This window comes from Methylothermaceae bacteria B42 (genome assembly GCA_001566965.1).
Taxonomy (GTDB): domain Bacteria; phylum Pseudomonadota; class Gammaproteobacteria; order Methylococcales; family Methylothermaceae; genus Methylohalobius.
Window position 1 is genome coordinate 1 of record LSNW01000031.1, and the last position, 57,671, is coordinate 57,671.

The window sequence follows — 57,671 nt, forward strand, 5'->3', positions numbered from 1 at the left end:
GTGGGTCCGGTGGTATGAAGGGGTTTATGGCTGGAGTGCCGGCCTGGATTCCTTTGCGCCGGAATTTGAAACTTACTGGATGAACTTCCTGTACATTGAAATTGTGCTGGAAGTGGTGACAGCCTCGGTGCTGTGGGGTTATCTGTGGAAGACCCGTGACCGCAATCTGGATGCCTTGGCGCCGCGTGAAGAACTGCGTCGCAACTTCACCCATTTGATCTGGCTGGTGGCATATGCCTGGGCCATTTACTGGGGTGCGAGCTACTTCACCGAGCAAGATGGTACTTGGCATCAAACGATTGTTCGTGACACGGACTTCACGCCGAGCCACATCATCGAGTTCTACCTGAGCTATCCGATCTACATCATCACTGGCTTTGCGTCATTCATTTATGCCCACACCCGTCTTCCTTATTTTGCGAAGAAAGGGTTGTCCTTGGCATATTTGATCACCGTGGTAGGTCCTTTCATGATTCTGCCGAATGTTGGTTTGAATGAATGGGGCCACACCTTCTGGTTTATGGAAGAGCTGTTTGTAGCGCCATTGCACTATGGTTTTGTCTTCTTTGGCTGGTTCGCGCTGGCTATTTTGGGCTTGCTGCTGCAAGTATTTGCCAGCTTCCTGAACCTGATTGGCAAAGACCTGTGCGGTGATGTCTACGACGCAGCGGTAGCTCGCGTAGGCGAAGACCAAGCAGTTTGGGCAGAATAAACCAAACCGAACAGCTTCCAAAGCTCTAACACTAACGAAAAAGCCACGGTTCTTTAGGAACCGTGGCTTTTTATATTCCATTCCAAATAAACATTCTTACCCCAAAGCTGCCCTCAATTCCGGAAGCGCAATTTCCTGGGAAGAAGCATCCTCTTGATCCTCTAGTTCATAAAGTCTCACATTCTTCCAGTTTTTGAACAGGCTATCGTCAAAATACTTGTCATTGTCTATAGCGTATTCGTAAGACTTACGGAACAAAACCGCGGTTCGATACGCATGCAACTCCTCATCTGCGGTAATGGTTTCCACATTGCCCACTTGAAAGGTCTTATTCCGGGGCGTGCCATCCTTGATCCAAAAAACCGTATAACACAGATAGCTTTTGTCTTTGCGCTTATCGTATTTGATGGTTCTTGAAACACCGGTTATCCCGGTAGAGATTTTATTTCGGGGAGTTTTCATGAATCGGGTGCGGCTACCTTTTAAAATCACCAACATCTGATCCCGCCAATCTATCGCCGCTTTCAGGGACTTTTTCTTGCCGCCCCATAATTTGTGGGAAAAATAGCGGCTTCTCTCTACCCCGCGTCGGACAATACGGACCTGATATCCAAAAGGATCTGGCTCGGTAATGTGTTTATGTTCAGCCATTGCTTCCAACCTTGCTGTTTGATGATAATTAGTTGAATGAAGACACTCAGTTTTGATGATAACCCTTCGTTCATTTTTCATTCATTTATTGTGAGACCAATCTTACATAACTTTAAGGCCTTTTGTAAACAAAGAAATACAGAAAATGCTCATCTGTTAATATGAGAATGTTTCACACTATTTCCTTCAAACTACGCTTGATTTGGAAACTTCCGAATTTGTGGGCTATGATCATCGCCTAAATTAGGATTCAATCACATCACCTCTATGCTCAGTAAATTGATTTATTTTTGCCTGGCAGCCCTCAGCCTGTCCCCGGTCACGGCATATGCGGATGATCTGCTAGATATCTACCAACTCGCACTGCAAAACGACCCCACTTTCCGCGCAGCGCAGGCAAGCTTGCGAGCAGGTTTGGAGGAAAAAAATCTCGGCAGAGCGGGCCTTCTACCCAAGGTGGATATCAAAGCCGGGTTAACCTTTACCCGTACAGAGAACTTGGGACAGTTTCCCATTGGCGGGGTCACTGTTCCCAATAACACGAAAAGCAATCGAAAAACCAAAAACTGGGGCGCCAGCCTCAATCAACCCATTTTCGATCTGACCGCCTGGTTCCGGTTTCAACGGGGTCAACAGCTCACTCAAAAAGCCCAAGTGCAATTTGCCGCCGACCAGCAATCCCTCATTCTGCGCGTCGTGGAAGCCTATATCGAAGTTTTGCGGGCCCGTGCCAACCTAGGCGCTTCAACAGCACAGGAAATCGCCACAAAGCGGCAATTGGACCAAACCCGGCAACGCTTTGACGTGGGACTGGCGGCCATCACCGATGTCCGGGAAGCGGAAGCCGCCCATGACCTCGCCCTTGCCAATCGACTGGCCGATGAAGGCGCGTTGCAAGTCGCCAAGGAACAGCTCTCTGTATTGACAGGGCGGCAGCATTCGCAGTTGGCCGTGCTCAAAGAAGACTATCCTGTTGCCAAACCAGAGCCATTGAACCTGGATAAATGGATTCAGTTCGCACAACAACATAACTACGACATTAAAGTCGCCGAGTATGGCCAAAAAGCAGCTTTACAGGCGGCCCGGGCAGCGGGCGCCGAACACTTCCCCAAAATAAACGTCAACGCCGGATTCGACCAAACCCATTCTGATATCGAACGAAACAACACCATAAGAGATAATGTTGAAAACCTTGAAATCGACACCACCGAGGGCACTGTTTCCCTGAATCTGAACATGCCCTTGTTTGCCGGCGGCGGCATCAGCGCCGCCCGGCGCAAGGCCTATGCCGAATATGATAAGGCCAATGAAGAATATCTGGGTGCCAAACGCAACACCATTCAAGATACCCGGGCCCAATATATCAATGTCATGACCAGCATCGCCCGGGTCAATGCCGGCAAGAAGGCGGTCATCTCCAGCCGGGCATCCCTGGAAGCCACCGAAGCGGGCTATGAAGTGGGCACCCGCAACATTGTCGATGTTCTGGATGCAGTCAGAACCCTGCATTCCGCCATCAAGGATTACGCCAACGCAAGGTTGGATTACGTTTTGGCCAATCTCCGCCTCAAACGCAGGGCTGGGACTTTGAGCCCTGAAGATCTGATTCAATTGAATCAATGGCTGACCGATGCCGCCACTCAGGAAAATGCCATTTCATCCGCCAAAGAAGCGTCTCGAGCTACTCATTTACCAAAACTGGACTGAGAACATTTATCGGATTAGGAAAACGCCTATTATTCTTGAAGCCCGCTTTTGGATTCCGAGTCTTCCTCCTGCTTTCGCGGGAGTTCGCCCGGAATGGCGGAAAGAGTAAAACTCAGGATATAGGTAAACCTCAGCGTCGCTGTCATTCCCGCGAAAGCGGGAATCCATAACCCGCTGAAGAAAACTACTGGATTTAAAGATACCACTTCAGCTCACCCGGAATGACGAACAAATCAATGATTCCAAGTCTGATTTAAACCTAAAAAAACAGGGAGTGCAAAAGAGCCGCCCATGAAAAGACAAATTGTAATTTTCATCATTCTCCTAGCGGCCTTGATTGCAATCGGCATCGGCTGGTGGCGTTACCGGCAAAACCATGGAGCCATCACGGAACTCAAGCTATATGGCAACATCGATATCCGGGAAGTGGATCTGGCCATCAATGCCTCGGAACGGCTGGCAAAAGTCTTATTCTGGGAAGGTGATAAGGTCGAACGCGGACAACTCATGGCGGAGCTGGAATTAGAGCGCTTTCAGGCGGAAGTGGAACGCCTCAGGGCTGAAGTCGCCGCACAACAAGCCCTGGTGCAAAAGCTGAAAAATGGCAGCCGCCCCCAGGAAATCCGCCAGGCCCGAGACCTTCTGGAAGAAGCCAAAGCCGAAGAAACCATCGCTTGGCTCACTTATAAAAGGCTGAAAAAACTCCTGCCCCGCAAGCTCGTCTCCAAGGAAGACGTGGACAATGCCAAAGCTGCCGCCCAAGCCGCCACTGCCCGCCGCAAGAATGCCGAAGAAGCGCTGAGCTTGGCGATTGAAGGCCCCCGGAAAGAGGATATCGCCGCGGCCAAAGCCCGGTTGGTTGCCTTGCGCGCCCAACTGGCCCTGGCGCAACACGATTTGGAAGACGCCCATTTATATGCCCCGGCCGACGGTGTCATTCGCGACCGCATATTGGAACCTGGCGACATGGCAACCCCGCAGCGTCCTGTTTATACTTTGGCCCTCACCGATCCTCTGTGGGCCCGGGTCTATGTTTCCGAACCCGATTTGGGCAAAATCCGTCCCGGCATGGTCGCCGAAATCAAAACCGACAGTTTCCCGGATAAACGCTATCGCGGCTGGGTCGGCTATATTTCCCCCACCGCCGAATTCACGCCCAAGACGGTACAGACCGAAGAATTACGCACCCACCTGGTGTATCAAGTGCGGGTCTATGCTTGTAATCCTCAGGGAGAACTGCGCCTCGGTATGCCAGTAACCGTTACCGTCCCACTGGGTAGTGAGGCAAAAATCGAAGCCTTGCCCTGCCGACAGCAAACGTCTGCCGTTCGTGAGCACTGAATCCGCTGTCTGGATCGACGGTATCCAGAAAACCTTCCCTGGCAATATCACGGCGCTGGATCATTTTAGCGCTAAATTAGCAAAGGCCACGGTTACCGGCCTGATTGGCCCGGATGGCGCCGGTAAAAGCACCCTGATTCGACTAATCGCTGGCCTGCTAATCCCAGATCAAGGCCGGATTAGCGTCTTTGGCCTCGATGCAACCCAGCAAGCGCAAAAAGTCCAAGCGCAGTTGGGATATATGCCGCAACGCTTCGGGCTTTATGAGGACTTGACGGTCCAGGAAAATCTCGATCTTTACGCGGATCTGCAAGGCCTGCCAGTGGCACGAAGGGCCGAGCGCTACCAATCGCTCCTGCCTATGACCGGGCTGCAACCATTTACCGCCCGGCTGGCCGGACGTTTATCCGGGGGCATGAAACAAAAGCTGGGACTGGCCTGCGTCTTGGTCGGCAATCCCCGCCTATTGCTGCTCGATGAACCTACTGTGGGCGTGGATCCCGTGTCCCGGCGGGAATTGTGGGAAATTATCTATAGCCAAGTCAAAAGCCATGGACTGACAGTGCTATTGAGCACAGCCTATCTGGATGAAGCCCAGCGCTGTCAGGAGGTCATTCTTATTCACCAGGGCCGCCTGCTTGGACAAGCACCCCCCGAGCAATTCAGCCAGCAAATGACAGGAAGGGTCTACCTCGCCCGCGCTTCCGGCCTGCACAAACGCAAACTGCAACGGCAGTTGGCGGCCCATCCCGAAATCCTCGATACTGTCATTCAAGGAGATTGGGTTCGCCTGGTCACGGCACAAACCAGTTCCCCCAAGCTGGAAGATCATAAACATGCCGAATTAGTACCCGCCCCGCCAAGACTGGAAGACTATTTTGTCGCCACTCTGGCGCAGCATGTGACGGCATCCAGTAGCGCCGAACTCATTCTCCCTAAACGGCCGCAAACAGACGATGGCAAACCAGTTATTATGGTGGAACAACTCAAACGCCGGTTTGGTGATTTTTATGCGGTCAAGGGCATCAGCTTTGAAGTCAGGCGGGGGGAGGTCTTTGGTCTCTTAGGCGCCAACGGCGCGGGTAAAACCACCACCTTCCGGATGCTGTGCGGCCTGCTGCCCGTCAGCGAGGGACAGGCCCTGGTGGCCGGGGTGGATATGCGCAAGGCGCCTGCCAAGGCCCGGGCCCGGCTTGGCTACATGGCGCAAAAGTTTTCCCTTTATGGCCAATTGAGCGCCGGTGAGAATTTGAAATTTTTCAGCGGGGTCTATGGTCTCGTCAAGCAGGAACGGCAACAAAGAATCGGCTGGGCCGTCGAGGCTTTCGAACTGGCTCCCTACCTTCGCCAGCGGGCAATTGACCTTCCCCTCGGTTACAAGCAGCGCCTCGCCATGGCCTGCGCCCTGCTCCATCAGCCAGAGATCTTATTTCTCGACGAACCAACTTCCGGCGTCGATCCCTTGGCCCGGCGTGAGTTTTGGATGCGTATCAATGCGCTGGCCGAGCAAGGAGTCACTGTCCTGGTCACCACCCATTTTATGGAAGAAGCCGAATATTGTGACCGGATCGTGATTATGCAAGCCGGGACGATTTTAGCTGCGGGAACCCCCGAAGCAATTCGCCAACACGCCCGTACCCCGGATCTTCCCCATCCAACCTTGGAAGATGCTTTCATTCGCCTGCTGGAAACTGAAACCCCTGCCGCAAACTAATATGACCAACAACCACCGCATCCGCGCCTTGATCCGCAAAGAATTCATCCAAGTGATTCGCGACCCGTCCAGTATTGCCATCGCTTTCGTATTACCGGTGATCTTACTGCTGCTGTTTGGCTATGGCGTATCCCTCGATGCCAAACGGGTGCCTTTGGCACTGGTGGTAGAACAGCCCAGTCCTGAGGCCACCAGCTTCACCAGCAGCTTTTATCACTCTGAGTATTTTATCCCCATACCAGCCGCCACCATGCCCGTAGCCGAATCACTGCTGATGTCCGGCGATGCCCGCGGCATCGTGCGTCTGCGGGAAAATTTCGTCCGCCGTCTCAAAGGAGGTGAAGGCGCCCCGATTCAGCTTATTGTCAATGGCATAGACGCCAACACCGCCCGCTTGGTGGAAGGGTATGTCACCGGCACTTGGATCCAGTGGTTGACACGCCGTTCGCAAGTCACCCGAACCGCCTTGACGCAGCCCATCGAGATCCAGCAGCGCATTTGGTTCAACGCCGGGGTCGAGAGCCGCAACTTCCTGGTTCCGGGATTGATCGCCGTGATCATGACTTTGATTGGCGCCTTGCTGACCTCCCTGGTGGTGGCAAGAGAATGGGAACGGGGCACCATGGAGGCGTTGATGTCGACGCCGGTGACCATGGGTGAAATTCTACTCGGCAAGATCATCCCCTATTTCCTGCTGGGAACCGGTGGCCTGTTGCTCTCGGTGGCGATGGCGGTGTGGCTGTTCGACGTGCCTCTACGCGGCTCGTTCTGGCTTTTGTGGTTGGGATCGTCGTTGTTTTTATTGGTGGCGCTGGGCATGGGGCTGTTGATCTCCACTATCGCCAAAAATCAGTTTGTCGCTGGACAAATCGCCATTATCGTCACCTTCTTGCCCGCGTTTATTCTCTCTGGATTTATCTTCGAAATTCGCAGCATGCCCACGTTTATTCAATGGATCACGCACTTGGTGCCAGCGCGCTATTATGTCGCCATCTTGCAAACGGTGTTTCTCGCCGGCGATATCTGGCCGATTCTCTGGCCCAATCTCCTGGCATTGGTGATCATGGCTGCTTTCTTTCTGGGGAGAACCCGGCAAATCTCGCGCAAACGCCTGGAGTGAGCATGATTCAACGCATCTGGCATCTGATCATCAAGGAATTTCTGGCCCTGCTCAAGGACAAACGCAGCCGCTTCGTGGTCATCGTCCCCCCGCTGGTGCAGCTTATGGTATTCGGTTATGCCGCCACCTTCGATCTCAACGACATTCCTTATGCCCTCTACAACGAAGACCGGGGGGAATTGTCACAACAAGTACTGGCCAGATTACGCGGTTCCACCATATTTACCGAGGTCAGGGAAATCAGGCGTGACCGCGACATCGCCCCCCTGATTGACCACCGCCAGGTGCTGTTTGTGATCCACTTCGGGCCCCGTTTCAGCGAACGCCAGGCCCGTGGCGGCACCGCGCCCATTCAGATTCTCATCGATGGACGCAATTCCAACACTGCCCTGATTACCTTGGGCTATTTGCGCACCATTCTGGCGGATTTCAACCTCCAGTGGCTGCAAAGACAGGGGCAAGCTTCGCCGCCGGCATTTCTGGAAACCCGGGCTTGGTTCAATGAATCACTGCAAAGCCGCTGGTTCATCGTTCCCGGCATCGTTGCCCTCTTGACCTTGGTGGTCACCATGGTGACCACGGCCTTGACGGTGGCGCGGGAGCGGGAACAAGGCACCTTCGACCAGCTCCTGGTCACCCCCATCACCCCCTTCGAGATTCTGATGGGCAAATCCATCCCGCCATTTATCATCGGTTTATTAGAAGGCAGCCTGATTGTGGCGGTGGCTATCTTTTGGTTTGAAGTGCCCTTTCGTGGCACTTGGTGGATTCTTTATACCGGCATGTCACTCTATTTACTCGCCGCCATCGGCGTGGGCCTGATGATCTCATCTCTGTCCGTCACTCAGCAACAAGGGCTGCTGGGGGCGTTTCTGTTTATTGTCCCGGCGGTGATTCTTTCCGGTTTCGCCACCCCCATCGAAAACATGCCCGAATTCGTGCAGGCGATAACCTATCTCGACCCGATGCGTTACTTTCTCGTCATTGTCCGCAGCACTTTCCTGGCCGACAGCCCCTTCACCATTCTTTGGCCCCAGTTCTGGCCGATGGCTCTGATCGGCCTTTTCAACCTCGCCCTCGCCGCGTGGCTGTTCCGTCACCGGCTGTATTAATCGATCAAAATTTTTCAACTGCTTGGCAGTAATTGAAGCACCAAAGCCACCCCACCCTCGAATAAAATTTGCGCGCCAATGGCGGCCAGCAACAACCCCATAATCCGGATCATGATATTCAGTCCGGTAACGCCCAGTGCTCTGCCAATGGGCTCCGCCAAATGCAAGGCCAGCCAAACCAATACCGCAACCCCTGCCACGCACAAACTCAACCAAAGGCGATCTATCCACGCATGGATTTGATGGGCAATGACAATGACCAAACTGATCGCTCCTGGACCCGCCATCAATGGAATGCCCAATGGCACCACGGCAATACTTTCCTGACTGGCTGCCTCCTCGGCTTCATCCTCGGTATGAGCCGCATGACTTTGGCGGGCATGGAGCATGGCAATCGCCATCAGTAAAATCAGCAAGCCGCCGCCTACCCGGAAGGCCGCCACACTGATACCAAAGAATTTCAATATCTCATCGCCAATCCAGACTGACGTGAGCAAGACCAGAAATACCGTCAAGGCCGCTTTGCGGGCAATCGCCGCTCTTTCAGTATGCCCGCGCTCTCCAGCCAGAGCCAGGAAGACGGGCACGGCCCCCAAGGGATTGACAATGGCCAGCATGCCGATAAAAGCCTGCAAATAATAGCTATAGCTTTCCATTGGCTTATATGGGATAACGCTGGTGCAATTGGGGGATTTCCACTGGCGATGGTTGTAACATCCCGGCCAAGGTGGTGATGGCGTCATTTTCCCCATGGACCAAAAAAGTCTTTTCGGGCCTGCCGGTATGACGATGCCATTCCACTAATTCCGATTGCCCGGCGTGGGCGGAAAAACCGCCAATGGTATAAATTTTAGCCTTTACCTGAATTTCCTTGCCGAAAATGTGTACGGTTTTTGCCCCGTCAATAATGGCCCTGGCCAAAGTGCCACGGGCGGCATAGCCGACAAAGATCACGCTGCACTCCGGCCTGGCCAAATTATGCTTGAGATGGTGACGAACCCGGCCGCCGGTGCACATGCCAGAACCCGCCATGATAACAGCCCCGGCATGAATTTGATTCAGGCGCATGGATTCGGCGGTTTCCCGGGTAAAGTGGAGCTCGGGCAGAGCAAAAGGATCACTCCCTTCGCGAAAGATAGCGCAAGCCTCCCGGTCATAACATTCCGGGTGGCGGCGAAAGATTTCCGTGGCGGAAATCGCCATGGGCGAATCCAGAAACACCGGCAGATAGCGGGGAATCTTTCTTTGTTCGATGCCTTCCCGGAGAAAGTAAAGAATCTCCTGGGCCCGTTCCAGGGCAAACGTGGGAATAATGACATTACCGCCCCGATCCAAGGTGTCAAGAATCCCTTCGTAGAGTTCTGCCACCGACGGAGGCACGGGTTTGTGGTTGCGGTTGCCGTAGGTACTCTCCATCACGACGACATCGGCTTTAGGCGGTCGGGCGGGATCACGTAATATGGGCCTGCCTTTGTTGCCCAAGTCTCCCGAAAATAGCACCTTCAAACGCCGTTCACCCTCATGGAGTTGCAGCAAAACAGACGCTGACCCAAGGATATGCCCAGCATCAATGAATGTCGCCCGGATACCCTTGGCGATGGCGGTCGGCTTATTGTAGTCCGTCCGCCGGCCGAAATAATCCAAAGCGTCAAAGACATCTAGCATGGTATATAGCGGTTCGAAGGTTTCCTTACCGCCGGCGATTCTGGCTTTGTGGGTTTTGCGCCGCGCCTCTTCTTCCGCCAAATGGGCGGCGTCCATCATCACCAACTTGGCCAAATCCCGGGTGGCGCCAGTGGTAATAATTTCCCCCCTAAAGCCCCGCTTTACCAATAATGGCAAACGGCCGCAGTGATCCAGATGGGCATGGGTAAGCAGGACGAAATCAATGCTTTCGGGATCGAAGCCGAAGGGCTCGGCATTTTCCTCTTCCAACTCTCGGCTGCCCTGGTACATGCCGCAATCAATCAAAAGCCTTTTCCCCGCCACCTCGAGTAAATGGCAGGAACCGGTGACTCCGCCTGCGGCACCATGAAACGCAATATGCATTTAATTCTCCCTCAACCCCTGAATGGTTTTATCGTTACGCCGGAGGAGACAAGATACCATGATCTTAAGCAGGGTTCCCAGTTACGGTTTGAGAAAAACTTGTAAGATCATCGGCAAAGACAGAGTCTCGAGTCAATGAAAGTTGACTCAGTCATTTATGGCCAAAGATAAAATTCCAAGCCCCTTCAAGCAGGGTAAGGATAAAGGCGTCAGTCAATACTTATTAGCCAGAAGGAAAATCTATTCGACAATAAATTGAATGAGCAGGATCCCCCTTATTTTCGATGCCTTGGGCTAATTTTACTAACGGCCCACAATAGCTGAAAGTTGAAGCATATAGGCGTGCTTGGGTGAAGGTCACCCTTCCACCCGGTAAGTTGAAGCGGTCAGTTGATAACGTTTTAACTTTAAGTATACGGCGCGCGTCGTTAAACCCATTGATGCCGCAATTTCCGGCACGTTTCCCCGGTGGCGTTTTAACGCCTCGACAAGAAAAGACTTTTCCGCGCTTTCCAATGCTTGCTTCTTTAACAATGGCCATTCTTTAACGGCGGAATCTTCGGCTTCCAATTCAAGATGATTCAACTCCGGCCCTTCGGCGAAAAGAAAGCTGCGTTCTAATACATTTTCAAGTTCACGAACGTTGCCTGGCCAGGAGTATTGCCGGATTTTCTGCATTACCTCCCGGCTGACACCATTGATATTCCGCCCATATCTCTTATTCAAACGCTGTAAGATCAGCTGAACTAACGCGGGTAGATCTTCTTGACGTTGATTCAGAGGGGGGATAGCCAACCGGATCACATGAATCCGGTAATACAAGTCTTCCCTAAATAAACCCGCCTCAACAAGTTTTGATAAATCTTGATGGGTCGCGGCAATAATTCTGACATTCACGGCGATCACACGTTTGCCGCCAACACGTTCGATTTCCCCTTCCTGCAGCACCCGCAGCAACCGCACCTGAGCCTGTTGTGACAAAGAATCCACCTCGTCAAGAAACAAAGTGCCGCCTTCGGCCCGTTCGAAGACACCTTGATGGACATCAATTGCACCGGTAAACGCCCCCTTTTCATGGCCAAAAAGTGTGCTTTCAATCAAAGTTTCAGGAATAGCGCCACAGTTTATTGCAATAAAAGGGCGGTCAGCCCTATGGCTCATGGCGTGAATGGCATGAGCAACCAACTCCTTTCCCACCCCTGTATCTCCCTGAACCAGCACTGTAGCATCGGTGGGAGCAATTTTTTGAATCGCTTTGAGTACTTTCCGCATCGGCACGGAATCAGCGACGATAGTCGGCCTTGCGATTATTTCGTCTTTGCGCCCGCGTTTGCCGCCGCTTTGTAGCCATAATTTGTGCAATTGCTCATCAATTTGAGACTGCAGGGCATCAATCTCTTCCCGCTCTTTTTCCGCCACCTCTGGAGCTAGATATTCCCGTCCTGGTTGTTCTTGAGCATAATCCCGATCTAAGTGAATGCACACTCTGCAGTGACTATTCCCCTGGGCAATACACTCGCTGATATGCACCTTTGCATAGCCAAAATTGCGGGCAGCAATGCCTCCAAAAACACTAGAAGTCATGCGGCAAAGTTCCGGGAAATTTTTCACGCCTTCGCCAAAGGGACAGCGGGTATTAACGACACGGACGCTTTTTGAGTCACTGGAATCAAGAGAAAAGTTGCCGCCGATATGGTTTTTCAAACTAAGAATCAAATCCACGTATCGTTCGACGTCCAATGGCGCCTGCAAGGAAAAGTCATTGCGATACGTTTCTTCAAAAAAACGTCCTGCACTATGAGCAATATGTTCAATATACTCTCCCTTTGCCCCACCATGCTGTTCGCATGCGTGGAGCAATTCCAGGACAAAGGTTTGCAGGAAGTAAATGGGATTCAAAGCTGAAAAAGCAGGCATTTTCATGATTTATAAAAAAGAAAATTAATTTCACACAAATGAAATTATATTTCACAACCTATTGAGATGTCGATTGGTAAGTGACGTGTTTCGTAGGATTAGGCGCACATTAAAGTTTGGCATGAGAATTGCTCATTCATTAATGTCATTGTTCATTAAACAAAGAGGTCACTATGTCAGAACAAGAACGCCCTCCCTTAGATCCCCATCCTTTAAGTGAATACGTTGCATGGGCAGGAAAACGCAACCGCGACCCCATCCTTGAACTGATGAAAACAAAATTCACTTGGGAATCGGGAGAAATACTAGAACTGGCAAGCGGCAGCGGCATGCATATCAATTATTTTGCTCCCCATTTTCCACATTTAACCTTTCAGCCGTCTGACCGAAACGAAGAAACTTTTACCCACATCAAACAGCTACGAAATGACAGTACGAATCATAATATTAAAGATCCGATTGTTCTCGATTTAACCGATGCCTCGACTTGGCCGACCCAAGGCAATTATCGGGCAATGTTCTGCATCAATATTTTTCAGGTGGCGCCAATCAGTATTGCCGAAGGCATGATGGCCTGTGCTTCCCGCCTATTAACCGATGATGGTTTCTTGATGATCTACGGACCGTTCATGTTGGAGGGGACATTTACTACGGAATCCAATGAACAATTTCACCGTACATTGCGTTCGGCAGGCGTGGAAGAATGGGGCTTGAAAGATATCGCAGATTTACGCAGCGCTGCTAATAGACATGGGCTTCAACTGGCTCAACAAATCGATATGCCGGCCAATAACTTTTCGCTTGTCTTTAGTCGCTAACCATGCCGGAACAATCATCCGCGGCAGTTGTTGTTGGCGTGGGCCCCGCCCGGGGCCTAGGCGCTAGTCTGGCTAAACGTTTCGCCCGTGAGGGGTTGACGGTTTTTATCGCCGGACGCACCCAACCAAAACTATTAACCGTGGCCGACCAGATCAATGCCTCAGGCGGCACTGCTATTCCAATCACAATTGATGCCACACAAGAGGCTCAAGTACGAACGCTTTTTGAAACAGTCGAAACCCATGGCTTAATTCCGGAATTAGTTACCTGCACTGTAGACTACAACCAAAAAGCGCCTCTGTTACAGACAGACTGCTCGACTTTTAAGCACTTATGGCAGGCCAATTGCCTGGCAGCTTTTTTGGTAGGAAAAGAAGCCGCGAAACGAATGGTTAAGGAGGAGCGCGGGACCATTATCTTTACCGGTGCCAGCGCTTCGCTCAGAGCGCGCCCGCCTTTTACTGCCTTTGCCTGCGCCAAATTCGCCCTGAGAGCACTTGCCCAGGGAATGGCAAAAGAGTTTGGTCCTCAAGGCATTCATGTGGCCCACGTCATCATCGACGGAATAATCAACGGCGAACGGGCTCACAAGCAATTCCCAGATCTTGTGCGAAATAAAGACGACGACGCAATGCTCAGCCTTGAGGCAATTGCAGATGCTTATTGGTATTTGCATACTCAATCACCCACCGCATGGACCCAAGAACTTGATCTTAGACCGTTTAAGGAGGCATTTTGAAAACATACTGGCATCTTGAAGGAGAATATTTTGAAACCTGCAACTGTCAAGTCGCCTGTCCTTGCATATGGCTTAACCCCCCTTCTGAGGGAGAATGCAAATTACTCGTGGCCTGGCACATTAATGAAGGTCACCTTGAACAGACAAAGCTGAATGACCTGAATGTAGCCTTGGCCTGTTATGCTCCCGGGAATATGAAAGATGGGCAATGGCAAGCTGCCTTGTATATTGACCAACAAGCAGATAATGATCAATGCCATGCCTTGGAACGGATCTATAGCGGTCAAGAGGGCGGACAACCGGCATTACTCATGGATTTTGTCTCGGAAATTTTGGGCAGTTTTCGGGCCAGAATAACCTTTGAGGCGAACGGCAAATATCGTCACATGGTGATCGAAGGCGTTGCTGAGGTAGAAATAGAAGGTATTGAAGGAATTAATGGAGGTGTCCCAAAAATTGAAAATCCTCCGTTATGTGTGGTTCCAAGCCACCCATCTTCGGTCGCCCGCTCGCGCCTTCACAGTTATCAAGATCAAGGGTTTCACTGGCAATTTACGGGACGCAATGGTTTTTATTCCTCTTTTACCTACCATCCTTAAATGATGGAAACGATCATTATGCATATCGATTTGCTTCCACTTGCTTTAGTTTGGATTGTGATGATGAGTGTAATGATGATGCCTTCAAGTTTGCCGGTGATTTCGCTATTTCACCAGGTATCGCTCAAACGACATCAAAACGCACAGTGGTTGTCGCTGAATTTTATGTTGGGATATTTTGGAATATGGCTCGTGTTCAGCCTGATTCTTGCTATCTTGCAATGGGGCATTCAACGCAGTGTATTGTTGTCCTTCACTTCGTTGGAACAACAAAGATTCGCGGCTGGGCTTTTCATCATTGCGGGGCTCTATCAATTATCCTGGTGGAAAAATGCATGCTTAACAAGATGCCGCACCCCCTTGGGATTCATCATGAACTCCTGGCAGAAGGGATGGAACGGGGCAATTTCCATGGGCTTCAAATACGGCTTGATTTGTTTGGGTTGTTGTTGGGCATTGATGTTGTTGATGCTTGGAATCGGCACTATGAGCCTAATTGGAATGCTTATAATTACGGCGCTGGTGACGGCAGAAAAACTCCTGCCAGTAAATCCGAGGTATATTTCAGGCATTAGCGGTATTTTTTTACTAATCTGGGCTGGATATTTGTTGAGCATGGGATCAAACCGATTTCCAGTTTAGTCACGGCATGCTTGACGGTTGCAAGATGGCAACCAAGTAAAAAACGGCGATCTTTTCATTCCGCAAGGCACCTTATACTGAAAACAACCATCGACAGCCAGCCAATTCCTCTTGGCACACCGTAGCCAAACAATCTATAAAGGGACAATTTCCTATGGTGTTTCAGGGAGGGATCCTCCACAATGCGCCCTATGATTTTGAGCCGGTTTGATTTGAGAACCCGAGTCAGCATGATGATTGCTATAATCCTGGCGGTCATCGTCTGTATCGGCTGTTTTCTGGTGATCCGGCACGTGCGCGAGTCGGTGGCGCGGGAAACCCAATCCGCCCTGCAACTGGCCCGGGAAATGGTGGAAACGAATCGCCCCGCCGACAACCAGACGGATCCCTGGACCAGCCTGAAGAAACGATTTAACCAAGCCAGGCACGTGCGGCTTTATATCCTGCAAGGCGAGCAATCTCTGCCGCTGCCTGCGCACAATACCATTGAGGGGGTTCCCCGCTGGTTTTCCCGGCTGGTTCATCCATCGCCCATGGTGATACGGCAAAATATTCCTTTAGCCAACGGAAATCAGCTTCGGGTTGCCTTAGTGGCCCATCCGGAAGACGAAATTGTCGAAGCCTGGGAAGAAACCCGCGTATTTCTGGGCTTGATTTTGCTGCTGGCAGGCGGCACCTTCGCCGCGTTGTATTGGGTGCTGGGACGGGCATTCGAGCCCGTCAACGCGGTATTGGAGGGGCTGGTGGCTCTGGAAAGGGAAGATTATGGACACCGCTTGCCGGAATTTTCCCAACCGGAATGGAACCGCATCGCCACGGCATTTAATCACTGCGCCGGCGTCCTGGAACAGACCCGGGCCAAAAACCGCGGGCTCACCCGCCAGCTCCTGAAGGTGGAAGAAGAAGAAAGGCGGGCACTGGCGCGGGAACTTCACGACGAGCTGGGGCAGGTGCTCAGCGCCATCAAAATGATGGCATTGGGCATCAAACAGCACCGGGAACCGGATCAGGCCATTCAAGCAGCCGCCTTGATAAGCGAACAGGTGGACCATCTTTTCAATGTCATCCGTACCATGATCCACAAACTCCGTCCCCTAATGCTGGACGATCTTGGCCTGGCGGCCTCCATCGATACCCTGGTAAGCAACTGGTCCCAACACCACCCCGATATCAGGATTCAGCATCATTGCGCCAGGGAAGTGGATACTTTCCCCCCCGAGCAACAAATACACGCCTACCGCATCGTTCAGGAATCGCTGACCAATGTTTTCAAACACGCCCAGGCAAAAAACGTCAGGCTCGAACTGAATGTCGTCCAATTTGATATTCCCCGCCGCAGTTGGCTTGAAATCCGGATTGAAGACGATGGCCGGGGCGCGGCGCTGGAAACCTCCAGCGGCTATGGGCTCATCGGCATGCAAGAACGGGTGGAAAGCCTGAACGGGCGGTTTGAATGCACCACCGCGCCGGGACAGGGTTTTCACCTGCGGGTTTTATTACCCTTTGAAGAGGCACAAGGCGATGACCATCCGCGTCATGCTTGCCGATGATCACGCCGTAGTCCGGGCCGGCTACCGGTTTCTGCTGGACCAGAGCGACAACATCGAAATTGTCACCGAAGCGGATGACAGCAATTCAGCCTATCAGGAATATTTCGCCCACCAGCCCGATGTGCTGGTGCTCGATTTATCCCTGCCCGGCGCCGGGGGATTATCGGTCATCCGCCGGATTGTCGCCCGCGATAAAAACGCCAAGATCCTGGTTTTCACCATGCACGAAGAAGTCCTCTACGCCCAACGGGCCTTGGAAGCCGGCGCCAAGGGCTACATCAGTAAAAACTCCGACCCCACCATCTTGCCGGAAGCCATTGAAAAAATCGCCCAGGGACAAAGCTATGTGCTGGAAACCATCGCCCAACAACTGGTACTCCATTACGCCCGCGGCGATGACGGTAAAAACCCCATACTTGTCCTGACCCAACGCGAATTCGAAGTCTTCTGCCTCGCCATCCGCGGCCAGACCATTCACGACATCGCCGGCAATCTCCACATCAGCCAAAAAACCGCCGCCAATTACATTACCCAAATCAAAAAGAAGCTGGAGGTCAATACCGTGGCAGAACTGGTGCGGTTGGCTTATATGTACGAGGTGACGTAGAAATCGGGGTGACCGGAAATCAATTTCAAATGGTGGCAGTGATAATCAAACCGAATCTCCTTGAGGAACACACAACAGTCAGTGTTGCCTGGTGTTCACTCTGCCCCAGGGCTTTATGCGCATCCGCCACTTCGGCTTTCTCGCCAACCGCTGCCGGAAAACCAAGCTGGCCAGAATCCGTGCCTGCCTGGCATCCAAAGAAACAAGCGATGAACCCGGCCAGCTCGAGTTGGACAGCAGACAATCGGAAATGGGGCATTCTCAAGCACCCATCTGCCCACATTGTAAAGCCGGTCATCTGATTGCGGTAACTGAAATCGCCCCGAGGCGCATCGAATATGGTTGACTGATCTCGCGCTGAAACAAAAGGCCCGAACCGGGAGTGACCCATCGGGGTTTGCCATCCCCCTCGGCCTGAAGATGGGAAAACAGCTAAAAATCACTCTATGCGCCTTGTTGAACGAGAAAAATCCTTGTGGGAAACGCCGATCTGCCCGATCAAACTATCCCGCTCACCCAGATTGACGGCAAAAAGTCAACAATTTCCTTCGACAATCTATCCCTGCCACAATACAATCCCCTATAAATAGCAAGCCGTGTTGACGGCATAGTCCAACAGACATGTATCTGCCATGCTGCGCACGGCAGATACAATGCTTATATGTTATGCATCGAAAGGAAATTCGGAAACTGTGGCAATACCTGACTATCAATCACTAATGCTCCCAGTTCTTAAATTGGCGGCTGACGGACGTGAACATAAATTTAGCCAAGCCGTTGAAGCATTGGCAGATGAATTCCGTCTTTCAACGGAAGAAAGAAATGAACTACTTCCAAGTGGTAGTCAAGCCGTCTTCAATAATCGTGTAGGTTGGGCACGATCCTATCTCAAACAGGCAGGATTACTCTCATCGCCAAGACGAGGCTTTTTTAAAATCACTGAGAGAGGCCTTGATTTACTCGCAACTAATCCAGAGAAGATTGATAATTCAATACTTGAACAATATCCTGAGTTTATTGCATTTAAGAACAGAAGAAGAGAAAATAGCGAAACTGAAAAACAATCAGAAACATTCACGGAGGAAGATTCCACTCTAACACCTGAAGATGCTCTTGCGGCCGCGTATCAGAAACTCCGCTCCGCACTTGAAATCGAAATTTTAAGTGCCATAAAGGAGGCATCCCCGTCTTTTTTTGAGCGTTTAGTGGTCGATCTCCTTGTAAAAATGGGTTATGGCGGCAACCGTCAAGATGCTGGGAAGGCACTTGGTAAAAGCGGTGACAACGGAATCGACGGCATTATCAATGAAGACCGGCTTGGATTAGACGTTATTTATATACAAGCTAAACGCTGGGAGGGTTCCGTTGGTCGTCCTGAAATACAAAAATTTGCCGGTGCCCTCCAAGGACAACGAGCCAAAAAAGGCGTATTTATTACAACATCATCATTCACCAATGAAGCAAAAGAATATGCTTCACTCATTGAATCAAAGATCATTTTGATTGATGGAGAACATCTTTCAAAGTTAATGGTGGAACACAATGTCGGCGTCTCAACGGTAGGCCAGTATGAAGTTAAAAAACTGGATTCCGACTACTTCGATAATGAATAATGCATAACCATCGGCTGCAGGTGTCGGCAAATAGCGCGGCGGCTTTTGATAGTCAGTACCCCGCAGAAGGCTCAGTGGCATTAGAAGGTTGGTTGCCCCGCATATTTGCCGCACCTGAGCCGTAACGTTATGTTTTTAGGGGCAAATTTGAAGTTCGGATTTCTAATAGATAGGAAGGAGTTTAAGTGTAGCGGCTTTTCTATCGAGGCTGTTGCTGACTACGATGAAATCCTTAACTGTTTTTACGACTCTGTTAGCGTGAGTAATGGCTGGGTGTATGGTCCGGAAAAAGAATTAGAAAAGAGCTCTAGAGAAAAAAGAAAATTTAAGCATCGTGGCCCTATAAATTGCAGTAGCTTCTATCGAATGGCTGCAACCCATGAAATTAAATCAAATACAGATGATGAAGATTACCTAAGATTTCTGATATTAGGCTATGGTTTCTTGCAAGGCTTATATCTAATACCTGAAGGGTATTCCTATCTAGGACGAATACCATATGAGCCTGGTAAATTGAATGGATTGCTCCTTGTCGGGGATGACTATGTTAATGGCATGGAAATAATAAATAGTTTCTATAAATCGTCAAATATTGAAAAAAGAAACCAGATGTTTTCCTCTATTCATTGGTTTTTGATAGGTCAGTCATACAATTTTGAATGGGACAGGTTTGATGCTCAGTACAAAGTACTAGATGGAATATATAGGCTGTCAGGAGTAAATGCCCCTAATCATGCTAGCCGGCCTGTCGAGCTTGCAAATAAATACGGCATTGCTTTACCCAAATGGGCGGAACTAGACTCTACAGGAAAAAGTAGCGAGTTAAGCAAACATAGAAATGAATTGGTTCACGAGGCAAAATATGGCGGGCATCCAATTGGATATTCACACCCATCAGAAAACTATTCACTGGAATTTACTTCTTTTAACACTAAGTTAATAGCCGCAGCGCTTGGAATAAAAACACCTTATTTACAGGCAGACCCAACAAATAGATGTCAGTGGGCATGGGATATAAAAACATAACATCTATATGCCCGCCTCTTGTCAATAGGCAAGACGAGTTTTTCTCCGAAATAATCGGATTTTTAAAATATACGCTTTGTCGTTTCTGCTGCCTTAACTTTTCCTTATTGCGTCAGGCTGTGCCTGCGCACACAAATTTGACAGGATCAAATTTGGACAGCAAGCTGCCCGAAGGGTGAGCACCAGGGATGCCGCCATGAATGGCTTTCTTAGACAAAGCATGGCCCAGAATAAACTTGATCTCTTCCCGGGCAAAGATCCGCCAACCAGTACCAGGAGAACATGCATTCGGCGCCTACCACCAAGTCCCCACGAAACGGTTTGATCGCCTTGAGGAAGGGTTTCGGCTTGGCCGGGAGATTACTATGCAAGACAATCTCGCCGGCGGGATTCAAAATGCATAAGTACAGAGTTTTGATATGCAAATCAACGCCACAGACATGTTGATGGGTTTGGGTGTAAAATCTCATTTGATCGCCTCCTCTGTTTGATGCATTGACATCGTACACTTCATTCGAAGCTTGGATAGTGGCTAGTCCACTAAGCCCGTTTACCAGGGGAGGCGGTCATGAATAAGAATCAAGGCGCTTCGCCTGACTGCGGTTCCGCTGGCGCTCCACTGCAGCAGGTGAACTTGTTGTTGGCTGTAGTAGGAAAAAAAATTCTAAATCCCAAAAATCAACAGTTTTGCAATCATCAAAGTCCGAAAAGTTGGGTGCCATCCATTGGCTTTGGGAGGACAAGCGGTTCAATCCCAAGTCAGCGGTAAAATTGAATTCACCGGTTTTCCGCAAAGGGTAGCTCGGCGGTGGGTCACTTCGCCATTGGGCTTGAGGTGGAGGGTGGTTCTTTAAAACCGCCGTGCCAAGCGGAATGGCCCTTGAAGAAAAACCAACGCTTTGGCGGGGGTAGTTTCCGCAAGCAATCAATAAAAGCGGGGTTTCTTTCAAGGTTATCAAAAACATTCATGCCTTTACAGGAATCGAACGCCGGCGAAGAAGAAAAAAGCGGGTCTATCAAACCTCATTGCCAAGCAATCAAATCATGTGGTATATCCCTTCGGCAGGCGCTGGCAGAGCAATTGGGTAAATGATAGTTGTCCGCCAGCCAACATCTATATTACCTGATCGCAAAAAGCGGCGTTTCGCTTCGTTCCATTAAGTTTTTGCGTCATGTAAATTAATCGTTATATGAAATAATGAAAAACACTCTCAGAATCAATAGAGAATATTGGCCCGAAGTCACAGACACGCCACATTTTATCGTCAAACTAAATTACGAAGGTTGTAAAATAGAATTTGATGATATCTATTTTGATAAAATGGATGAGATTATTTCTCAATTGGAAATCCTAAATAAAAAAAGAACAGGGTCTGTAGAACTACAAGGTGGATTTAGATTCAATACCGTTATTGAGAAAAAAGAGACAGGGGCTTGTTAGTTTATCTTTGTTACCGAATCATCGGGGGAGTTTCCAGGAAAATTACATTTAGAAGGTTTTTTTTCAATCAATGGCGAAGATTCAGGTCTATTCATTAACTCTTTAATTAATCTGTTCAGAGATGGTAAAGAGTTTATCGTATAACAAGCGCATCCTGCGGGCGCATGAAACGCACCGCATGGTGAAAGATGTTAGCACGGGGAAGGAATATGAGCGAAAGCAATCTATATTATGCAGGTACAGAAACCCCGGTTCTCCCTGGGGACAAAATAAGGATAAGACGCATTTTAAGGCCAGATGTATATGCAACAGTTACTTATATACCGGGAATAAATAAATTTAACCCTGAAATGGGGAATGACCAATGGTCATATAAAATAGATAACGGTGATTATTATGTCGTAGGCTATGATCCGCTAAATAAAAATTATACAAGTAAAAAAATAAGTTTATCTGCTCGCGCAAACAAAAAAGATCACGAAAAATATAAATCATTTTCGATCCCACCGGAAGTAGAAAGCGATTCATCTATTCTTGGTGAGTTACTATGGCTTTTCGGTCTATCGGTAATTATATTTTTGGTTATATTTGTTTTCAAAGTTATTCTATGAATAGTGACTTGAGCTCAAAAAGCAGCAAGTGCACTCAAGCGCTAGGTATAGGCGCATTGGAAAAAAATGACTAGAAACCCTGGTTATCTAAATTGATATATAAAGCAGATTCTTCTGCCTCTCGTGAATAAAGATGGATTCGCATTATATAAACCAAAGGTTTATGCGGGTAAAAGTGCCTTTCGTTGATACGATCTCATTTCAATTAAGCCGGCATGGAACCAGGTTCTTTCATATCCACTACTACAAAAAATTGATTGCATATCCGTTTTTAGATATCAACCCGTACACAGTCGGTAACCGGTTGTCAAATAATCGCCTTAATGGGGACGAAACTGAGTGGTGCGAAATTAGGTAAGAATAGGCAAAATTAGCCATAGAGAGTGTTGCAAATGCATACAACAAGACAATAAGGCCGTGGTTTAGCTCAGTTAGCACGATACCTGAGCCTATTTTTGAAATTGTTTCGCAGCATAACAAAAAGAACTTTCCTCCTTGGAAAGTGCTGTTGCCTTAGCTGAAGGTGTAAAGCGTGATCGCGCTTGGTGGATATGCAGTGACCTAGTAAAGGAGAAAGCAGATAAAGAAATGATGACGAAAAAGGGGCATGCAGGCAGTGTCTGGATGCGGAAAAAGCAGAAAATTATTATGAGATGAAAACTGACATGGCAAGATATAGTGAAATACTAGCTCAATTACACAAACCAATTTCGGAGGTAGAAAGTGTTGATGCGCTTCTCAGGCGCTGGAGAAATCAGAACCTTGAAAAGTTTAAACTACCAAAATCTGTTGCTCAGCAATAGTATCAACTTGGATTGCCAAACCCGCCGCTCCCTAACGGTCGCTCTGGGTTTGTCAGCCGGTTGCGCAGGTCGTTAGGCAATACAAAAATGAAAGCAACGTTAATAGAAACTGAAGGTTATGGATTAAAAGCGGTCATTGAGATCGATGGCAGACGATTGAATGTCATGGATGACATCTCTTTACCTGGGAAGTCTGCGGAATCCGGAACTGAATTTGACATTGAGTTATCGCCGATGTGTTTGGGAGACCAAACATGGGATGAAATGTTTAAAGGCAATCCAGAAAAGAAAATGGATATTGAACCGCTTAACGGATGGAAGTACATGGCGTTTGGGAAAATCGCACAAATAAATCCGGTGATAGTAGATTGTGGAATACTCAAGCTTAGGGACGTGATCCATACCCGTGATGACTGGTGCATAGGGAAGTATGTCGCAATAAATATCAACAGATTGGATGCGATAGCGCGCTAAGAACAAAGGGTGCACAACGAATAAGGTTAGGTAGTGATCGCGAAGCGAGCCTCGACCTGAACCGTTTATTGGAAGAAGCCGCTTCTGCCGCGAAGCGGCTTCTTCCAACAATAACGTCAACGCGGACTGCCCAAAGCTGGGCTGCTCTTTCCTCGCTATGGCAAGCCGGTTACGTTTATCGTTAGGCATAGAAAGTCAGATAGTCGCTATAAATGGCAAAAAAGAAAAAGCTAAGCAATCCATTTTCCACCGGAGGCAGTGCTCATTTTGAAGCCCACGTGCAATGAAAACCTCCCATCGATAATATCTATAACGAACCAAATGGGTTATTGACGGAATCAGTTAAAACGCAAAACTATTAAATAATATTCTGTCGTCAAAAGGCAACACCTATCGTATTGATATTTAATAGTATTCTGCCTGCAGACCACTTATTTTTTTGTTGACTGACCACAAACAGAAGAGTATATATAAAAATAACTTTTCTTAACTACTTAAACAAAAAAGGAGTAATAAGGATGGATAATTTGAAGAAAACACGCTTTTCATTGAAAGTCTTAACTAGCGCTATGCTTTCTGCACTGACATTGACTATCTCCGGTTGTAGCAAGGAAGAAAACCAAGATAAGGTTTCATCAACCATGGAACAAACCACAGACGCCATTCAATCTAATGCTGCTGACGCTTACGATAGCGCCAAACAAACCGCCGAGGGGATCGGAGAAAAAAGTTCTGAGATGATTGGCGCTGCGGGCGACAAGCTTGCCGAAGCGGGCGAAAGCACCATGGATGCGACTAAAGATATCGCTGGATCCATTGCAGATAAAGCTCAACAAGCCAAAGAATCCGCATCTGAAGGACTGGCAAACCTGGGTGAATCTGCCCAATCGGCCGCTCAATCAGCACAAGAAACGGTTGCAGATGCCGCAAGTAATACAGCAGATAAAGCGGCTGCGGGACTGTCTAATCTAAAAGAAAGCGCCCAATCAGCGGCGGGCGCCGCGACAGAAACCGTTGCGGATACGGCTGGCGCGGTAACTGACAAAGCAAAATCTGTTGCTGGAAATGTTTCCGAAACCGCTGGCCAAGCTGCAGATTCAGCAAAAGCTGCTGCTGCGGCTGGAATGGCGGGCATGGGGGCTGCTGCTCAATCGGCGGCGAGCACAACTTCCGAAGCCTCCGCCAATTTGGCTGAAACCTCGAAATCCGCCGCAAGAAAAGCAGCTGAAACTGTAGAACAAGCAAAAGATATGGCAGCCGCTGAACTATCGGGAACCGGCGATGCTGCCCAAGCTGCCCTACAAAAAATGGCTGGCGTTGAAACTTTTGAATATGCCTTGCCCGATGGCCGGAAAATTGAAATACCCACCGGTACTACTTTGGAATCTTTTGCCAAAAACCTCCAAAGCGGCGCTTTTCCAGAAGGAGAGAACCTGCTCGCAGACCGTACTACCTTCCCGACCGGTTCTGCACAACTTTCCCAGGAAGCCCAAGCTCGACTAGATGCATTGGCAGAGATACTGAAAAGCCATCCCGAACTTAAAGTAACGGTTAAGGGTTACACAGACAATACGGGCGATGAAGCCATCAACCAAAAACTCGCGGAGGCTAGAGCCAAGGCAGTAAAAGAAGCATTGATTGCCCGGGGCATTTCTCCCGAGCGTATCATCACGGAAGGTTTGAGCACAGCTGAACCCGTTGCTTCCAACGCCACTGCAGAAGGAAGAAGCCAGAATCGCCGGGTAGATATTTTAGTTAGCCGGTAAATCTATGCCTTACCAAGGCTAACGTTCTTGGTAAAAACGAAAAACACTACTTTGTATAAAATGGTCAGGTATCAGATGATGCTTGGCCATTTTTATGGCCTTTTATTTTTAATTCAGGGACAGTGAAAAGCTTAGCATTTCTTTTCAAATAGAAGGATGGGGCTTAGTAATCTTGATGGTGCTGATTTAAATGCATAGGGAACGGGGGCGTTCTGCCGATGGTTGCGTTATTGTAGGAAATGGCTTTACCGTGAATCGGGTTTAAGCATTTATTGGGCGGTGTGAACAGTGGTATGCGCAAAAAGCCTTATCATTTTGCCTAAAAGCAAAAGCATAGCGCCATTAAAAAAGACTTCTGTATCTAGCATACAGAAGTCTTTTCCAGTTTGAACCAATAAAACTACTTAGCAAAAGCGCCCTTAAGAGAAGTAATTAACCTTAAGAAGCTACCCTTTTGCTACGCCCAGCCGCAATCAAGCCAAGCACAGCAGAACCAAACAACCATACCGCCCCAGGAATAGGAATTGCAGTTACATCCAACGCAACAAACTTCTTTTCGATGAATGCAATATCAGGTTTTACCGTAGTGACAGCAGCCAGTAGGTTTTCCAAAGTAAGTACAGTTTTAGACGTTGTCAATCCGGAAAGGTCAAGATTCGCCGTCGCTTCCCAAGGAGAGATTGAGAGACCTGTGGGACTAAAACCTGCAGTTGGCTCAATCGCATCAAAAAGCGCTCCAGCCCGAAGCTGGCCAGTAACGGAGACTTCGTTGACGCCGCCACCAATATTATACTTCATGTAATCACCGCTCTCTTCAAGAGAAGCGTTTAACAGGTTTTGCCCGGTTAAACTTTCCACAGTGATGGTGATAGTTTCATTGGTAAGAGCAGCCCCAGCGCCATTTATAGATTCTGCTTTAAAATCGGTTGGCAGCAGTTTCAGGGTATCTCCATCGACAAATGCCGTTCCAAACAAACCAACATCATCGCTAATAGTGTACTTGACAGTATCACCAACAAACACGCCTGCTTGCGCAGTGCTGCCGACTACGACAATTGCTCCTAGAACGATCCCCTTGGCTATTCTATTAATTTTCATTTGCATCCCTCCAAATTACACGCACCCATGAGTGACTGGCATCATCAGATTTAGAATAATCTAGATGCCTTTTTACCTTAATTTACAAAAAAGGTCAATATTTTTTGATCATTTCGCAAAATCAAGCACCTAACCAAATAAATTCAATAAGTTACCATATTTTTCATCCACCAACTCTCCCAGAACTTTTCAAAAATCTTATTTCCAACATCTATCATCATTCCTTTTCTCATTTTTTTATTAAATTTGCTTTATCCCTGCCCATTTCGCTTTCTTTGTTGCGCCCAGATTGTCCCCGCCATTCCATTCAGAGGTTCAAGCGGTACAAGGATGTGCCATCAATATCTATTATGCTGGCAATGGATTTTGCACTAGAAAAGAAAATGGCACTTTTCGTTTTTTTTGTGCTGAGAAATCATCGATGAATTACTCAGCATTTCCTAAACCTTCAAACTGGATTGCTTGCCGGAGGCGGATTCGGGTAAATTTTTTGCCCGGTACTCACACAAATCCCGGATCACGCATTCGCCGCACTTGGGATTACGGGCGGTGCAAACATATCTGCCATGCAGAATCAGCAGGTGGTGGGCGTCTTTCTTGAACTCCTTTGGGGTCCAGCGGTTAAGTTTTTCCTCCACCTCCCGGACTGTCTTTCCAGGGGCTAAGCCTGTGCGGTTACATACCCTGAAAATGTGGGTATCGACAGCAATGGCAGGCTCCCCGAAAGCGGTGTTCAAAATGACATTGGCGGTCTTACGGCCTACGCCCGGCAATGCTTCCAGTTCTTTGCGGGTGCGGGGAACCTTCCCACCATGTTTGTCAATCAGTTGTTGGCAAAGGCGGATGATATGACGGGCTTTGCTGTTATATAACCCAATATGGCGGATATAGCGTCTAAGCCCCTCCTCTCCCAGAGCCAGGATTTTCTCGGGAGTATTGGCTATTTTGAAAAGTTTTTCTGTTGCTTGATTGACGCTTTTATCGGTGGCTTGAGCGGAGAGGACAACAGCAATAAGCAACTCAAATGGTGTTTGGTATCGAAGTTCCGTCGTCGGGTTTGGAATGGCCTTGGCCAAACGTTCGTAAATCTGCCGGCGTTTCAGTTGATTCATGGATTCAAGAATGTTTCCGCCGCAAGGCTTCTCTCTTAGCCGCCAATCGCGCTTTACGTTGTTGCTCCAGCCTGGACAGGCGCTGTTGCCGATTTTGGTAACGACGCTTGGTCACCTGTTTGCGATGCGCTAATTGTTCGTCGGTCTTAGGCATGAATTCGTCAGGGGTAGGCACCATCTCAATACAATCCACAGGACAGGGCGGCAAACACAACTTACAACCGATGCACTCAAAAGCCAAGACAGTATGCATTTGATTTGGCGCGCCAATAATGGCATCCACAGGACAAGCTTCCAGGCATCGGGCGCAACCGATACATCGGGACTCATCGATTAATGCAACCAGAGAAAACTTTCCTTTGGGGGAGGAGGACAAAACAGCAGCGCTTATTTTACCCGCATTCCTGGCTGTGCCCCCTCGTCGGGAGAGAGCAAATAAAGTTCATCGCCACCGGGGCCGGCAGCCAGCACCATGCCTTCCGAAACCCCAAACCGCATTTTCCTGGGCTTGAGGTTGGCGACCATCACTGTCAGGCGCCCTTCCAGGTTTTCCGGATCGTAGGCGGCCTTGATGCCGGCAAACACGGTACGGGTCTCACCGCCCAGATCCAAGGTCAATTGCAGGAGCTTTTCCGCCCCGTCCACATGGGCAGCTTTGACAATCCGGGCGATTCGCAAATCAATTTTGGCAAAATCCTTATAATCAATGAGATCGGCAATCGGTTCCGCTGCCAATGGGCCGCTGGCAACCGCCGGTTCCAGACTCTCTTTGGAAGCCTCCACCATGGCGCCGATTTTGTCTGGATCCACCCGGGTCAATAGGGGCTTGAAATCATTAATCCGGTGATTGAGAAGCGGGTCAGTGGAGATATCCGGCCAGGATTGGGAAGGTATATTCAGAAAGGCTTCTGACTCGCCAGCCAGGGAAGGCACGACCGGCTTCAAATAGGTAACCAGCAAGCGGAACAAATTGAGCCCTTGCGTGCAAATAGCCTGTAAATCCCCTTCCCTGCCTGATTCTTTGGCAATCACCCAAGGTTTATTTTCATCAATATACTGGTTGGCAATATCTGCCAGAGCCATGATTTCCCGCATTGCCTTGCCGAATTCGCGCGCCTCATAAAGCGCGGCAATTTCATCACCCGCACCAAGGAAACGGCCGAACAAATCCAGATCGGGCAGCGAAGGAGAGAGCTTCCCCTCGAAACGTTTCTTGATAAATCCGGCACAGCGGCTGGCGATATTCACGACTTTGCCCACCAAGTCCGAATTGACCCGCTGGGTAAAATCGTCAAAATTCAGATCAAGGTCTTCCACCCCCGCCCCCAGCTTGGCGGCGAAATAATAACGCAGATATTGTGGATCAAGATGATCTAAATAGGTGCGTGCCTTGATGAAGGTGCCACGGGATTTGGACATCTTCTCGCCGTTGACGGTCAAAAACCCGTGGGCGTACACAGCGTTCGGGGTCCTGAAACCTGATCCATGAAGCATGGCCGGCCAAAACAGCGCGTGGAAATAGATGATATCCTTGCCGATAAAATGATAAAGCTCAGCGGTGCTTTCCGCTCCCCAGTACTCATCGAAATTTAGTCCCTTCTCAGCACATAGATGTTTGAAGCTGGCCATATAACCAATGGGGGCGTCCAGCCAGACATAAAAATACTTACCCGGCGCATCGGGGATCTCAAAGCCAAAATAAGGGGCATCGCGGGTGATATCCCAGTCCCTGAGCCCAGATTGCAGCCATTCATCCACTTTGTGCGCGACTTCCGGTTGTAAGTGGCCTTTTTGATGCACCCAGTCTTTTAAAAATCCCTTGAAATCCGATAGTTTGAAAAAATAATGCAGGGTTTCCTTTTCCACCGGCTTGGCGCCTGATACCGCGGAAACCGGATTTTTCAATTCGGTGGGAGAATAAGTCGCACCACACACTTCGCAGCTATCGCCATATTGGTCCTTTGCGCCGCAACGGGGACACTCTCCTTTAATAAAGCGATCCGGCAAAAACATATTTTTCACTGGATCGTACAATTGAGTGATTGTGCGCGCTTCAATATGCCCGGCTTCCTTGAGGCGCTGATAGATCAAGCTAGCCAACTCCCTGTTTTCCGGAGAATGAGTGCTGTAATAACAATCAAACCCGATGTCAAAACCGGCAAAATCCTCCTGGTGTTGCTGGCGCACTTGCTCGATGAGCGCCTCCGGCGTGATCCCCTCTTGCTGGGCCTTGAGCATAATCGGAGTGCCGTGGGTATCATCAGCGCAAACATACCAGCAAATGGCGAGCTGCATTTTTTGAAAACGTACCCAGATATCCGTTTGAATGTATTCCACCAGGTGACCCAAATGAATGGGGCCATTGGCATAGGGCAAGGCGCTGGTGACCAGTATTTTACGGTGTGCAGCTTGTGGCATGGTTGCGCGGATACTCAATAGGAAAGTCAGTGGAACCGCTATTTTAGCTTAAATAATGATAAAGTATTAAATCCCTTGGCACTTTTAGAGACATCATGGAAACAGCACTTACCGTTACCCGGGGACACCCTTTGCCCTTAGGGGCTCATTCAGTGGAAAGGGGCATTAATTTTTCCGTATTCAGCCGCCACGCCACCCGGGTTTGGCTGCTCTTGTTCGATAATCATCATGCCCTTGATCCAAAGGGATATTTTGAGCTGGATCCCACCGTTCATCGCACAGGAGACCTTTGGCACGCTTGCATCAAAGGCGCTAAACCTGGCATGTGCTATGTCTTCCAGGCCGATGGCCCTTTTGAACCACAACAAGGACACCGCTTCAACCGCCACCGGGCGCTTCTGGATCCCTATGCCGTCGTATTAACTGAAGTGGAAAATTGGGATTTTTCCATTCACTGCGATCAATGGCTGGAACAGCATCCCGGGGAAGAAATTCCAAAAGTGCAATACCGCGTCAAAGGCATGATCCCCCAGGAAGACGACTTTGATTGGGGAAACGACCGCCCCTTGAAAACCCCTTGGCCAGAAACCGTGATTTATGAAACCCATGTCCGCGGCCTGACGATACACCCGTCTTCCTGTGCCCGCTATCCCGGAACCTTTCTGGGAGTTATCGAAAAAATTCCATATTTTAAAAAGTTGGGTATCACCGCCATCGAATTCATGCCTCTGCAACAATTCAATCCCCATGAGCTACAGCGCAGCAATCCGCTAACTGGGGAACCCCTGGTGAATTATTGGGGTTACAGCACCGTAGCCTTCTTTGCGCCCCATGCTCAATACAGCACAGGCCGTAAAGTCGGTGGCCAGCTCACCGAGTTCAAAGCCATGGTCAAGGCCTTACACGAAGCGGGAATAGAAGTGCTGCTGGACGTGGTATTCAACCATACCGCGGAAGGCAACGAATCTGGCCCCACATTAAATTTCAAGGGACTGGATAATAAAATCTATTACCTACTGGAAGACGAGGACAAAAGCCGTTACAAAAATTACTCAGGTTGCGGTAATACGCTGAACTGTAACCATCCGGTAGTGCGCAATTATATTCTTGAATGCCTCCGGTATTGGGTGACCGAAATGCACGTGGATGGCTTCCGCTTCGACCTGGCCTCTATTTTGGGGCGGGATCCCAGCGGCCGCTTGGTACCCAACCCCCCTTTATTGGAATCCATTGCTGAAGACCCCATCTTGCGGGGCGTCAAACTGATAGCCGAAGCCTGGGATGCCGGCGGCGCTTATCAGGTGGGTTTTTTCCCGGGAGAGCGCTGGTCTGAATGGAACGGCCATTTCCGCGATGATGTCAGGCGTTTCTGGCGAGGTGATGAAGGCTTGGCAGGGCCCTTGGCGACACGCCTTTGCGGCAGCGCCGATCTTTATCAGCACAGTGGCAAAACGCCGGTCAACAGCATCAACTTTGTCACCAGTCACGACGGCTTTACCCTCAACGACCTGGTCAGTTACGAACACAAACATAATGAAGCCAACGGCGAGGATAATCGTGACGGCAGCAATGAAAACTACAGCTGCAATTATGGCGTCGAAGGCCCCACCGATGACCCGGAAATCGAAGCGGTCAGGCTGCGGCAAATCAAAAATATGCTGACCACGCTGTTTGTTTCCCGCGGCATCCCCATGCTCCTCGGCGGTGACGAATTCCGCCGCACCCAATTGGGTAATAACAACGCTTACTGCCAAGACAACGAAATCTCCTGGTTCAATTGGCAATTGGTGAAAAAAAACGCGGGGTTGGTGCGCTTCGTCACACTTTTGATTCAATTCCGGCGCACCCATCCCATCTTGTGCGCTGAGGATTTCTATAATCCCGAAGATATTCTCTGGTTCGGGAGTGAAGGCTCCCCACCGGATTGGGGAAAGACCCGTTTTTTAGGCGCCTCTATTTTAGCCCGCAAAGATGGCCGGCACCATTTGTGCTTCTTGTTCAACGCGGACCCTTCCTCCATTGCCACGGCCCTGCCTCCTGCCCCCGTGGGAACTCGCTGGCACCTAGCAATCGATACAGCCAATAATGCTCCGGAAGATATTTTCGAGCCCGGTCAAGAACCTCTGTTTCCGCATACAGACAAAGTGGAATTGATTGGCCGCAGCTTAAAAATATTAGTCGCCCATCCCATTACCGACTAAGGTTATTAGTGGGATCACGTCATCCAAACACGTAAAGGATTGATTGAAGGGGGCAGATGGTCTGATTCGAAAGCCTCGCCGGCAGCGAGGCCGGCGTGGAGCCTACTGGGGCGAGCCGGACCGAAAGTCCAGTGGACTTTCGCAGCCGGACGAGCGCCCGAACAGGGAGGTTTGGGCAGGACTTTCTTGCGTAGCAGGATTGCGCAGCAAGCAAGAAAGTATTCACGGCGTTTTTCGAATCAGACCACCTGCCCCGACTTGAATAGATGACGAAGCCCTGAAGTTATTAGAGTAACCACTGCTTTTGACATCATGCACTTTGATCAGAGACGATTTCCCGACCGCCGCCGCCGCAATTGGAGGAGTTTTGCCTTTACTTTATACAAGGGGCGGCGGGGTGCGCCCAGAAGAAGAGAAGAAAGACAGCAGCCCCACTATATTGATATCTACGACGACCCCAAAACCTGGCTATGGCTGGTGGGAATCATCGGATTCTGCGCGCTGGACGCGGTACTTACTTTGCAAATCATCGACCGGGGCGGGGTTGAAGTCAATCCAGTCATGAATTTTCTCCTTGACATCGGCCTGTCGGCTTTCTTTTACACCAAATACCTGGCCACCGCCGCGGCGCTCATTTTTATTGTGATGCATATCAATTTCACCATCCGTGGCATCCCGATCCGGTACGTTTTGCCGGTCATTTTTTGTTTTTATGCGATTTTAATCGCCTACGAATGCATCTTGCTGTTTGCTTGAGATGATACTGGAATCAATCGCTCCACCACGGCCGAACCAATACTGTCCCCCCAAACGTTGATAGCAGTGCGAAAGCGGTCAAGTAGCCAATCCACCGATAACAAAATACCGATATATTCCACTGGCAAGCCGACGGCATTCAAAACAATCACCATGGTCACCAGGCCTGCTTCCGGAATGCCCGCCGCGCCAATGGCGGCTAGGGTAGCAGTAATCGCAATGGTTGCTTGCTGCATCAGTGACAATTCGACACCGATAACCTGAGCAATAAAAATTGCCGCCACCGCCTCATAAAGCGCGGTGCCATCCATGTTGATGGTTGCCCCCAATGGAATCACGAATTCTACCGATTCTTTCTTGACCTTGGCCCGGTCCACCGCGCATTCCATGGTGACCGGCAAAGTGGCCGAAGAACTTGCCGTGGAAAAGGCAGTCAAAAGAGCTTGCGACATACGCAGCATAAAACGAAAAGGATGACGTCTGGTGAATAACCATAAAATCAGGGGCAGGGTGACAAAGCCATGAATGCCGAGGCCGAGCAAAACCGCCGCCACATACCGCCCTGTTTGCATCAGTGTTTTTATAAATTCTCCATGCAATTGCGCTTCGCCAAAACGGGCCGCCACCAAACAGAAAATGCCCAAGGGAGCGACCTTCATCAGCAACATCACGAAAGCCAGAAAAGCATCGTTGATTTGAACAATGATATCCGCCAGGATCTTGACCCGTTCCCCCATGGTGGTAAGCATGCCGGCGAAAATGATGGAAAAGACAATCAAAGGCAGCAGTTGGGTATTGGCAGCCGCGGCGAACAAATTATCGGTGAACAGCATGAGCATCAAGTTCTTCAAGATAGTGCCAATGCCCACCTCTTCCGCCGGCACCGTTATCCCCTTCTCACGCACCAACTCTTCAAGCGTTTTGGTATCCAGACCGCTCGCTCCAGGCTCAATCCAATTGACAACTACAATCCCGACAATGACCGCCATCAAAGTCGTGGTCAGATAATACGCGATTGCCGCCCCCCCCGGCTTGCCCAGTTGACGGACGTCGCCCAATCCAAGAATGCCGCTCATCACGCTGGCCATGACCAAGGGAACCACCAGCATTTTCAAGGCCCGCAGGAAAATTTCCCCGCCAATCTCAAATTGCACGGCGGTCTTCGGACTCAACAACCCGAGGACAACCGCCCCAATGATGGCCAGCAGAATATAGAGGGTAAGATTGTTGTTTTTATTATTCATAAATCACCCAAACCAGCTACGATCCTTTGAATTCACTAGGTATCCCCATGATTAAAACCGAGAAAAAAGCTTCAACTGCTGCTATCATTTTAAGGGGGTTGATTATTCCAGGGCAGTTATCTATCAAACGGCATCAGCCAACAATCTCCATTACCAAATCACTGAATTAGATTAGGCTCAATAACTTTCTTTATTTAGGAACTGACTTTTTCGTTTTTTAATGGCTATCCGCTTGCCTCATTTTCAGATGCCGCCTGTTTGGCAACGCTTTTGGCGTTGGTGGACAGAACAACTATCGTACTTTGTCCCTTCCACAATTAAAAAGCTGTTTGCGCAGCAGTCGCGCCGTTACCTTACTTTTTCCAGCCCAGAAACAGTGCAAACCTGGCACTTATCCGAAACCCGGGAAATCGTCCCAGACGGAGAAATACAGTTAGACAAAATCGCGCTGGAATCGGATAACGCTGCGAATGACTCCGAAACTCAACACGACACGCCGACAATTCTACTCCTGACGCCTGGCCAATATCTACTGAGAATTCTGAAACTTCCTGCAGCCGCAGAAGAAAACCTGCATCAGGTCATCGCCTTTGAATTAGACAAACAAACCCCTTTCGAAGCAGGGCAAGTCTACTTTTCAGAGCGGATCATCAATCGCCAACCCCAAGGCAAGAAAATCAATGTGCAGGTTGTTCTGGTGCGCAAGGATTTTCTCGACGATAAAATCTCCTTGCTGCGCGCCGCCAACATTCAGCCTAACGCCGTCGATGTCGCACAGCTTGAAGGTGATCAGCCCATTCCGCTGGGATTCGATTTATTGCCATCGCAATGGCAAGTCCAAAAAAATCGCCGGCAACAGATTCTCAATGGGATTTTGGCAATTCAGGTGATTGCCCTGCTCATTGCCGCTTTAGCGCTACCTATTCTCCACCAAAAGAAAATCATTGCCGCCTTGGAACAAAAAATCTCGCAAGTACGTAGCCAAGCCAGGCAGGCCAATGATCTTAAGCAACAAGTGGAACAGCTCAAGGAAGAAAGCCGTTTTGCCGCCACCAAGAAGCAGTCAAAACCCGCCTTGATTCAAGTGCTGGAAGATTTATCCAGAAGAATTCCCAAAGACACCTGGCTCACAGGCTTTCAATATCAAAAGGGACAATTGAGAATTGACGGCCGCTCCCCCGCGGCATCGAAATTGATTGAATTACTGGAGGACTCGCCTTATTTGAAGAATCTTCACTTCATCTCACCCATTACCCAAGACCGGAATACGGGCCTGGAACGTTTCCGAATTAGCATGGAAGTTAGCAATGAAGCTGATCAAAACGCCTCTCACTGAAGCTCAACAGCGCATTTTGGCGGTTTCTTTATTGATATTGCCAGTATTGCTTTTATATTTTTTAATAGCGGCTCCCTATTTTCGTATCCTTAAAGAAGGCAGGGAAACCATCGAAGACTTACAATTTCAACTCCGGAGGCTGCAAAAAACGGCTGCCCAAGAGCCACTTTGGCGGCAACAACTCAAAATTCTGAAGGAACAGAATCAACGTAACCGCCATTACCTGGAGGGCGACACCCCCGCGCTGGCTTCTGCCGAACTGCAAAAGTATTTAAGCGATATCATCCGTCAGGCAGGCGGTGAATTGACAAGCACCCAAGTCATCCCTCCGAGGGAGGAAGACAAATTCACTCGGATTGCGGTGAGAATACGCATGTCTGGGAATACCGAGGTTTTGCGCGAAGTACTTCACGCCATTGAAACCCGCCAACCTTTACTCATGGTGGAAACCATGAATATTCGTCCAGTACGCAAGCGCCGGGACCCCAAGACCCGCAAACTAGTTGCCACCGAACGGATGAATATTGACATGGAGGTCTTTGGATACATGCCCACGCCAAAATCATGAACGGACTGCGACGCCACCTTTTAACCACTTTCCTAGCGGGTTTATGCTTGCTGCTGGCTACAGCCGTGCTTGTGGAATATATCTTCCTTCGTAGATCCACCCCTCATCTCGAGGCCCCTGAAGCAAACCCCAAAACTGAAATCTCCCTAAACCCCAAGGCCCCGCCCCCAGCAAAACCATTGCCCCTGGAACAGTTCCAGTCCATGGTGACTATGCCCCTCTTTGTCGAGGGCAGGCAACCTATCCCTGAACAAGACAAAACCGGCGAAACTTCCACGCAAGCAAGCGGACCGCCACCAAAAATAGAACTCACTGGCATCATCCAAACGCCCGACGCCGGAAAGATTATTTTGGTACGGGATAAAAAAGGCAAAACCCGCCGCCTCAGACCTGGCGATGATGTGGATGGTTGGCAGCTAGCGGAACTTGCGCCCGATCATGTGGTTTTGACCCAAGGCGCAAAAAAACATACGCTCAAGCTCATCAAACCCCGGCCACAGTCTAAAATACGCAGGCCGCGCCGCCACCAGAGGCCTACACTTCCCAAAAACCGGGTAAACAAACCTATTACGAACCCTTTTGCACCATTGAAACCTGCGCCCACTCAACCAAAATAGGGATAATTGTTCAATGAAAACAACTGTGACGCGCCTTTCACTCTGTATTGCCATTACCCTGGGACTGTCTTCATGCGAACTGCTCGGTCCCCATTTGGGTAAAAAGATTCCCTTGGAAATAAAGCAAATTCAAGAGCCTCCTCCCGAAGAAGCAGAGGAAACCACCCCACCCGAAGCCCAAAAAGCCCAAGCCGGTCTGGAAAAACCGGAAATTTATACCGCAAAGCCGACATTTATTCGCCCTGTCCCCACTCCCAAGGTCTCGGAAAAAGCCGGGCAATATACCTTAAATTTTGACGATGCCGATTTAGGCGAAGTGGCCAAAGTGATCCTGGGCGATATCCTCAAACACAATTACATCCTCAGCCCCAAAGCCGGAGGGAAGATCACTTTACAAACCACCCGGCCTTTGCGTAAGGACGAAATATTGCCCACTCTGGAAATGCTCCTGCGCATGAACGGGCTCGCCCTAGTCATGCGCGATGGTTATTATTGGATTGGGCCTGCCACGGAAGCCACGGCGGGGGCACCCATCGGGGTTGCCGGCAATCAAAAAATGCCCGCCGGTTATCAGATACGGATCATACCGCTGCGGTATGTGGGCGTTGCCGCCATGGAAAAAATTCTCAAACCTTTGTTGCCACCAAGGGGGCTGCTCCTTAGTGATCCGACCCGGAATTTGATCATGGTGGCAGGTTCCGCCGCGGAACTGAAACATGTCGAAGAAACCGTTCGCGCTTTCGATGTCAATTTCCTCCAGGGCATGTCAGTGGGGCTTTTCCCGTTAAAAAATGTGGATGTGGAAACGCTTGCTGGAGACTTGGAAAAGATCCTTGGAGAAAAAACTTTGGGCAAAGATACCGGCCTGCTGAAAATATTGCCGCTCAAGCGTCTTAACGCCTTGATGGTTATCACCGCCCAACCGGAATATCTCAAACTGGCCGAAACCTGGATCGCCCGCCTGGACCGGACCATTACCGAAGCTTCGGGAGATGTCCATGTCTACCGGGCGCAAAACGTGGATGCGGTAAAACTGGCCGACACCCTAAATCAAATATTTACCGGCAAAGGTAAAGCGAAAACACCACCAACCAAACTGGCGCCGGGACAGAAAAAAGCCACTCTCAAATCTAAAACCAAAGCCCCTGTACCCACTTTCAAAGCTTCTTCCTCACCCGCCTCAGGTGATATACGCATCATTGCCGATGAACCCAACAATGCGTTGGTTATCATTGCCGACCAAGAAGATTACAAGGCCATTGAAAGGGTGGTCAAACAATTGGATCGTGTTCCACTTCAGGTTCTTATTGATGCCAGTATTTTCGAAGTTACTCTCTCCGATGAACTGCGCTATGGCGTGGAATGGTTCATTCAAAACAAACTCCCCAAAAATCACAGCTTATTAGGGCTCAGGGAAGGAGGGGTCGTCAACCTAACAGAAGCCGCCAAAGATGGATTATTAACCAGTTTGACTGGTGGATTTTCTTACTTGTTTATGAACAAATCACAAGACTTGGGCGTTTTGCTTAAAGCGCTAGCCAGGGATAATAAGCTCCATGTCGTCTCCTCCCCTTCAATGATGGTACTCAACAATCATGAAGCCAGTATCAAAGTAGGTGACCAAGTTACGCTCGTCACCGGGGAAGTAGCGCCAAACACCGGTGCCGCTAATGTTGGGGGGGTCACCCGGTCTTTCCAACAACGGGATACTGGCGTCCTGCTCACCATCAAACCCAGGGTTAATGCTGGCGGATTAGTAATTATGGAACTTGATCAAAAAGTTGATGATGTGGGTCGCGCCACTATCAATAATAACCCTGTCATTCGTCAGCGGCAGATGAAAAGCACTGTGGCGGTCAAAAGTGGTGACACGTTAGTCTTAGGTGGATTAATCAAAGATAATACAGAAAGAGCTAAGCAAGGGGTTCCTCTACTTCATAAACTGCCTCTTATTGGCCCCTTGTTTGGCAGTACCACCAAAACCTTCAACCGCACTGAACTAATAGCATTAATCACCCCAAGGGTAGTCGAACGTAGACGTGACGTTTACGCCATCACCAACGAATACAAGCAACGCTTAAGGGAAATTTACGAAATCCCAAGTGCTTATATCGAAAACCGGGGAGATACTTCATTGCTGTACCCGCCGGAGGAAAAGGGAAACGCTGAGGGTAGCCACAAAAACCAACCCGCCCAAAACCGCCAGCGTCATTCTGGCACTGACACCGGCAGCGGCGACCAGCGTATAAATTCCCACCGCGGCCAACATGGCGCAGCTTTGCGTCCCGTTTTGGATGGCGACGGCACCGCCACTACCTATCCCCTGGTGCCCGAGGTGCTGCAAGGTGGCGTTGATGGGAACGATAAAAACGCCCCCGCTCATGCCAATGGCGAATAACACCAGGCGCGCGGTCCAAAGTTCGGTCAGTACCGCTTCCGAAGCAATCAGGACACTCATGGCATAACCAGCCAGCCGCACCCTGGATAAATTTTCCAGAGGCACCAAGCGGGGAACCAATACCGCGCCAGCAATAATTCCCAGGGCCAGAAACATGGTCAATTCGGCAATCTCTCCGGCGTTGTCTATCCCTAGCGCTTCCGGCGCCCATACCACTAAAATGACCCGCAGCACCGCCGCCGTCGCCCAAAACAGGCTCGCCCCTAGCAAAGCAAACCTGGCCTTTGGCGTCGCGATAAAAATTTTGAATTTCCCCCAAAATTCTCGCCAAGGGTTTGTAGCTTGACTGCTTTTGGGCTTCAACCGAGGTAGCCCGAACATCATTAGCGCAGATAAAACAAAAAGCGCCAACACCAACCATAGTGCCATCTGACTGGAAACATCGGCGATTTTCCCGCCTACCAGCATGCCAGTGAGAATAGCGACAATCGTGGAACCTTCCATCCAGCTATTGGCCCTGACCAATCGATCCCGGGGAACCAGCTCCGGCAATATGCCGTATTTCGCTGGGCTATAAAGCGCAGCTCCCAACCCCACCACAGCATAAGCCAACAATGGCTCAATTCCGATTAAGAACAAACCTGTACCGGCGGCTTTTAACATATTTGCCCCAATCAACACCCGTGGCTTGGAATAACGATCCGCCACTGGCCCCACCCAAGGGGCGAGCAAGACAAATGACACCAAAAACACGCTTTGCAGGGCAGGAATATACCAAGCCGGCAACTGAGCATCGTGAAGCACGATGGCAATCGTGGTAAACAAGATCGCATTATCGGCAAAGGCCGATAAAAACTGCGCTCCCAATAGAATAAAAAAGGCAATTTTGGAACTTTCCGGGGCTGGTTTTTGTTTTTCCGAATGAATTTTCAGTCCCCTGGCATTCCGGCTCATGACGCCTCCATGAGGAAGCCATTGACTTGAGTTTTCAGTTGGCCATAGTCAACCTTGCCGCTCCCTAACAGAGGAATGGTCTTTTGATAAACGATACTTTTGGGGAGCCACAACTCAGGAACCCCTTCACACTGGGCAATCCTGCGCAAATCCTCCAATTTAGCGTGAGGATACTCGGTTGCCAAAATTATTTTTTCCCCCTTGCCCACATCGGGAAACGCCAGGGCGGCATGATACGATTCCGGCCATGCCTTACAGGCCAGCTCTTCTACCGCCACCAAAGACACCATTTCTCCCGCGACCTTGGCAAACCGTTTAGCCCGACCCTGGATGGTGACAAAGCCATCTTCATCGATGGCAACGATATCGCCGGTATCGTACCAGCCTTCGCCAAACTCAGAGCAGGTGGGAACCAGTTTCCCCGGCTGCTCCGCCAGCACATACCCCAACATAATATTGGGGCCTTTGACGTATAACAGGCCGCCCTGTTGTATTCCCTCGATAGCTTTCAACCTTGTTTCTATTCCCGGTAAAAACCGCCCGACGGTACCGGCCCGGTAATACATCGGCGTATTCACCGCCAACACCGGACTGGTTTCAGTCGCGCCATAACCTTCCAGAATCCGGATGCCAAACTTGTCCATCCACAGTTGCCGCACTTCTTCCTGAAGTTTCTCGGCGCCCGCAAAAACATAGCGCACGCTGTAAAAATCATAAGGGTGGGCCTGTTTACCGTAATTTCCCAAAAAGGTATTGGTGCCGAAAAGCACCGTCGCATTCACATCATAGGCTATCTCCGGCACCACTTTATAATGCAGGGGATTGGGATATAGAAAGGTAAACATGCCGCTGTTCAATGGCAATAACAGCCCGGCGCTGAGACCAAACACATGAAACAGCGGCAAAACATTCAGCACCACATCCCGCTGGTTGAAATCAATCACCGCCCCCAACTGGGCGCTATTGGCCAACAAATTGACATGGGATAACAATACCCCTTTCGGGGTTCCTTCCGAGCCCGAGGTAAACAGCATCACCGCGGGCTGCTGACAAGCTTCCGGCGTGCTTTGATACCAATAATCCGAAAACCAAGCGCGGAGATAACCCAACCACTTGTCAGCCCTGGTTAGGCTGCCTGCTTCGTCCTCCAGATAGAGGATATTGACCCCCTGTTTCTCCAAGGCCACCACGATATTTTCCAACTGGGCCATGCAGACAAACTTACGCGATGTCACCACGGTGGGGATTTGCGCCGTGGCACAAGCACTGATAACGCCCTTAACGCCTCCGGTATAGTTGAGCATGGCGGGAATCCGTCCACTGATTTGGGAAGCGTACAGCATGGCAACCGTATTAACGGTACTGGGCAATAACAGACCCACGGTGGCACCGGAAGCAACATTTTTATTCAGAATCTTGGCCATCAACACAATGCGGGTTATAAGACCCTGATAATGCAGCGGCTGGCGGGTCACGTCTTCCAGTATCTTTTTCCGCTTTCCGTGTAATTTGCGCGCATCCAGCAACGCTGAAAATGAAGTCTTGCGGGTATGGCAGGTACGAAACAACATTTCCGTCATCAAATCCGCCAGCTTCAATCCCGCTTGCTTACGCCGCGCCGCGCCCTTGATATCGGGAGGTGGACGGATATCCGCCGGCGGCAACACATGGAGGGAAATTTTCGGCAACAAGCGGCGCCTGACCCGACCTTTCAGCTTTGAAAAAATGGTGTACTGGGCACCGTCAATTCTAACTGGCAATACAATTGCCCCTGCCTTGTCCGCCACCATGCCGGCGCCGTCGTAAACCTTCATCAAAGTGCCGGTAACGGTAATCCTGCCTTCGGGGAAAATCACCGTCCGTTCTCCCTGGCGCAGATGTTTAATCAGCGCTTTCAAAGAGGCCGTGTTGCTGGGGTCGAGGGGAAACACCCGGACCAAACGTAAAAAGGGCCGAACCCACGCCAATTGAGCAATCCGGGTATTGATGGCAAAGGTCAAGGTTCCTGGCAGGAAAGCCCAGAGTAATACTGGATCAAGGTACGAGGTATGGTTGGCAACCACCAGAATTTTGCCTTGTGCATTTTCATAATGCTGGATCCCGTCTATCTCAACACGGAACAAGAAAGTTAATAATTTTTTTACCAATAGTTTAAACATCACTTCCCTCTTTTTTTGAATTCAACTGTATTGCAATTTTTAGGATTTTCCAAACAGGCCCGACATTTATTGAACACTGTTCAATATAGCTTTTATCTCAATTCGGTACAAGAAAAAATTGTCAAACCAAGCTGAAGCCCATACACTAAAGGCTCCTTTCGAGATGCTTTTTATTAGCGCAAACTCATTGGGTAATTATTGTCCCAACACATCCAGGTTTTAAGGATTTTTTGTTTAGCAACCAAATCATCTAACTTCAAAGCCCTTCTGATGAACAGGCAGGCCTCGGCATAAGGAATTCTTACAATGCAACTGAGCTTTGGTACTCGATATATTCTCACCATTTCAATCCTATTGATGACCGTGCTGATCGGTATCAGCACAGTCTTCTGGCTTCAGTTTGAAGATTTCAAACACCGGGTTGAAACCGCCCAAATTTCATTCCTTCAAACTGAACTGGCAACTCAGTCTAGGCGTGAGAATACCGCTTTTGCCCAGTTAATCGCCGATCAGATAGCAGCCGCTTTAGCACAAAAAGACATTACAAAACTCCGTCAAACACTTGCGCCTATCGTTCATTCCAAGGGTTTATATTTTCTTTCCGTATATGACCATAACAATCGTTTGATCTATCAAGCACTCAACACCCAGGACCAAAATCAAAAAACAACGCCAACAACAGTTGGCCAAATTTCCGAAGGTACAACTGTTCCCAGTCACAATGAATTCCAGGTGGTTGCCCCAATAATTCGGGATCAACGTGGGGTAGGGAAATTACTGGTTGGCTTTTCTGAAACAACACAAGCATCGGTCATTCCCCATATCCAAAACCTGTGGAACCAGTTAGCCGACCACTTCCAGAGTAACGAACTTCAGACCATGGCTTTGGCGATCATGGGTTTGACGGTATTTGGCACGTGGCTTATTTGGTGGCTGACACGCCGCCGGATTAGTTCTATAAACAAAAGGTTAACCTGCACTCTGCGGCAGTTAAACCCGATAAACAAAATTCACGGCCAAACCATAAGCCAAAAAAGTGGATTAAGCCATTTAGAGAAGGTAGTGGATTTGCTGAGCCTTAATTCCAGGAAAATGGCCGAGACCAAAGAATTTTTTGAGCGCATTCTTGATCACATGAAAGAAGCCTTGTTTGTCTTGGATAAAGAGCTCAATATTCGCTTCGCCAACCATAGTGCTGGTCAAATGTGCGGCTGTCCGCCAGAAGCATTGATGGGTAAATCCTTCTTTCAAGTCATTAAAATGTCCGATACTTATTATGACTTTTTTAACGTTTCCGATAATCGCAGGGAAGTTCATATTCGACGCCAACACGGCAACCATCTCCCTGTCGCATTGCGCTGGAACCAAAGCAACAGGGGCGAAATTATCTGCATAGCAGAAGACATCACCGAACAATTACGCCAAGAAAAGGAACGGCGACTAGCGGCCAAGGTCTTTGAAAACTCAGCCGAAGGTATTGTCATCACCGATCCTGCCGGCACCATTCTCACTTCGAACCCAGCCACGACCCGCACCGTAGGCTATCGGGCTGATGAATTGCGCGGCCGGTCTCTGGACAGTCTATTTGCAGAGCAAAATCGCATCACCTTATCCGAGCTGTTTTCCATACTCGAGAGAAAAGACCGCTGGGAAGGCGAGTTATGGCTTCGCTGCAAAGAAAATAGCGTTGAGCCTTTTTGGCTCACTATTACTTTGATTCGTGACAACCATGGCCGAATTACTCATTATGCAGTCATTTTATTGAACTTGAGCGAAAGGAAAGAAGCTGAAAAAACCATCTACCAACTAGCCTATTTCGATCCCCTCACCCGGCTGCCCAACCGACGTCTTTTTCAAGACCGCCTGCAACAAGCACTATTGGTCGCACAAAGGGAAGATCTCAAAGTAGCGGTATTATTCCTTGATCTGGACCGCTTTAAAATCATCAATGACAGCCGAGGCCACGCGGCTGGAGATGCGCTGTTGCAAGCGGTTGCCAAGCGCCTGCAAAGTTGCATCAGACGGGAAGATACCTTGGCCCGCCTAGGCGGGGACGAGTTTGCTGTCATCCTCGGACAAATCAAACACCCGGATGAAGCCGCCGTGGTGGCGGAGAAATTATTGGCTACCCTTTCCCAAGCATTTGCGGTGGAAGGCTATCAATGCTTTACCAGCGCCAGCATCGGCGTCAGTCTGTTCCCAGACGATGCCAGCAATTGCGAGCAACTACTCAAACATGCCGATAGCGCCATGTATCACGCCAAGCGTAAAGGCCGCAATCGTTTCCAGTTTTTCACCCGGGAACTCAACGCGGTGATCGCGGAGCAAGTGGCTCTGGAACATGATCTTCGCCAGGCAATCGAAAGAAACGAGCTGCAACTTTACTATCAACCCCAATGGCATTTGCAAACTGGACGCATCATCGGCATTGAAGCGTTACTGCGCTGGCACCACCCCCGCAGAGGCTGGATTCCCCCCAAAATATTTATTCCCTTGGCGGAAGAATGCGGCTTGTTTGACTATCTGGGGGAATGGGTGTTAAGAGGCGCATGCCGGCAAATGGCCAAGTGGCAAAAAGCCACGGGAATGAATTGCAGCATCGCAGTGAACATTTCTGCCCGGCAATTTCACAATCCGGCGCTGGCGGAAAAAATCGAAGTAATTCTCCACGAAACCGGCCTGCCATCGCAAAATCTTGAATTGGAACTAACCGAAACGGTACTCATGGAAGACATTTCCGAAGTGATGGCCACGCTTCAGCGCATGCACGATCTACAAGTTCGCCTCACCATTGATGACTTTGGCACAGGTCATTCATCACTCAATAACCTCAAGCGATTCCGTCTTCACCGCCTCAAAATCGACCGCTGTTTCATCGCCCATACGACAGACAACCCTAGCGACGCCGCCATTGTAGAAACCATTATCTCCCTTGGGCAAAATCTGGGCATGTCTGTGTTGGCGGAAGGTGTGGAAACCCTGGCGCAAGCAGATTTTCTCAAACAACGGGGCTGTTTGCTGGCGCAAGGATGGCTATTTGCACGGCCACTGGAAGCTGGCCAACTAGAGGACATGCTGCGGCAATACGGTAATGCTTATTCGTTAACTGCCAGCCAGCCTTGCAAATAATTTTGCAGCAAAGATTGTATCAATTGTTTTGCCTCGTCCACGCCCGCTACATCCAGTTTGCCGGTAAGTGACAACACAACAATCCCATGAACCCCACTCCATAATGCTCTAGCGGACTGTTCGATCTCCTGATTTTCAAGCGCCGGAGACATGCGCTTGAGCTGCGCCTCCACTAGGCTGAATAATTCCGCTACTTGGCGGCGAAACCAATCCGGAAGGGGTTGATCGTCGGGCAGACGATGCTCGAACAATAATCGCCACAAATTCATATGCCGGCAAGCAAATTCATGATAAATCAAGCCTAAGGTTAGTACGATTTGTTGCGGGGACTCGGCTTGCTCGGTCAAGGCATAGAGATCTTGATAAAGCCGCTTGAGCGTGCGGGCATTGAGCTGCAAGATCAAATCATCAAGATTGTCAAAAACCAGATACAGACTGCCTGCGGTATATCCGATACATGCCGCGATTTTGCGGGTACTCAAGGCCTCGATGCCTTGCTCTGCGACAATTTTCTCAGCTGCGTCGAGTGCCCTTTCCTTCAGTTCCTTGCGGCTATACTGGCTACGCCGCGCCATATGCCCCCGGCCTTTTGGAACAATCGTGGTGGAGGCACATCATTCCGGTTGATTCCTAAAATTAATGGCTGGCGTGAATGGAAAAGGGTACTTTGTTCCTTTCCAGAATTCGTGTTTGATGTTTTTCTCCCGCAGCAATACGCAATCAAAAATAAAATTGAAGGTCAAACTTCTTCATACCGTTTGACCTAGCTGCTCTCTTTCGCTTTCTTTATGTAACAGTTCCGCCATATCATTTAATCCTTCCGAAAGCATGGAAATCGCATCATCCAGGCTCAGCACCCCTACCAGAGCGCCCCGGGAATCCACCACGGGCAGACGCCGGGTTCCCGCCTCACGCATCTTTTCCACGGCGGAATGGATATCCTCGGTCTCCAGAGCCACGCTAATTTCAGTCATCATTATTTCCGCAACTGTAACGGCATCTCCCGACAACCCTTCCGCCCCGATCTTTAAAGTGATATCGCGATCCGACAAAACGCCGACGGGAACAGTAATCTTTTCAAGGGGCTGTGCTTCAGATGGCATCGCTTTTTCCTTTGTTCGCTTTTTCCAACCAAGCTTCTTTTTCTTATTGGCGCCGGTTTTTTCGGCCGGATTGTACTCCCGTTCTTCCGCCACCAACACGCCTCTGACATGCTGATCACGCATAAAACGGGTGGCATCTGCCGCGGACATATCCGGAGGGATTGCCACCACCTCACGCTGGCAGATTTCCTTCACAGGCCGCCATGCCCGCCGGTGGGGGACATACTTGTAAAGCTTATGCATCATTTCCAAAAACCACTTGGGTTTAAAGAGAACGATATAAAAAAGAAGCAAGTCAGCTTCCGGGATACCGATGGTAACCTCATCGATGACCATGATAATAATCGTCCAGAAAATGACCTTGCCTTTATAAGAACGCTCTTTTTTAGGTTTTTTTCCCTTGGTTCTTTTTGCCCGATCTCGCTCCGCCATCTTAACAATTCCCGGTTTTTCTAAAACCACATTTTTACAACAAATTGGTTCAACACCAATCCATCAACTACTTACCCGAGCTTCCTTTTGGATTTCACGTTGCAGTAGTTCCACCATGTCATTCAAGCTATCTGACAACATGCCAATGGTATCATCCAAGCTGATGGTACCTATTAGCGCTCCTCGCTCATCCACCACTGGAAGCTGGCGGGCGCCAAGGCCGCGCATTTTTTCCACTGCCGCATGCACCTGTTCTCCAGCCTCGGCTACCGCCACATTGGACGTCATCACCTTGGCCACCGGCGTGGATTCCCAAGGCAGGTCTTCCGCCTCCACCCTGAGAGCGATATCTCTATCCGTAATAATACCTAGTGGGACTTGAATAATATTAGGAACCGCCTTGTCTTCTTTGGTTTTTTTCTTTTTGGCGGATTTCTTTTTTTCTTGTCCTGCGGCCGTTTCTTCTGGAGAGGGCAAGTATTTTTTTCTTTCCACGATAATCAAACTATGGGTATGCTCATCGCGCATCATCCGGGCCACTTCGATGACCGGTGTGTCAGGCGTGACAGTAACCACCTCACGGTGACAGATATCACCGACCGAATGCCAGGACTGGCGGTGCGGAACATACTCATATACCCGATGGACTATCGTCAGCATCCAACGGGGAAGAAAAATCAACAGCGCCAGGATAATCACTTCCGCCAAGGGAACACCTGGGGTAACCTCATCTACAATCATGAAGACAAAAATCCAAATCAATGCTTTCTTCTTGTAGGACCGCTCCTTCTTCGGTTTCTTTCTTGGTTTTTTCTTCTTTACCAATGCTTTTTCGGCCATCTTTTTGCTATCTCACTGAGTTGATATTGCGATCTTCTAAAGCTAAGGATGACATCACTGGCAAGATTCCGTCTAAGGAAGTTGGCCAACTTCGTCTTTGACGCAGTTACCGCAGTGACTAGATTTGAGAAGAAATCGACACTACCCGACGAACTTCTCAAACAAAATTTGCATTAAACCATAGCATTGTATGATGCCAGAGGATACTTTGGAAAGCGGATTTTCAATTCAATCCTGGCACCTGTCACTACTGGCAAACTAAGGGTGACGCAAAAGGCGACAGCCTCCGAGATGCAGGGATGTATCGCCATTTTCGATGGCCATAAGCCATCGAAAATGGCGAAATCGGAAAATCGAGCTTTTCCGATTCCGGGCCGTAAAAGCCCAAGGATGGACTTGTACGGCAACCTCAAACGGGGGGCGCGGGTAAGGGTCTGGGAGCACCCATGGATAGCTTCCCTGGACCTAAAGACAGGGGCGGATTTCATTCCGGCAGACTAACCCTCTCTGCCCTCAGAAATAGTAATATGTTAAGTGATAAACCAATTTAATGATGGACATCACTCTATACTTAAAATACAATCATTATCATTAACGTTAATGGACAAATCAGGCACCATTCCATGAGGCAAGCTACCGCCTTAAATTCATTGCGCCCCTTGAGCCAGGCTCAATCTGGCCAAAAAATACAAATTATGTCCGTACCGGAAAAAAGAGCCCATAAACGGCTATTGAGCATGGGACTACCCCCAGGATCGCAAGTCACCGTCCTCCGCAACCGTTCGGGCTCGGTCATTGTTGGCCAACACGGGGACCGGCTCGCCATTGGCCGGAAACTGGCGGAACAAATACTAGTTAGCCAATGCCATGAATAAAATGACCATTACCCTCATCGGCAATCCCAATTCCGGTAAAACCTCCCTGTTCAACGCCCTTACCGGCACCCGCCAACGTACTGGAAACTGGCCCGGTGTCACCATTGAACGCAAGGAAGGAGAATTTCAATATGCAGGGCGGTTGTTTCACTTGGTGGATCTACCGGGCACCTATTCTCTGGACATTGACGATACTTCCACCGATGAACGTATCGCCCGGGATTTTATTCTCTCCCGCGAAGCTGACATTATCATCAACATTGTCGATGCCGCCCATCTGGAGCGCAGTCTCTACCTGACTTTGCAACTGATTGAAATGGGCGCGCCTGTTATCCTGGCGCTCAATATGATGGATCTGGCTGAAAAACAGGGGATAGCCATTGATATCAGCGCCTTGAGCGACCAATTAGGGGTTCCCGTGGTTGCCGTGAACGCGCGCAAGGGCGAAGGGTTGGAGGTGCTCAAGTCCATGCTCACAGAGGCTCGCCCATTAAAAAAACAGAACCTGTCCCCACTGACCTGGCCCGTCGTCCTTCGGGAACCGCTTGAAGCGCTGGAATCCCATTTGCGCCAACAAAACCTGTCCGTCTCTCCTAGGTGGCTGGCTCTCCACCTATTGAGTGGTCATCCTTCGCCCATCCCACTTCCTCCTGAAACCATAACCCTGGCCGACCAATTCCGAAACCAAATCGAAACCGCCAGCGGGGAAGACCCGGAACTGCTGATTGCCGATGCCTTCTTTAGCCAGGCCCGGCACATTGCGCAAGCCGTCATCCAAAGGTCCACCGGGATCCTGCACACCTTTTCCGACCGCATTGATTCGGTAGTCACCCACCGCTGGCTAGGGGTTCCCATTTTCCTCCTGGCCATGTATTTGATGTTTACCTTCACCATCAATTTCGGCGGGGCATTTATCGATTTTTTTGATCAAGCCGCCGCTGCCCTGCTTGTCGACGGATTGGGAGCATTGCTCTCCGACTGGGGAGCCCCCGGCTGGCTAAGGGTATTTCTGGCCGACGGACTGGGCGGCGGCATCCAGGTGGTCGCCACATTTATTCCCATTATCGGGTTTTTGTATTTGTTTCTCACCTTCCTGGAAGACAGCGGCTACATGGCCCGGGCGGCCTTCGTCATGGACCGGCTGATGTACCGCCTGGGACTGCCGGGAAAAGCGTTTGTGCCGCTGATTGTGGGCTTTGGCTGCAATGTCCCTGCGATTATGGCGGCCCGTACCCTGGAGCGGGAGCGGGAGCGCATTCTCACGGTGATGATGGCGCCGTTCATGTCCTGCGGCGCCCGGCTGGCGGTTTACGCTCTGTTCGCGGCCGCCTTTTTCCCCCACCAGGGACAAAACATCGTCTTCGCCTTGTATTTAATTGGCATTGCCGCCGCCATGTTCACGGCCTTTCTGCTCAAAACCACGATTCTGCCGGGGGAACCGGAAGCACTGTTGATGGAACTGCCCACCTACCAATGGCCGTCCTGGAAAAATCTGTTTTTGCACACCTGGCTGCGACTCAAGGGATTTGTCACCGACGCCGGTAAATATATTGTCATGATGGTCATGGTGGTGAATGTGCTCAACGCCTGGAGCGTGGATGGTGAATTTGGCGACGTGGCGCCGGAAGATTCCATGCTCAGCGCCGCCGCCCGCACCATTACCCCCGCCTTTGAACCTTTGGGAATCCGTCAAGACAACTGGCCCGCCACCGTCGGCGTCATGGCCGGCGTCCTCGCCAAGGAAGTCGTCGTAGGCACCTTGGATGCGTTGTATTCGCGCATGGACAGAAGCGAAAATAGTCCAGCCCCGAACGAAACCGTTTTCGAACTCATGCCCGCCCTCAAAGCCGCCGCCGCCACCATTCCCGAAAACTTAAGCGAAGCCATGAACTCCCTCACCGATCCCCTGGGCTTCAGGGTGCTGGAAAACGCCAGTGACCCCACCGAGGCCGCGCAAGAACAGGAAATTGACAGCGCCACTTTCGGCGCCATGGTGCGCCGTTTTGATGGCACCCACGGCGCCTTCGCCTATCTCCTGTTAGTATTGCTGTATTTCCCCTGTGTGGCCGCCACCGCGACCATTCGGCGGGAAACCGGCTTACGCTGGATGGCCTTTGCCATCGTCTGGACCACGGGTTTGGCCTACAGCGCGGCAACCCTCTATTATCAGGCGGTCACCTATCATCAACACCCGCAACAGTCCGCTGCCTGGATTGGCGGGATCTTATTGACGATAGCGCTGGTTTACAGCGTACTCAAATTCTCGGCAAACCGGATCGCGCCGCTTGGTTTGCCGGTGACAACCAGTGGAACCTCCGGAATATTGCATCGAAGCTGCTGCAAGTGATCTTTGAAGTCCGCGATCTGGTGCGCCAACAGGGGCAAATCCCTCTCAAGGAATTGTGCGAGCAACTGCAAATTCCACCAGACACCGCCCGCGCCATGCTGAATAAACTCATCCGCAAGGGACTGGTGGAAAAACTGCCCGAAGGGAGTCTCTGCGCGGGCGGCTGTAGTCTTTGTCCGCCGGAAACAGTGGAAATCTACCGCTGGGTGAATCCTCCTAAAGGCTGATGCCGATACTTATGCCTACCCTGATGTAAACGCCAATCCACAGGATTTGAGAAAACTTCATATCTCCACCCCCCATGTTGTTTTTCTAGGTAACTGGCATTATAGAATTACTGCCTGTTATAGTGAAAAGGATTAATACCGAATACCTGTGGAGGAGACTATGATAAAACCCGTACTGCTTGCTGCACTTTTCGCTTTTTTCACAAGCGCCAACGCCGCGCCTGCGCCTTCCAATGGCATTGACCTTCCCAAAACGTACAAAAACTGGCGCGTTATTGGCGTTTCCCACCGGGATGACAACCAGTCCCTGCGCGCCATCACCGGCAACGCAACCGCCATCCGGGCGGCAAGAAAAGGGAACACCGATCCCTGGCCGGACGGCACCATTCTTGGCAAACTGGTCTGGAAAGACAGCCGTCACCCCCAATGGCAACCCGCTTTGGTACCTGGACAATTGGTACATGTGGAATTTATGGTCAAAGACAGCAAAAAATACGCAGCCACGGGCGGATGGGGATTTGCCCGCTGGCAAGGCATGAAGTTGGAACCCTTAAACAACGACGGCGGCAAACCTTGCTTTGAATGTCACAAGGCGGCCGCCAGCACCGACCATGTCTTTACCCGGCCAGCGCCCTTGCCTTAATAAATCACCGGCACCGGGTCCAGATGGCGCCACAGGTACCACAAGGCCACGGTCCGGTAGGGGCACCAGCGATGGGAGAAAGCTTCCAGCTCTGTTTTGCCAACAGGCTCGCCTTCGAAATAAAGCCGTGCTATCGCCTTTTGTACGCCGATGTCCGCGGGAGAAAAGATATCCGGCTCATGGAGATGAAAGATGGCGAACATTTCCACCGTCCATGGCCCGATGCCTTTGATGGCGAGCAGTTCCTTCCGGGTTTGCTCGAATGGCTGGTTTTGCCAATATTCGTCGGTAATTGCGCGTTCCAGATAAACCTTGGCGATATTCCGAAGGTAATTGACCTTGGAGCGGGACAATCCGGCCGATTGCAATTGATCCGGTGGAAGTACCATGAGAGAGTCCGGCGTGACTTCCCCGGCAACCTGCTCCAGGCGCTCCCACACGCTGTCGGCGGCAATGATGGAAATCTGCTGCCCCACAATGGCGCGCGCCAAAGTCTGAAAGGAATCCCCGCGGCGCTCAAGCGTTTCGGGATATCGCCGGATCAAATCTGCCATGACTGTATCGCGGCGGCTCAAGTAATCAGTGGCTTCGGGCCAATAGGAAGGGCGTGTCATACTATATCAATCTGAAATTTGCTGATGATCTTAAACCTACCAAAAAGCAGTCTTGCTGTGAAAAATCAAACTGATGAAAGAAGATGAAATCCTGCCCGTGGTAGATGAAAACGACCAAGTCATTGACTTCCGCCCCCGCGGGGAAGTTCACCGCTTGGGCCTGCGGCACCGCAGCGTCCATCTCCTGGTATTCAACTCTAAATCAGAAGTGCTACTGCAAAAACGTTCCAGGCAAAAAGCCGTCAAGCCCGGGTTTTGGGACAGTACCGCGGCGGGCCACGTGGATGCGGAAGAGGACTACGATCAATGCGTGCTTCGGGAAGTAAAAGAAGAGCTCGGCATCCAATTGCCAGAGATTCCACATAAGGCCTTCAAAATTCCCGCCTCCCAAACCACCGGCATGGAGTTCTGCCAGGTTTACACCGCCATTCACCAAGGGCCCTTCCAGCCCAACCCCGAAGAAATCGAACAACTGCGCTGGTTTACGCCTGAGCAAATCAAACAATGGCTGGCCCAGGGTGGAGAAGGATTGACCAATACAGTTCAATTCATCTTTGACCAACTGCCCTATCCCATTATCTAGACAATCACTTCGAGCATCTTTCATCATGGGGTGAAAGCAACGTCAATGGTATAATTCCACACATTTTTTACCAGAATTGACAAACTTCTCATGAAGCAAAATCCCATCACACTGTTAACAAAAATCATTCGGCGCGGACTGGACAAGCAGGTTCCCGCAACCGGTTTGGCGGTTTTCCGGATTGGTTACGGCTTGGTAGCGCTGCAAGAAATAGGCTTTCTCTATTACTTCCGTCATCTGATCTTCGACGAAACGCCATTTATCGACCCCGGCTCGCCGATGATTCCTTTTTTTCTGCTCATTTGGGGTTTGGCGGCCATTGGGTTGACGATAGGATTTCGAACCCGATTGTCCGCCGCGGTCAATTATGTTTTCTGGGTGCTGTTCACCAGCTTTACCCCTATGTGGCGGGACTTTGACGGCGGTTTCGATCAGCTCATGATTTCCTCGGGGCTCATGTTGATCTTCCTACCCTCGGAGCGGGCTCTGTCACTGGACCTGCTGCGGGAAAAACTCAAATATTCCCGCCCCGGGAACAAGTTCCAACCCAACACTCGGGTCCCGGTGCTGGCCTATTATTTGCCCGTGTTAATCTCCCTGGGATTCCTATATTTCGATTCCGCTATTCATAAACTGTTTTCCCCCCACTGGCGTCACGGCATGGGGGCCTGGCTGCCTTCTTCCCACCCTTATTACATTTCCCCCATCGATATGAGCTGGCTGCTGGAAATCAAGTGGCTGGAGCAGCTGATTGGCTATACCATCATTGGGTTTCAATTCGCTTTTCCCTTTTTATTCTGGCATCCCCGCTTCCGGGTGGTGCTCCTGTTTTTCGGGGTGTTATTCCATACCGGCATTACCCTTTCCTTTAATATTTATCCCTTTGGTTTGGGCATGCTGGTGCACTATGCCTTGCTGGTTCCTTTTTCCTGGTGGCGGCGCCTGGGTCAGTTGATTCGCCTAGATCAGCCCCGGCTGAAAGTCTATTACGACGGCCAATGCCCGCTTTGTCTCAAGACGGTGATTATCGTGGAGCACTTTGACATTCGCCATGGCGTAGCGTTTTACGATCTCCAAACCCACGCCGCCCAGGAACCGGCTTTGGCGGATTTAAGCGAGAAAATGCTTTTGAAAGACCTGTTTGCGGTGGATTCAAATGGCAACCGCTACCAAGGGCTGGATACCTATATTCAAATCCTTAAGGCCATGGGTTACCCAAAACCCCTGGCCTGGCTATTACAACTTCCCGGAATCTATCACCTGGCCGTGCGAATTTACCGTCATATCGCCGATAGCCGTGAACGAGTCAGCTGCGACAATAGCTGTGCCACGCCTCCCCTATCAGAAAGCCTTTTCCAACAATGGTGGCGGGAAAAGCTGGGCAGCCCTCACAAACAGGCATTCCGGTTGGCGCGCCTGTTGGTGGTGGTGGGACTCCTGCAATTGAACAGTACGATTCATTATGGATTGTTCTATCGGCTAAGCCTGACAGAAACGCCTTCGTTAATCGGCATGATGAGCAACATGATACTGTCGCTTTCCCATGCTTTCCTGGGCATCACGCCCCATGCCCTCTATCTGGCCGATCACTTCAAAGGCTATAACAAAATTTATGGAATCACTTATCTGGGTCCAGACGGACAAGAACGCTGGTTACCCTTTGTCAATGAACAAGGACGGATACTGAGCCCGAACTGGGGGCGGGTCCATTCCATGTGGGCGAATGTCGCCGTCACGCCCAGAGTGGAAGAATATTGGCTGAATAAATATATCACCAAAGTGACAGCATTTTGGGGAACCCAGGTGGGTCTCGATCTCAACAACGCTCATTTCTACCTCAAGGTCAAGCCTATCCGTATGCCGGACCAGTGGGAACCAAACCTGAGAGAGAAAAATTTAAACGGGCCGTGGCGTCCCGCCGGGGAAGTCGTATGGAAAAACAAAGTGCCTCACATTAAATGGTTAGAGGCATTGCCAATACCCAATTAAGGGCGTCGGAGTATTTTCAGTGCAGCGACGAAGGCTAAAAAACATACCACCCAAAGCAGAATGGGACCTGCAGGGCCGGTAAATTCCAAATTGAAAGCCTTGATGCTCAAGGTCTGAGCTTTTTCTTGAGCAGGAAAAGCCAAATACAACGTCGCCACTAGGCCAAAAGCAGCGATTGCTGAACAAGGAATGCCTAAATTCGAAGCCAGGTTCGAATTTAAAATATCCAGATTATCTTGATTTTTCAGCCAGTATGCCCGATAAAGAAAGCGCGCGTAGAACCACAAACCTATCGCCAGGAAGCCAATGCCTATATAGCCTGCATACACATAGAAGTGATTCATTTTGCACCTTTTTTCCCCCCCCGGTTCAAGGTCGAATCAAAACAGCCTTGTTGATTAGCGGCTGCTTTATCTTCAGCATCCAATGCTTGCTTGCGCAAATGAGATTGACGCAAAACCCCCGCACCCCATATTCCCCATGAGGCGGTTTTCAGCATCAAAAGAGGAATGGCGATGGTTTTTAGCCCCCAAATCGCCACGGCAACAACACCCGCCCCGGACAGACTCCAGGCAAAAACGCCAGCGGAACCTCCCACGATTACTTTGAGCGATAGCCTGCGACGGATCGCCCGATAGATTGTTATGATTCTGTGCGTCATCGGGCATAATCTTAATCACTTTCACACGCCAATCATGTGACAAGCGTCGCTAAAATGCAACGTTTTAGCAAAAAATTAAGGAAACTCTGATTTATTCAGAGTTTCCTGCGGCACAGGGAGGTGTCGCCAAAATCAATCACGGAAAGTGATTGATTTTGTGCAAAAAACGAAAATCGCACTTTTCGCTTTTTGCGCTCTGAGAATTCAAGGATGAATTGTTCAGAGCTTCCTTAAGATATCAACCAGCTCAGCTGTTGAGCGGAATCTGTTCCGGGCGGAGAATGCATAGTATGGCGGCTGTCAGGCCGGTGGAGTGAAGTCCGGAGCGATATGCTTCATCATCGGGTCATTAAAACAATCCGCTGATTCTGCCATTATCATCAATATCAATCCGCTCCGCTGCCGGAACCTTGGGCAATCCGGGCATGGTCATGATATTGCCGCAGATCACCACCACAAATTCCGCGCCGTGGGCCGGCCGTACTTCCCGGATATTCAGGATATGGCCAGTGGGCGCTCCCAATAGGCTGGGATCGCTGGAAAAGGAATACTGGGTTTTGGCAATACAAACCGGATAATGAGGATATTCCTTGCTGAGAGATTGCAGTTGCGCTTTCACCTTGGCATCAGCTTCTATGCCTGCCGCACCATAGATTTTGGTGGCAATGGTTTCGATCTTGTCCCACAAGGGCAGGTTATCTTCATAAAGAAAACGGAAATCGTTGGGCTGTTCCACCATGGCCAATACTTCCCGGGCCAGATCTTCCGCACCCGCGCCTCCTTCCGCCCAGTGTCTGCACACGATTGCTTTCGATCCAAGCGCCTTGACTTTTTGTTGCAGCAGAGCAATCTCCGCATCGGTATCAGAAACGAAATGATTGATGGCTACGACGCAGGGTAGGCCAAAGTGCTGGCGAATGTTTTGCAGATGCCGTTCGAGGTTAACGAAACCCGCCTCCAATGCCTGAAGATTTTCCTCCTGAAGCTGATCCTTGGGCACCCCGCCATGCATTTTCAGCGCCCGGACCGTTGCCACCAACACGACCCCATCGGGTTTCAACCCGGTTTTCCGGCATTTGATATCAATGAATTTCTCCGCCCCCAGATCGGCGCCAAAACCCGCCTCGGTCACCACATAATCGGCCATTTTCAAGGCAGTTTTGGTGGCTAACGCGGAATTACAACCGTGGGCGATATTGGCAAAGGGCCCACCATGTATCAATACCAGGTTGCTTTCAAGAGTTTGTACCAGGTTGGGGCGAATCGCATCCTTCATGAGCGCCGCCATTGCCCCGTGGGCCTTGAGGTCTTTGGCAAACACCGGTTTACCAGCGCGGTTATAGCCCACTAACACGTTCCCCAAACGCTGTTTTAGCTCTCCCAGGGAATTCACCAGGCACAACACCGCCATGACTTCCGAAGCAACAACGATATCGAAACCATCCTCTCTAGGCACGCCATTGGCCTTGCCCCGAAGTCCCTCCAGAATATAGCGGAGGTTGCGGTCATTCATATCCACCACTCGCTTCCAGGTGATTTGGCGTACGTCCAAATCCAAAGCATTGCCATGATGAATATGATTATCGGCCATGGCTGAAAGCAGGTTGTTGGCCACGCCAATAGCGTGGAAATCCCCGGTAAAGTGCAGGTTGATATCTTCCATCGGCACCACCTGCGCCCGGCCGCCGCCGGCAGCGCCCCCTTTAATCCCGAAACAAGGTCCCAAAGAAGGTTCGCGCAAACAAATCAAGGCTTTCTGGTCCAGGCGGTTAAGCGCATCTCCAAGCCCCACGGTGGTTGTGGTTTTGCCTTCACCGGCAGGGGTTGGGCTGATGGCCGTCACTAGAATCAACTTGCCATCGGGCCGATCCTGTACCCCTTGAATATAATCGAAAGATAGCTTGGCCTTATAGTGACCATAGGGATCTAGGAATTTGTCATCAATGCCAAATTGCTGTTTCGCCAATTCTGTAATCGGCCGCATTTTGGCCCGTTGCGCGATTTCAATGTCAGATAGCATGCTTCTTCATCCTTTTAATCAGCGCTGGTCGCCTTACCCTAGCTTTATTGGATTTTGGCGGCAACCCAGCATTCAACCGAAATATTTAACTGTAAACTGATGTTACGCACTGTCATTTCGAGCGTAGCGAGAAATCTAGCCGCCACAAAATGGATGCTGATGTGTCAAGATTTCTCCCGCCGGTCGAAATGACAGCCAAGGATAGCGTGAACCTGCACCTATCTGCCGGTGGCTGCGTAACATCAGCTGTAAAGACAAAGATTAAAAGGAATATCGGCGCAGGGCAAATAAAAAGCCAACCCTCACCAAGACCGCATCATTTAAACACGTAAAG

General features: G+C 50.0%; 54 protein-coding genes. 35 read left to right on the plus strand and 19 right to left on the minus strand.

All coding sequences use genetic code 11. The features are described from left to right. On the plus strand, window positions 1–712 hold a 712-nt coding region (locus AXA67_10095), incomplete at its 5' end, for a methane monooxygenase/ammonia monooxygenase subunit C (GenBank protein ID KXJ40203.1). Window positions 713–808: 96 nt separating this feature from the next. Here the strand turns inward: AXA67_10095 and AXA67_10100 are convergent. After that, window positions 809–1,363, minus strand: a complete 555-nt coding sequence (locus AXA67_10100) for a hypothetical protein (protein KXJ40204.1) — start codon at window positions 1,361–1,363, stop codon at window positions 809–811. A 267-nt stretch (window positions 1,364–1,630) separates the two neighbouring features. On the opposite strand from AXA67_10100, the gene AXA67_10105 reads away from it, so the two are divergent. The 5 genes from AXA67_10105 to AXA67_10125 all read left to right on the plus strand — a co-directional run bounded on the left by AXA67_10105 (window position 1,631) and on the right by AXA67_10125 (window position 8,357). Continuing rightward, a complete protein-coding gene (locus AXA67_10105; protein KXJ40205.1) occupies window positions 1,631–3,070 on the plus strand; it encodes a hypothetical protein in 1,440 nt (479 codons plus the stop codon). A 291-nt stretch (window positions 3,071–3,361) separates the two neighbouring features. Continuing rightward, the gene (locus tag AXA67_10110) at window positions 3,362–4,411 is read left to right on the plus strand and encodes a hemolysin D (protein KXJ40206.1); all 1,050 of its coding nucleotides are present in this window, start codon (window positions 3,362–3,364) and stop codon (window positions 4,409–4,411) included. Then, on the plus strand, window positions 4,392–6,125 hold the full coding sequence (locus tag AXA67_10115) for an ABC transporter ATP-binding protein (protein KXJ40400.1): 1,734 nt from the start codon (window positions 4,392–4,394) through the stop codon (window positions 6,123–6,125). The genes AXA67_10110 and AXA67_10115 overlap by 20 nt, the downstream gene beginning before the upstream one ends. A gap of 1 nt (window position 6,126) precedes the next feature. Next, window positions 6,127–7,245: a hypothetical protein gene (locus AXA67_10120; protein KXJ40207.1), complete on the plus strand. Its 1,119-nt coding sequence runs from the start codon at window positions 6,127–6,129 to the stop codon at window positions 7,243–7,245. Window positions 7,246–7,247: 2 nt separating this feature from the next. Beyond that, window positions 7,248–8,357, plus strand: coding sequence for an antibiotic ABC transporter permease (locus tag AXA67_10125; protein ID KXJ40208.1), 1,110 nt, complete (start codon window positions 7,248–7,250; stop codon window positions 8,355–8,357). Between the two features lie 14 nt (window positions 8,358–8,371). On the opposite strand, the gene AXA67_10130 is transcribed toward AXA67_10125, so the two are convergent. From AXA67_10130 to AXA67_10140, 3 genes are all read right to left on the minus strand, one after another. Next, entirely contained in the window at window positions 8,372–9,013 is a 642-nt protein-coding gene (locus tag AXA67_10130) for a hypothetical protein (protein KXJ40209.1), read from the minus strand. 4 nt (window positions 9,014–9,017) lie between these two features. Beyond that, window positions 9,018–10,406: an MBL fold metallo-hydrolase gene (locus tag AXA67_10135; protein ID KXJ40210.1), complete on the minus strand. Its 1,389-nt coding sequence runs from the start codon at window positions 10,404–10,406 to the stop codon at window positions 9,018–9,020. A 357-nt stretch (window positions 10,407–10,763) separates the two neighbouring features. Next, entirely contained in the window at window positions 10,764–12,329 is a 1,566-nt protein-coding gene (locus AXA67_10140) for a Fis family transcriptional regulator (GenBank protein KXJ40211.1), read from the minus strand. Window positions 12,330–12,496: 167 nt separating this feature from the next. Here AXA67_10140 and AXA67_10145 point away from each other — a divergent pair, with 167 nt between their 5' ends. The 9 genes from AXA67_10145 (at window position 12,497) to AXA67_10185 (ending at window position 19,918) form a co-directional block, all read left to right on the plus strand. Then, the gene (locus AXA67_10145; protein KXJ40212.1) at window positions 12,497–13,141 is read left to right on the plus strand and encodes a hypothetical protein; all 645 of its coding nucleotides are present in this window, start codon (window positions 12,497–12,499) and stop codon (window positions 13,139–13,141) included. Window positions 13,142–13,143: 2 nt separating this feature from the next. Beyond that, window positions 13,144–13,881: a glucose 1-dehydrogenase gene (locus AXA67_10150; GenBank protein ID KXJ40213.1), complete on the plus strand. Its 738-nt coding sequence runs from the start codon at window positions 13,144–13,146 to the stop codon at window positions 13,879–13,881. After that, window positions 13,875–14,480 (plus strand): hypothetical protein, encoded by a 606-nt coding sequence (locus AXA67_10155; protein ID KXJ40214.1) that lies wholly within the window; start codon window positions 13,875–13,877, stop codon window positions 14,478–14,480. The genes AXA67_10150 and AXA67_10155 overlap by 7 nt, the downstream gene beginning before the upstream one ends. A gap of 18 nt (window positions 14,481–14,498) precedes the next feature. Next, window positions 14,499–15,122 carry a hypothetical protein gene (locus AXA67_10160; protein KXJ40215.1) on the plus strand — a complete coding sequence of 208 codons (624 nt, stop codon included), beginning with the start codon at window positions 14,499–14,501 and terminating at the stop codon, window positions 15,120–15,122. Between the two features lie 182 nt (window positions 15,123–15,304). Further along, entirely contained in the window at window positions 15,305–16,672 is a 1,368-nt protein-coding gene (locus AXA67_10165; GenBank protein KXJ40216.1) for a hypothetical protein, read from the plus strand. Then, the gene (locus AXA67_10170; protein KXJ40217.1) at window positions 16,644–17,279 is read left to right on the plus strand and encodes a hypothetical protein; all 636 of its coding nucleotides are present in this window, start codon (window positions 16,644–16,646) and stop codon (window positions 17,277–17,279) included. Before AXA67_10165 ends, AXA67_10170 begins: the two co-directional genes overlap by 29 nt. A gap of 91 nt (window positions 17,280–17,370) precedes the next feature. Further along, window positions 17,371–17,625 carry a hypothetical protein gene (locus AXA67_10175; GenBank protein ID KXJ40218.1) on the plus strand — a complete coding sequence of 85 codons (255 nt, stop codon included), beginning with the start codon at window positions 17,371–17,373 and terminating at the stop codon, window positions 17,623–17,625. Window positions 17,626–17,971: 346 nt separating this feature from the next. Continuing rightward, window positions 17,972–18,892, plus strand: coding sequence for a restriction endonuclease (locus AXA67_10180; protein ID KXJ40219.1), 921 nt, complete (start codon window positions 17,972–17,974; stop codon window positions 18,890–18,892). Window positions 18,893–19,021: 129 nt separating this feature from the next. Further along, window positions 19,022–19,918 carry a hypothetical protein gene (locus AXA67_10185; GenBank protein KXJ40220.1) on the plus strand — a complete coding sequence of 299 codons (897 nt, stop codon included), beginning with the start codon at window positions 19,022–19,024 and terminating at the stop codon, window positions 19,916–19,918. A gap of 209 nt (window positions 19,919–20,127) precedes the next feature. Here the strand turns inward: AXA67_10185 and AXA67_10190 are convergent, their stop codons facing one another. Next, window positions 20,128–20,388, minus strand: a complete 261-nt coding sequence (locus AXA67_10190) for a hypothetical protein (protein ID KXJ40221.1) — start codon at window positions 20,386–20,388, stop codon at window positions 20,128–20,130. Window positions 20,389–20,484: 96 nt separating this feature from the next. Then, the gene (locus tag AXA67_10195; GenBank protein ID KXJ40222.1) at window positions 20,485–20,883 is read right to left on the minus strand and encodes a hypothetical protein; all 399 of its coding nucleotides are present in this window, start codon (window positions 20,881–20,883) and stop codon (window positions 20,485–20,487) included. Window positions 20,884–21,116: 233 nt separating this feature from the next. Between AXA67_10195 and AXA67_10200 the strand changes: the two genes are divergently transcribed. The 4 genes from AXA67_10200 to AXA67_10215 all read left to right on the plus strand — a co-directional run bounded on the left by AXA67_10200 (window position 21,117) and on the right by AXA67_10215 (window position 25,013). Continuing rightward, on the plus strand, window positions 21,117–21,359 hold the full coding sequence (locus tag AXA67_10200; GenBank protein KXJ40223.1) for a hypothetical protein: 243 nt from the start codon (window positions 21,117–21,119) through the stop codon (window positions 21,357–21,359). A 209-nt stretch (window positions 21,360–21,568) separates the two neighbouring features. Then, entirely contained in the window at window positions 21,569–21,970 is a 402-nt protein-coding gene (locus AXA67_10205) for a hypothetical protein (GenBank protein ID KXJ40224.1), read from the plus strand. Between the two features lie 890 nt (window positions 21,971–22,860). Then, window positions 22,861–23,247, plus strand: a complete 387-nt coding sequence (locus AXA67_10210) for a hypothetical protein (protein KXJ40225.1) — start codon at window positions 22,861–22,863, stop codon at window positions 23,245–23,247. Between the two features lie 518 nt (window positions 23,248–23,765). Beyond that, a complete protein-coding gene (locus tag AXA67_10215) occupies window positions 23,766–25,013 on the plus strand; it encodes a hypothetical protein (GenBank protein ID KXJ40226.1) in 1,248 nt (415 codons plus the stop codon). Between the two features lie 438 nt (window positions 25,014–25,451). Here the strand turns inward: AXA67_10215 and AXA67_10220 are convergent, their stop codons facing one another. The 4 genes from AXA67_10220 to metG form a co-directional block, all read right to left on the minus strand. Next, complete coding sequence (locus AXA67_10220) at window positions 25,452–26,111, minus strand: hypothetical protein (protein ID KXJ40227.1); 660 nt, start codon at window positions 26,109–26,111, stop codon at window positions 25,452–25,454. A 440-nt stretch (window positions 26,112–26,551) separates the two neighbouring features. Then, window positions 26,552–27,223, minus strand: coding sequence for an endonuclease III (locus tag AXA67_10225; GenBank protein KXJ40228.1), 672 nt, complete (start codon window positions 27,221–27,223; stop codon window positions 26,552–26,554). 4 nt (window positions 27,224–27,227) lie between these two features. Further along, a complete protein-coding gene (locus AXA67_10230; protein ID KXJ40229.1) occupies window positions 27,228–27,506 on the minus strand; it encodes a hypothetical protein in 279 nt (92 codons plus the stop codon). A 104-nt stretch (window positions 27,507–27,610) separates the two neighbouring features. Beyond that, window positions 27,611–29,641, minus strand: a complete 2,031-nt coding sequence (metG, locus tag AXA67_10235; GenBank protein ID KXJ40230.1) for a methionine--tRNA ligase — start codon at window positions 29,639–29,641, stop codon at window positions 27,611–27,613. Window positions 29,642–29,736: 95 nt separating this feature from the next. Here metG and AXA67_10240 point away from each other — a divergent pair, with 95 nt between their 5' ends. Further along, window positions 29,737–31,842, plus strand: coding sequence for a glycogen debranching enzyme (locus AXA67_10240; protein KXJ40231.1), 2,106 nt, complete (start codon window positions 29,737–29,739; stop codon window positions 31,840–31,842). A gap of 312 nt (window positions 31,843–32,154) precedes the next feature. Further along, window positions 32,155–32,598, plus strand: coding sequence for a hypothetical protein (locus tag AXA67_10245; GenBank protein KXJ40232.1), 444 nt, complete (start codon window positions 32,155–32,157; stop codon window positions 32,596–32,598). On the opposite strand, the gene AXA67_10250 is transcribed toward AXA67_10245, so the two are convergent. Then, window positions 32,571–33,842, minus strand: coding sequence for a sodium:dicarboxylate symporter (locus tag AXA67_10250; GenBank protein KXJ40233.1), 1,272 nt, complete (start codon window positions 33,840–33,842; stop codon window positions 32,571–32,573). The genes AXA67_10245 and AXA67_10250 overlap by 28 nt on opposite strands. 220 nt (window positions 33,843–34,062) lie before the next feature. Between AXA67_10250 and AXA67_10255 the strand changes: the two genes are divergently transcribed. The 5 genes from AXA67_10255 (at window position 34,063) to AXA67_10275 (ending at window position 39,107) form a co-directional block, all read left to right on the plus strand. Then, entirely contained in the window at window positions 34,063–35,178 is a 1,116-nt protein-coding gene (locus AXA67_10255) for a hypothetical protein (protein ID KXJ40234.1), read from the plus strand. Next, entirely contained in the window at window positions 35,150–35,746 is a 597-nt protein-coding gene (locus tag AXA67_10260) for a hypothetical protein (GenBank protein KXJ40235.1), read from the plus strand. Before AXA67_10255 ends, AXA67_10260 begins: the two co-directional genes overlap by 29 nt. Then, window positions 35,743–36,363: a hypothetical protein gene (locus tag AXA67_10265; protein ID KXJ40236.1), complete on the plus strand. Its 621-nt coding sequence runs from the start codon at window positions 35,743–35,745 to the stop codon at window positions 36,361–36,363. Before AXA67_10260 ends, AXA67_10265 begins: the two co-directional genes overlap by 4 nt. Before the next feature lie 13 nt (window positions 36,364–36,376). Beyond that, on the plus strand, window positions 36,377–38,761 hold the full coding sequence (locus AXA67_10270) for a hypothetical protein (protein KXJ40237.1): 2,385 nt from the start codon (window positions 36,377–36,379) through the stop codon (window positions 38,759–38,761). A gap of 154 nt (window positions 38,762–38,915) precedes the next feature. Next, complete coding sequence (locus AXA67_10275; GenBank protein KXJ40238.1) at window positions 38,916–39,107, plus strand: hypothetical protein; 192 nt, start codon at window positions 38,916–38,918, stop codon at window positions 39,105–39,107. A 604-nt stretch (window positions 39,108–39,711) separates the two neighbouring features. Here the strand turns inward: AXA67_10275 and AXA67_10280 are convergent. Then, window positions 39,712–41,874, minus strand: a complete 2,163-nt coding sequence (locus AXA67_10280; GenBank protein KXJ40239.1) for an acyl-[ACP]--phospholipid O-acyltransferase — start codon at window positions 41,872–41,874, stop codon at window positions 39,712–39,714. A gap of 306 nt (window positions 41,875–42,180) precedes the next feature. On the opposite strand from AXA67_10280, the gene AXA67_10285 reads away from it, so the two are divergent. Next, entirely contained in the window at window positions 42,181–45,003 is a 2,823-nt protein-coding gene (locus AXA67_10285) for a hypothetical protein (GenBank protein KXJ40240.1), read from the plus strand. On the opposite strand, the gene AXA67_10290 is transcribed toward AXA67_10285, so the two are convergent. After that, window positions 44,970–45,578, minus strand: coding sequence for a hypothetical protein (locus AXA67_10290; protein KXJ40241.1), 609 nt, complete (start codon window positions 45,576–45,578; stop codon window positions 44,970–44,972). The genes AXA67_10285 and AXA67_10290 overlap by 34 nt on opposite strands. On the opposite strand from AXA67_10290, the gene AXA67_10295 reads away from it, so the two are divergent. Further along, window positions 45,579–45,770, plus strand: coding sequence for a hypothetical protein (locus AXA67_10295; GenBank protein KXJ40242.1), 192 nt, complete (start codon window positions 45,579–45,581; stop codon window positions 45,768–45,770). It abuts the gene before it with no gap. Here AXA67_10295 and AXA67_10300 read toward each other — a convergent pair. Further along, complete coding sequence (locus AXA67_10300; GenBank protein KXJ40243.1) at window positions 45,753–46,538, minus strand: hypothetical protein; 786 nt, start codon at window positions 46,536–46,538, stop codon at window positions 45,753–45,755. The two genes, AXA67_10295 and AXA67_10300, sit on opposite strands and share 18 nt — an antisense overlap. Before the next feature lie 63 nt (window positions 46,539–46,601). Further along, complete coding sequence (locus AXA67_10305) at window positions 46,602–47,378, minus strand: hypothetical protein (protein KXJ40244.1); 777 nt, start codon at window positions 47,376–47,378, stop codon at window positions 46,602–46,604. A gap of 264 nt (window positions 47,379–47,642) precedes the next feature. Here AXA67_10305 and AXA67_10310 point away from each other — a divergent pair, with 264 nt between their 5' ends. The 5 genes from AXA67_10310 (at window position 47,643) to AXA67_10330 (ending at window position 51,470) form a co-directional block, all read left to right on the plus strand. Next, on the plus strand, window positions 47,643–47,879 hold the full coding sequence (locus AXA67_10310) for a hypothetical protein (protein KXJ40245.1): 237 nt from the start codon (window positions 47,643–47,645) through the stop codon (window positions 47,877–47,879). Between the two features lie 122 nt (window positions 47,880–48,001). After that, window positions 48,002–48,253, plus strand: a complete 252-nt coding sequence (locus tag AXA67_10315) for a hypothetical protein (protein ID KXJ40246.1) — start codon at window positions 48,002–48,004, stop codon at window positions 48,251–48,253. Beyond that, complete coding sequence (locus AXA67_10320; protein ID KXJ40247.1) at window positions 48,246–50,600, plus strand: ferrous iron transporter B; 2,355 nt, start codon at window positions 48,246–48,248, stop codon at window positions 50,598–50,600. The genes AXA67_10315 and AXA67_10320 overlap by 8 nt, the downstream gene beginning before the upstream one ends. Then, on the plus strand, window positions 50,597–50,827 hold the full coding sequence (locus AXA67_10325) for a hypothetical protein (protein ID KXJ40248.1): 231 nt from the start codon (window positions 50,597–50,599) through the stop codon (window positions 50,825–50,827). The genes AXA67_10320 and AXA67_10325 overlap by 4 nt, the downstream gene beginning before the upstream one ends. Window positions 50,828–50,990: 163 nt before the next feature. After that, window positions 50,991–51,470: a cytochrome P460 gene (locus AXA67_10330; GenBank protein ID KXJ40401.1), complete on the plus strand. Its 480-nt coding sequence runs from the start codon at window positions 50,991–50,993 to the stop codon at window positions 51,468–51,470. On the opposite strand, the gene AXA67_10335 is transcribed toward AXA67_10330, so the two are convergent. After that, window positions 51,467–52,084 carry a hypothetical protein gene (locus tag AXA67_10335; GenBank protein ID KXJ40249.1) on the minus strand — a complete coding sequence of 206 codons (618 nt, stop codon included), beginning with the start codon at window positions 52,082–52,084 and terminating at the stop codon, window positions 51,467–51,469. The two genes, AXA67_10330 and AXA67_10335, sit on opposite strands and share 4 nt — an antisense overlap. 73 nt (window positions 52,085–52,157) lie before the next feature. Between AXA67_10335 and AXA67_10340 the strand changes: the two genes are divergently transcribed. Next, window positions 52,158–52,667 (plus strand): hypothetical protein, encoded by a 510-nt coding sequence (locus AXA67_10340; GenBank protein KXJ40250.1) that lies wholly within the window; start codon window positions 52,158–52,160, stop codon window positions 52,665–52,667. A gap of 90 nt (window positions 52,668–52,757) precedes the next feature. Next, on the plus strand, window positions 52,758–54,656 hold the full coding sequence (locus AXA67_10345) for a thiol-disulfide oxidoreductase (GenBank protein KXJ40251.1): 1,899 nt from the start codon (window positions 52,758–52,760) through the stop codon (window positions 54,654–54,656). Here AXA67_10345 and AXA67_10350 read toward each other — a convergent pair. The 3 genes from AXA67_10350 to AXA67_10360 all read right to left on the minus strand — a co-directional run bounded on the left by AXA67_10350 (window position 54,653) and on the right by AXA67_10360 (window position 57,337). After that, on the minus strand, window positions 54,653–55,000 hold the full coding sequence (locus AXA67_10350; protein KXJ40252.1) for a hypothetical protein: 348 nt from the start codon (window positions 54,998–55,000) through the stop codon (window positions 54,653–54,655). The genes AXA67_10345 and AXA67_10350 overlap by 4 nt on opposite strands. After that, a complete protein-coding gene (locus AXA67_10355) occupies window positions 54,997–55,254 on the minus strand; it encodes a hypothetical protein (GenBank protein KXJ40253.1) in 258 nt (85 codons plus the stop codon). The genes AXA67_10350 and AXA67_10355 overlap by 4 nt, the downstream gene beginning before the upstream one ends. A 412-nt stretch (window positions 55,255–55,666) precedes the next feature. After that, a complete protein-coding gene (locus AXA67_10360; GenBank protein ID KXJ40254.1) occupies window positions 55,667–57,337 on the minus strand; it encodes a formate--tetrahydrofolate ligase in 1,671 nt (556 codons plus the stop codon). Window positions 57,338–57,671: the final 334 nt, after the last annotated feature.

Coding starts and splice junctions, on each gene's coding strand:
- AXA67_10260 (KXJ40235.1), top strand. CDS start 35,150: ATGAAGCTGATCAAAACGCCTCTCACTGAAGCTCAACAGCGCATTTTG.
- AXA67_10350 (KXJ40252.1), bottom strand. CDS start 55,000: ATGAATCACTTCTATGTGTATGCAGGCTATATAGGCATTGGCTTCCTG.
- AXA67_10195 (KXJ40222.1), bottom strand. CDS start 20,883: ATGTTTTTGATAACCTTGAAAGAAACCCCGCTTTTATTGATTGCTTGC.
- AXA67_10105 (KXJ40205.1), top strand. CDS start 1,631: ATGCTCAGTAAATTGATTTATTTTTGCCTGGCAGCCCTCAGCCTGTCC.
- AXA67_10190 (KXJ40221.1), bottom strand. CDS start 20,388: ATGAGATTTTACACCCAAACCCATCAACATGTCTGTGGCGTTGATTTG.
- AXA67_10100 (KXJ40204.1), bottom strand. CDS start 1,363: ATGGCTGAACATAAACACATTACCGAGCCAGATCCTTTTGGATATCAG.
- AXA67_10270 (KXJ40237.1), top strand. CDS start 36,377: ATGAAAACAACTGTGACGCGCCTTTCACTCTGTATTGCCATTACCCTG.
- AXA67_10200 (KXJ40223.1), top strand. CDS start 21,117: ATGAAAAACACTCTCAGAATCAATAGAGAATATTGGCCCGAAGTCACA.
- AXA67_10280 (KXJ40239.1), bottom strand. CDS start 41,874: ATGTTTAAACTATTGGTAAAAAAATTATTAACTTTCTTGTTCCGTGTT.
- AXA67_10340 (KXJ40250.1), top strand. CDS start 52,158: ATGAAAGAAGATGAAATCCTGCCCGTGGTAGATGAAAACGACCAAGTC.
- AXA67_10210 (KXJ40225.1), top strand. CDS start 22,861: ATGAAAGCAACGTTAATAGAAACTGAAGGTTATGGATTAAAAGCGGTC.
- AXA67_10250 (KXJ40233.1), bottom strand. CDS start 33,842: ATGAATAATAAAAACAACAATCTTACCCTCTATATTCTGCTGGCCATC.
- AXA67_10320 (KXJ40247.1), top strand. CDS start 48,246: ATGAATAAAATGACCATTACCCTCATCGGCAATCCCAATTCCGGTAAA.
- AXA67_10130 (KXJ40209.1), bottom strand. CDS start 9,013: ATGGAAAGCTATAGCTATTATTTGCAGGCTTTTATCGGCATGCTGGCC.
- AXA67_10290 (KXJ40241.1), bottom strand. CDS start 45,578: ATGGCGCGGCGTAGCCAGTATAGCCGCAAGGAACTGAAGGAAAGGGCA.
- AXA67_10335 (KXJ40249.1), bottom strand. CDS start 52,084: ATGACACGCCCTTCCTATTGGCCCGAAGCCACTGATTACTTGAGCCGC.
- AXA67_10165 (KXJ40216.1), top strand. CDS start 15,305: ATGCGCCCTATGATTTTGAGCCGGTTTGATTTGAGAACCCGAGTCAGC.
- AXA67_10140 (KXJ40211.1), bottom strand. CDS start 12,329: ATGAAAATGCCTGCTTTTTCAGCTTTGAATCCCATTTACTTCCTGCAA.
- AXA67_10170 (KXJ40217.1), top strand. CDS start 16,644: ATGACCATCCGCGTCATGCTTGCCGATGATCACGCCGTAGTCCGGGCC.
- AXA67_10255 (KXJ40234.1), top strand. CDS start 34,063: ATGGCTATCCGCTTGCCTCATTTTCAGATGCCGCCTGTTTGGCAACGC.
- AXA67_10245 (KXJ40232.1), top strand. CDS start 32,155: ATGCACTTTGATCAGAGACGATTTCCCGACCGCCGCCGCCGCAATTGG.
- AXA67_10185 (KXJ40220.1), top strand. CDS start 19,022: ATGTTTTTAGGGGCAAATTTGAAGTTCGGATTTCTAATAGATAGGAAG.
- AXA67_10265 (KXJ40236.1), top strand. CDS start 35,743: ATGAACGGACTGCGACGCCACCTTTTAACCACTTTCCTAGCGGGTTTA.
- AXA67_10220 (KXJ40227.1), bottom strand. CDS start 26,111: ATGAAAATTAATAGAATAGCCAAGGGGATCGTTCTAGGAGCAATTGTC.
- AXA67_10305 (KXJ40244.1), bottom strand. CDS start 47,378: ATGGCCGAAAAAGCATTGGTAAAGAAGAAAAAACCAAGAAAGAAACCG.
- AXA67_10150 (KXJ40213.1), top strand. CDS start 13,144: ATGCCGGAACAATCATCCGCGGCAGTTGTTGTTGGCGTGGGCCCCGCC.
- AXA67_10360 (KXJ40254.1), bottom strand. CDS start 57,337: ATGCTATCTGACATTGAAATCGCGCAACGGGCCAAAATGCGGCCGATT.
- AXA67_10295 (KXJ40242.1), top strand. CDS start 45,579: ATGCCCCCGGCCTTTTGGAACAATCGTGGTGGAGGCACATCATTCCGG.
- AXA67_10315 (KXJ40246.1), top strand. CDS start 48,002: ATGAGGCAAGCTACCGCCTTAAATTCATTGCGCCCCTTGAGCCAGGCT.
- AXA67_10300 (KXJ40243.1), bottom strand. CDS start 46,538: ATGGCGGAGCGAGATCGGGCAAAAAGAACCAAGGGAAAAAAACCTAAA.
- AXA67_10135 (KXJ40210.1), bottom strand. CDS start 10,406: ATGCATATTGCGTTTCATGGTGCCGCAGGCGGAGTCACCGGTTCCTGC.
- AXA67_10145 (KXJ40212.1), top strand. CDS start 12,497: ATGTCAGAACAAGAACGCCCTCCCTTAGATCCCCATCCTTTAAGTGAA.
- AXA67_10275 (KXJ40238.1), top strand. CDS start 38,916: ATGGTCAATTCGGCAATCTCTCCGGCGTTGTCTATCCCTAGCGCTTCC.
- AXA67_10240 (KXJ40231.1), top strand. CDS start 29,737: ATGGAAACAGCACTTACCGTTACCCGGGGACACCCTTTGCCCTTAGGG.
- AXA67_10125 (KXJ40208.1), top strand. CDS start 7,248: ATGATTCAACGCATCTGGCATCTGATCATCAAGGAATTTCTGGCCCTG.
- AXA67_10225 (KXJ40228.1), bottom strand. CDS start 27,223: ATGAATCAACTGAAACGCCGGCAGATTTACGAACGTTTGGCCAAGGCC.
- metG (KXJ40230.1), bottom strand. CDS start 29,641: ATGCCACAAGCTGCACACCGTAAAATACTGGTCACCAGCGCCTTGCCC.
- AXA67_10120 (KXJ40207.1), top strand. CDS start 6,127: ATGACCAACAACCACCGCATCCGCGCCTTGATCCGCAAAGAATTCATC.
- AXA67_10345 (KXJ40251.1), top strand. CDS start 52,758: ATGAAGCAAAATCCCATCACACTGTTAACAAAAATCATTCGGCGCGGA.
- AXA67_10215 (KXJ40226.1), top strand. CDS start 23,766: ATGGATAATTTGAAGAAAACACGCTTTTCATTGAAAGTCTTAACTAGC.
- AXA67_10160 (KXJ40215.1), top strand. CDS start 14,499: ATGCATATCGATTTGCTTCCACTTGCTTTAGTTTGGATTGTGATGATG.
- AXA67_10205 (KXJ40224.1), top strand. CDS start 21,569: ATGAGCGAAAGCAATCTATATTATGCAGGTACAGAAACCCCGGTTCTC.
- AXA67_10110 (KXJ40206.1), top strand. CDS start 3,362: ATGAAAAGACAAATTGTAATTTTCATCATTCTCCTAGCGGCCTTGATT.
- AXA67_10285 (KXJ40240.1), top strand. CDS start 42,181: ATGCAACTGAGCTTTGGTACTCGATATATTCTCACCATTTCAATCCTA.